This is a genomic window from Streptomyces sp. NPDC045968, from assembly GCF_056430475.1.
This window is the reverse complement of sequence record NZ_JBWKLF010000003.1, coordinates 344,919-401,657: the sequence shown is the minus strand read 5'-3', so window position 1 is coordinate 401,657 and position 56,739 is coordinate 344,919. Positions and strand designations below refer to the sequence as shown.

The window sequence follows — 56,739 nt, the reverse complement described above, 5'->3', positions numbered from 1 at the left end:
CTGCTGGGCGCCACGGTCGTCCTGATGCGCCGGATGAACTACGACATGCGGCCGGTCCTCGCGCTCCTCGCGTTGAACCTGCTCTTCACCTTCACCTGGGGCGGTATCGCCTGGGAGGCCCATGTCGGTGGTCTGATCGCGGGCGTCCTGATCGCGATCGGCCTGGTGCACGCACCCCGTGAACGCCGGAATCTGGTGCAGTACGGGACCTGTGCGCTGGTCCTGGTCGCGGTCATCGGGGCTGTTCTCGCCCGGACCGCAGTGCTCGGCTGAGCGTTCCCGGGTCGTTCCTGAGCGGAATCGACGCTGAGGCTCCGAGTTGTCCACAGAGAGTGCCGAACCTTGTGCATCACGTGGGGAACACGTGTGCCCCTTGTCGCTGAGCTGGGTTTCTCCAGCCAGGACAAGGGGCGAACCCTCCCCCCATGGGGGAGGGTGCAGTCACATCGGCGTCAACTTCGACGTAGGTTATCCACAGATCGTCTGACCTTTTCCCCCACCTGTGGATAACTCTGTGGGTAACTCAGGGCAGGGCTTGTGGAAGCGGGGTCGAGCAGGGTGGAGCTACTTCCACTGCGTGGACACACCGAAGCCGCCGGCGATGAAGCCGAAGCCCACGACGATGTTCCAGTTGCCCAGTGCCTTGATGGGCAGGTCGCCCTCGGTCACGTAGAAGACGACGATCCAGGCCAGACCGATCAGGAAGAGCGCCAGCATCACCGGCGCCACCCAACTGCGGTTGGTCAGCTTTATGTTCGTGGCCTGCTTCGCCGGAGGGGGCGTGAAGTCGGCCTTCTTGCGGATACGTGACTTCGGCACGAGGAACTCTCCTGTCGATGCGCTGCGTGACCGCGCAGGGAACTGTGGCTGACGCCGGGGCTGGGCACGAGGGGGAATGATGCCGCCCCCGGGCGTCCGTTAGCGTAGTGCTTCCGTGGCGCCTAAGGAGATAAGGGTACGTTGAGCAATTCTGCCGACTCTCCCGACGGCCCGGTCCGGCACGCCTCGCGATGGCCGGTCCGGGGCCTCACCGCTGCCGTTTTCGCCCTGGCCGGACTGATCTTCGTCACCAGCGCCAACACGGCCAAGGGCACCAACATCCGTACCGACTCCTCGCTGCTGAAGCTCTCCGACCTCATCCACCAGCGCAGCCAGAACAACGCCGAGCTGAACGAGTCGACCGCCGCGCTCCGCGAGGACATCGACACCCTGGCCCAGCGCGACGACGGCAGCACCAAGGCCGAGGACGCCAAGCTCAAGGCGCTGGAGAGGGACGCGGGCACCACGGAGATCACCGGAGAAGCCGTCAGCGTCACGCTCGACGACGCCCCTCCGAACGCCACCGCCAACCCCGGATACCCCGAGCCGCAACCCAATGACCTGGTCATTCACCAGCAGGACCTGCAGGCGGTCGTCAACGCGCTCTGGCAGGGCGGTGCCCGCGGCATCCGGGTCATGGACCAGCGGCTGATCTCCACGAGCGCCGTCCGCTGCGTGGGCAACACCCTGATCCTCCAGGGCCGGGTCTACTCACCGCCGTACAAGGTCACCGCGGTGGGTGACTCGGACAGGCTCAAGCAGGCGCTCAACGACTCCACGGCGATCCAGAACTACCAGCTGTACGTGAAGGCGTACGGACTGGGCTGGAAAGTCGACGAGGACGACCGAGTGACTCTTCCCGGCTACTCGGGCACAGTGGATCTGCACTACGCGAAGCCTGTGGAGTAGTCCCCGGGGAGGCCGGCCGGTGTCGGTTCGACTGATCGTCAGAAGTTTCAGCGAGCTGTGCATCACCGTCGGCGCCCTGATCATCCTCTTCGTCCTCTACGTGCTGTTCTGGACGGGCGTGAAGGCGGCCGGGGCCACCGAGGGAGAGATCGAGGGGCTCCGGAACGAGTGGGCGCAGGGAACCGTCTCCCCGCCCGCCCCGGCCCCGGCCCCGGAGCCGACTCCCTCTGTCCCGCGCTACCGGGACGGAAAGCCCTTCGCGATGATGTACATCCCCCGCTTCGGCAAGGGCTGGGAGTGGCCCGTACTGGAGAGCACGAAGGTCGGGACCTTGCAGAAGGGGCTCGGCCATTACGCGGGGACCGCGCGGCTCGGGGCGACCGGAAATTTCGCGGTGGCCGGCCACCGGCGGACGTACGGAGACCCCTTCAAGGACTTCCCCCGGCTGCGTCCCGGGGACGCGGTCGTGCTGACGGACGGGACGACCTGGTACACGTACCGCATCGGCGGGAAGCCCTACCGGACCGTGCCGGGCGACACCGCGGTCATCGACCCCGTACCCCGCGCGTCCGGTTTCGACGGCCCGGGCCGCTACCTCACGCTGACCACCTGCGAACCCGAGTGGGGCAGCAGCCACCGGCTGATCGCCTGGGCCCATCTGGACGCCACCCAGCCGGTGACCGACGGCGAACCAGCGGCTTTCCACAGCTGACCCACGCCTGAGCCCCGGCCCTTTAGTCTGGTGCTGTACCGAATGGAGGGGACAGCATGTACGGCTGGATCTGGCGGCATCTGCCGGGCAACGCGTGGGTGCGGGCAGTCATCTCGCTCGTGCTGATCCTGGCTGTCGTCTATGCGCTCTTCCAGTACGTCTTCCCCTGGGCGGAGCCACTGCTTCCGTTCGGTGATGTCACGGTGGACGGCGAAGGCACCAGTGGAGCGGGGACCGGTCAGTGAGCGCACGCATTCTCGTCGTCGACAACTACGACAGTTTTGTCTTCAATCTCGTCCAGTACCTCTACCAGCTCGGCGCCGAGTGCGAGGTGCTGCGCAATGACGAGGTGACCACGGCCCACGCCCAGGACGGCTTCGACGGAGTCCTGCTGTCGCCGGGGCCCGGAGCTCCCGAGCAGGCCGGTGTCTGCATCGACATGGTGCGCCACTGCGCCGACACGGGCGTTCCGGTGTTCGGTGTCTGCCTCGGGATGCAGTCGATGGCCGTCGCGTACGGCGGTGTGGTGGACCGTGCCCCGGAGCTGCTGCACGGCAAGACCTCCCCCGTGAACCACGAGGGCAAGGGTGTGTTCGCCGGGCTGCCCTCCCCCTTCACCGCCACGCGCTATCACTCGCTCGCGGCCGAACCGGGCACGGTGCCGCCCGAGCTGGAGGTCACGGCGCGCACGGCGGACGGCATCATCATGGGGCTGCGCCACCGTGAACTGGCGGTGGAGGGCGTGCAGTTCCACCCGGAGTCCGTGCTCACCGAACACGGGCACCTGATGCTCGCCAACTGGCTGGCGCAGTGCGGCGACACGGGGGCCGTGGCGAGGTCCGAAGGGCTCGCGCCGGTGGTGGGCAAGGCCGCCGCGTGAGCGGACTCCGCCCCGAACGAGGTGCCGGAGACGAAGGCGGCCCGTACGCGCGAGGAGCGTACGAGGCCGACGGCACGTTCGTGGCGGCGATCGACCAGCTCGCGGACCCGCTGACAGACCCTCTGCCGGGTCAGCACGCCTCGCCGTGGTTCAGGGCGGGCAACATCCCGGGAAGCGGGCCGGGCCCTCAAGCACAGCAGGTGCCACAGGGGCCCCGACAAGCCCAACCAGCCCAGCAGGGGCCTCAGCAAGGGCCTCAGCAGGCCCATGAGGCCCCGAAGGAGTGGTACGACCCCGAGGGCTACCAACGGGACTGGTACCGCCAACAGGAGCCGGTCCAGGGCCCTCTCCCGGAACCGGAGCCGGAGCCTGAGCCGGAGGCCGCCCGGCCCGTCCAGGAGCCCCGGGCCGTTCGGCCCGCTCCCGCCCCCTCCGACGACGAGACCGTCGGTCTGCGGACGGCCGACACACGGCGTGCGGCGGCAGCCGGTGAGCCGCCGGCCCCGGAGCCCGCGCCGCCGCCCGCGGTGGCCGCAGAACCTCGTGCCGGAGGGCGGGCGGAGCGTCGTAGGGCGGCGAAGGGGCGAGGCGGACGGCGTACGGAGGCCACGGCCAGGGCGAAACCGGAACCGGCCGCGTCCGCCGCCGCCCCGATGTCCCGGGTGGAGGCGCGAAGGGCGGCCCGCGCGGCCAAGGACAGCCCAGCCGTCGTCGCCAGCCGGGTCGTGGGCGAGGTGTTCATCTCGCTCGGCGTGCTGATGCTGCTGTTCGTCACGTACCAGCTCTGGTGGACCAACATCCGTGCCGACCTGATCGCCGGCAAGGAGACGAACAAGATCCAGGACGAGTGGGCGAACGGGGAGCGCACACCCGGTGCCTTCGAACCCGGGCAGGGCTTCGCCATCATGCACATTCCGAAGCTGGACGTCGTCGCGCCGATCGCCGAAGGCATCGACAAGGAGAAGGTCCTCGACCGCGGAATGATCGGCCACTACGGCGAAGGCACCCTGAAGACCGCGATGCCGTCGGCCAAGCAGGGCAACTTCTCGGTGGCGGGGCACCGGAACACCCATGGGGAACCGTTCCGCTACATCAACAAGCTGCGACCCGGTGATCCGATCGTCGTGGAGACGCAGGACACCTACTACACGTACGAGATGACATCGACCCTTTCCCAGACGTCCCCCTCCAACGTCTCGGTGATCGCCCCCGTCCCCGTCGGTTCGGGGTTCACCGGGCCTGGCCGCTACCTCACGCTGACGACGTGTACGCCGGAATTCACGAGTACGTACCGATTGATCGTCTGGGGCAAGATGGTCGACGAACGGCCGCGCAGCAAGGGGAAGCCCGACGCGCTCGTCGGCTGAACATCATCACGACAGGGGCGGGTGCGGTGGCAACGAGGACCGAGCACGAAGAGCGGAGCGGCGAGTCCGCGCCTCCGGTACGCCACGGCGCCCGCCACCCCGTCGCCACCGCCGTCAGCGTCTTCGGTGAGCTGCTGATCACCGCGGGCCTGGTGCTCGGGCTCTTCGTCGTCTACTCGCTGTGGTGGACCAACGTCGTCGCCGACCGCGCGGCCGACAAGCAGGGCGACACCGTCCGCGACCACTGGGCGGATGGGCCGGGAACCCTGGACACCAAGGACGGCATCGGTTTCCTGCATGTCCCCGCCATGAAGAACGGCGAGGTGCTGGTCAAGAAGGGCACCGACACCAAGGAACTGAACGACGGCATCGCGGGCTACTACACGGACCCGGTGAAGTCGGCCCTCCCCTGGGACGAGCAGGGCAACTTCACGCTCGCGGCGCACCGGGACGGGCACGGCGCCAAGTTCCACAACATCCACAAGGTGAAGACGGGCGACTCGGTCGTCTTCGAGACCAGGGACACCTGGTACGTCTACAAGGTCTACAAGAAGCTCGCCCAGACCTCGAAGTACAACGTCGGTGTGATCCAGCCGGTGCCGAAGGGATCGGGCGTGACCAAGCCAGGCCGCTACATCACGCTGACGACCTGCACGCCGGTCTACACGTCGAAGTACCGCTACATCGTCTGGGGCGAGCTGGTGCGCACGGAGAAGGTCGACAGGGACCGAACCAAGCCGGTGGAGCTGCGCTGAGCCGGCCGGGCCTCCTGACGGGGTACCGCGAAGGGCCCACGAAGCGCGGAATTCATAAATGGGACTGACGCGCGGTCATCGATGGAGTTAGTCGACAACCAGCCCGCTTTGCGTGGTTGAGCTCTCCCTTTTCATTTGGTGTGACGTCCACGAAGAGATGATATTCGGGCGTAAAATGGAGACCCATTTTACGCCCGAATTAAGTTCCGACCGGGTTTAAGATGGTTCGGAGACCACGGCCGTGCCTAGTCAGCCTTAGTGGTATCGACGTAAACGGATTGAACATTGAGATTGCTTCCCATGGTGCTACCGTTGATCATCTTTATGTTGAACACGTAGTCGCCAGCCGGGAGGTCGCTCCAGGTTCCGGTGCTTGTTTCATCCCCGTCACCCCATGTGAAGCAGGCCGTGAACCGCTTGCTCCCGTAGCTCTTGTTGATTCCATCAACTCGAATGAGTTCGACGTCAACACTCTCGGAACCTGAGAATTGAGTGTCGCACCTAGTGAAATTTATCTCCGTGTAGCTTTGCTCTGCCCACTCGTGAGAGGTGAAGCCAGTGAGTGCGCCGGAAATGCTGCTCGACCAGTTTGCATATGCTTGCGTAGATCCGAAAACAGTTGCTACAAGTGCGGCGCCAAATACGATACCGAAACGCTTTGTCTTGATCACGAATCCCCCACCTTGGTAATGTCTCTTGACTTTCGCAACTGAATTCTGAACAGGAATGTGATTGCTCCGTCAGTGGCGGAATCATCGTTTCATGCGGAAGGTAAAAAATCTAGGCCATCATGCATACTTACCGTTATGGCATCACGTGCCCCCTTTGAGCGGCTCTCACGTGAAACAAAAAAAGCCATAATTGTTGATGCAATTCGGCCACCACGTCTATGCGTGCCGTTCCGATAGCGGTCCCGTGTTGGTTCTTAGGCGTCGTTTCTTATGGCGTGATCGTTCGTTGAGCCGTGCATGACGGATCTCGTGGAGCGGTTGGTGCCGGACGACTTGTGGGCGTTGTTCAGGCGGGTGGTGCCTCCGACGGTGGTGATACGTCCGCAGGGTGGTGGCCGATGTCGGGCGGGTGACCGGGAGGCTCTGGCGGGGATCATCTTGGTGGCGACGTCGGGCTGCACATGGCGGCAGCTGCCGCCGGTGTTCGGCCCGGCCTGGCCCACGGTCTACCGGCGGTTCGCTCAGTGGAGCCGGGACCGCGTCTGGGCCCGCCTCCACCGCGTAATTCTCGACGAACTCGGGGTACGGGGTGAGCTGGACTGCTCGCGGTGCGCAATCGACTCGGTCAGTCTGCGGGCTGCAAAAGGGGGCCTCTGACCGGACCGAATCCGACCCATCGCGGCAAGCTCGGATCGAAGATCCACCTGATCTGCGACCGGAACGGACTGCCGTGTCCTTGGGCATCTCCGCGCGAACATGCCCGACAGTCAGGGCCTGGAGTCGCTCGTGCGCGGCATCCCGCCCATCCGGTCCCGTCGCGGGCCCCGGCGCCGACCGCCGGCGAAACTGCACGCCGACAAAGGCTACGACTACGACCACCTGAGTCGATGGCTTCGTCAGCGCGGCATCCGCTACCGCCTCGCCCGCGAGGGCGTCGAGTCCTCGCAACGGCTGGGCCGGCACCGCTGGGTGGTCGAGAGAACCGTGTCCTGGCTGGCGGGCTGTCGGCGGCTGCACCGCCGCTACGAGCGCAAGGCCGAACACTTCCTCGCGTTCGTCGGCATAGCCGCAATCCTTATCGGCTACCGCCGTTTGACGACCCTGCTCAGCGCCTGAGCCGGTCCTGCTGCACGTCGAAGCAGATCAGCCCCATGGACTCCGCCACATCTGCTGCATAGGAAGACACTTCCCCGGCCCTGCCCCAGGCCAACCCGAAGTAGACCAGCGGACCACTTGCACCGTCGATCAGCGGCCCGACCGACCACGGCGAGGTCTCATCCTCGTCCTCAGTGATGTCCCACCACCGGTCAAGAAGCGCAGCGACGTAGGCCGTGATGCCTTCGGACGGAGGCTCCTTGACCTCACCGTCCAGATAGCGGTCGTACAGGTCGCTGAAGGACCGGCGGGCGCTCTTGCCGTCCGCCGGTCGCTCACCTTCCCAAACAGCCAGGTCGTAGCTCATGACAGGAGGCTCTCACACCGCCCTGACAGCCATAAGAAACGACGTCTTATGCGTGGTTCCTGAGGTGGACAACTTCGGTCAGGCTGCAGAGGGTAAGCAGGTGGGCGTTTGTTGCCTCAACTCGCGTGAGGTCGTGTCCGTGCAGACGCGTGTGCGGGCGTAGGGTCCCTGGATTCGGGCTTGGTGCCAATCGCAGGGCGAGGCTATTTCGCGCAGCGTTTGTCGAATGGCGACCCACTGGCTCTGTGGGTAGACCGGTTGGGCACAACAAGGCCCCGCTCACCAGGTCGGTGAACGGGGCCCTTCGGTCGTACGGGATCGTGCTGTGCGGTGCGGGTCAGTCTCGGTTGCCCAGGCCGCCGAAGAGGCCGCCGTCGTCGTCCCCGCCGCCACCCTCGACGGTGAAGAGGGTGACCGTGCTGCCCTTCGCCACCGGGGAGTTGGGGCCCGGGTTGGCGTTGGCCACGATGGCGTTCGGCTTGTCCACAGCGCCGGGGGCGAGCGCGACCACCAGACCGAGGCCCTCCAGCTGGCCCTTCACGTCCTGGTACTTCTTGCCGAGGATGTCCCCCGGGACGGTGACCTGTTCGGGCTGTGGGGGCCCCTTGGAGACCTTCAGGACGATCTGGACGTCCTTGGCCTGCTTGCTGGGCCCGGTCGGGGTCTGCTCCACCACCGTGTCCGCCGGCTGGTCGGAGTCGACATCGGTCCGCGAGATGTTGGTGAACCCGATGCCCCGGAGCTGGGACTCCGCCGCCGCGTACGTACGGGTGCGTACGTCGGGCAGGTTGACCGTCGCCTCCGTGGCCACGGTGATCGTGACCTCGGACTCCTTCTCGGCCTTCGAGCCGCCTTCGGGGTTCTGCTTGACGACCGTGCCCGGCGTCTGGTCGGACTCGACCGACTCGATGTTCACCGAGAAGCCCTTTTCCTCGAGCTCCTTGCGGGCGGTGTCCTCCGTCTTCTCCACGACGCTCGGGACCTCGACCTTCGGCGCTCCGCTGGAGACCATGACCGTGACGGTCTCGTTCTCCGCCATCTTGCCGCTCTCGGGCGACTGGCTGCAGATCTTGCCCTTCGCCTGGGTCTCGCAGGGTTCCTTGCCGCCGACCTTGAGGACGACACCGGCGTTCTCCGCGAGTTTCTCCGCTCCCGGCACGGTCGAACCGACCAGGTTCGGCACGTTGACCTGGTCGCTGCCGCCGCCACTGGAGCCGAAGACGGACTTGCCGATCAGGATGGCGCCGATCAGCACCAGAATGCCCGCGACGACCAGGAGGATCGTCGAGGTGTTGCTCTTCTTCTGGCGCCGCCGGTCCGGGCGGTCGTCGTATCCGTAGCCGTCGTCCGGGCTGACGGGCGGCAGCATGGACGTCTGCGCGCTGTTCGGGTCGGCCTGGCGCAGGGCGGTCGTCGGCTGGTCCTGGTTGTAGCCGCCGTAACCGCCGTAGCCGGCCGCACCCATCGCCGCCGCTGCCGCGACCGGCTGACCGTCGAGGCACGCCTCGATGTCGGCCCGCATCTCGTCGGCGGACTGGTAGCGGTAGTCGGGGTCCTTGGTGAGGGCCTTCAACACGATCGCGTCCATCTCGGGCGTGATCTCGGGGTCGAAGTTGCTCGGCGGCTGAGGCTCTTCCCGCACGTGCTGGTAGGCGACCGCGACGGGCGAGTCCCCGACGAACGGCGGCCGGACCGCGAGCAGCTCGTAGAGCAGGCAGCCCGTGGAGTACAGGTCGGAGCGTGCGTCGACCTGCTCGCCCTTGGCCTGCTCCGGGGAGAGGTACTGGGCGGTGCCGATCACGGCGGCGGTCTGGGTCATCGTCATGCCGGAGTCGCCCATGGCGCGGGCGATGCCGAAGTCCATGACCTTGACCTGACCGGTGCGCGTCAGCATGACGTTCGCCGGCTTGATGTCACGGTGGACGATCTGGGCGCGGTGCGAGTACTCCAGCGCCTGGAGGATGCCCACCGTCATTTCGAGGGTGCGCTCGGGCAGCAGCCTGCGACCGGAGTGCAGCAGCTCCCTGAGCGTCGACCCGTCGACGTACTCCATCACGATGTATGGGATCGAGACCCCGTCGACGTAGTCCTCGCCGGTGTCGTAGACGGCGACGATCGCGGGGTGGTTGAGAGAGGCGGCGGACTGGGCCTCACGGCGGAACCGGGCCTGGAAGGACGGGTCGCGGGCCAGATCGGCCCGCAGCGTCTTCACGGCGACGGTGCGGCCGAGCCGGGTGTCGTGCGCGAGGTAGACCTCGGCCATGCCACCACGGCCGAGCACCGAGCCCAGCTCGTACCGGCCGCCGAGGCGACGCGGCTCTTCCATACGTTCCAGCCCTCTCCGTCAGTCCCGACCGCACCCGTGTGTGGTCCGGCGGTGCGCTGTTCGCGCATACGCTACCGGGCACGCCCTATGTGATCGGCCCGCCCCCGGCAGCTGATATCTGACCGGTATCCCAATGTGCTGGTATGACGGCCGCTGTGGCGGTCATCACTTGCTGTCGATGACCGCCTTCATCACGTTCCTGGCGATCGGGGCGGCCAGACCGCCACCGGAGATGTCGTCCCGGTTGGCGTTGCCGTCCTCGACCACCACTGCCACGGCCACCGGGGAGCCACTGTCGGTCTTGGCGTACGAGATGAACCAGGCGTACGGCTTCTCGCTGTTGTTCAGACCGTGCTGGGCGGTACCGGTCTTGCCTCCGACTGTGACGCCGTCGATCCGGGCGTTGGTTCCCGTACCGCTGTTGACCACGGTCTCCATCATCTTCTGGACCTTCTGGGCGTTCTCACCCGAGAGCGGCTGACCGAGCTGCTCCTTCTCGTGGGTGTAGATGACGTCCAGGTTGGGCGCCTGGCGCTCGGCGACCATGTACGGCTGCATGAGCTTGCCGTCGTTGGCGATCGCGGAGGCGACCATGGCCATCTGGAGCGGGGTGGTGCGGTTGGACGCCTGGCCGATGCCCGCCATCGCGTTCTGCGGCCGGTTGTCCTTGGGGTAGATGCTCGCGTCGGCGCGGACCGGAGTGAAGATCTCCTTGTTGAAGCCGAACTTCTCGGTCTGCTCGATCATCTTCTCGTTGCCGAGATCGTCGCTCATCTTGCCGAAGACGGTGTTGCAGGACCAGCGGAGCGCTTCCCGGAGAGAGGCGTTCTTACACGGGATGCTGCCCTCGTTCTTCAACGGGACGCTGGTCTGCGGCAGTGTCCAGGGCAGCGGCGAGTCGGTCTTCGCGTCGATGTCGTCGTAGAGACCGTTCTCCAGCGCCGCGGCGGCGGTGACGACCTTGAACGTCGAGCCGGGCGGGTAGGTCTCCCGCAGGGCCCGGTTGAGCATGGGCTTGTCTTTGTCCTTGAGGAGCTTCTGCCACGCCGCGGTGTCCTTGTCGGAGTTACCGGCGAAGGACGAGGGGTCGTACGAGGGCGTGCTGGCCAGGGCCAGGATGGCGCCCGTCTGCGGGTCGATCGCAGCGACGGCACCCTTCTTGTTGCCGAGCCCTTCGAAGGCGGCCTTCTGGGCGGCGCCGTTGAGCGTCGTGACGACGTTGCCGCCCTGCTTCTTCTCACCGGTGAACATCGACAAGGTCCGGTCGAAGAAGAGCTGGTCGTCGTTGCCCGTGAGGATGCCGTCCTCGATCTTCTCCAGCTGGGAGGCGTCGAAGGCCTGCGAGGCGTATCCGGTGACGGGCGCCCACATGGGGCCGTCCTTCCAGTCACGCTTGTACATGAAGTCGCCGCTCGTCGTCTTGACGGAGCCGGTGACGGGATTCCCGTCGACGATGATGTCGCCGCGCTCGTGGGCGTACCGGTCGATACGTACGCGACGGTTTTCGTCGAGTGAGTTCAGCTCGTCGGCGCGGACGTACTGGAGGTAGTTGGTCCGTACGAGCAGAGCCATGATCAGGACCCCGCAGAAGACCGCGATCCGTCGCAGGGGCTTGTTCACGGCCGGACCACCTGGGTCATTTCGGCGTCGGTGGAGGGTGCGGGCGCCGGGGCGGGACGGCGTGCGGTGTCGCTGATACGGATCAGGATGCCGATCAGGGCCCAGTTGGCGATCACGGACGAACCACCGGCCGCGAGGAACGGCATCGTCATACCGGTCAGCGGGATGAGTCCCATGACGCCGCCGGCGACGACGAAGACCTGGATGGCGAAGGCGCCGGAGAGTCCGATCGCGAGCAGCTTGCCGAAGGGGTCGCGGGCGGCGAGCGCCGTACGGACACCGCGCTCGACGATCAGGCCGTAGACGAGGAGGACTGCCATCATTCCGGCTAGGCCGAGCTCTTCACCGACGGTGGCCAGGACGAAGTCGGCGTTGGCGGCGAAGCCGATCAGGTCGGAATGGCCCTGCCCCCAGCCGGTCCCGAGGGTGCCTCCGGAGCCGAAGGACATGATGGCGTTGGAGATCTGTTCGCAGGCGCCGCTCACGTCGGTCGAGTAGCAGCCGAACGGGTCCTGCCAGGCGTTGACCCGGGACTGGACGTGCGGTTCGAAGGTGGCGACGCCGACGGCGCCGGCCGCCGACATCAACAGACCGAAGACGATCCAGCTGGTCCGTTCCGTCGCCACGTACAGCATGATCACGAAGAGGCCGAAGAACAGCAGCGATGTACCGAGGTCGGTCTCGAAGACGAGAATCAGGATCGAAAGGGCCCAGATCGCGAGGATGGGCCCGAGGTCGCGGCCTCGGGGCAGGTACAGCCCCATGAAACGGCGGCTGGCGAGCGCCAGGGCGTCGCGCTTCACCATGAGATAACCGGCGAAGAAGATCGCGATGATGATCTTGGCGAACTCACCGGGCTGGATGGAGAAGCCGGCGATCGTGATCCAGATCTTGGCGCCGAACTTGCCGGGGAAGAACATCGGCAGGATCAGCAGGATCAGCGCCGCCACCATGGAGATGTACGTGTAGCGCTGCAGGATGCGGTGGTCCTTGAGCACCAGCAGCACGGCGACGAACAGGGCGACCCCGACTGCTGAGTACATCAACTGCCGTGGGGCGGAGGGGGTGAAGGCCCCGTAAGCCAGCTCGGCCAGTCTGATCAGCCGCGGCGACTGGTCGAGGCGCCAGATCAGCACGAGACCGAGCCCATTGAGCAGGGTGGCCAGCGGCAGAAAAAGTGGGTCGGCGTACGGCGCGAACTTGCGCACCACAAGGTGGGCGACGCCCCCGAGCAGGATCAGCCCGAGCCCGTATCCGAGCATGCCCGACGGCAGCTCGCCGTTGATGGCGAGGCCCACGTTGGCGTACGCGAACACCGAGATGAGGATGGCGAAGGCAAGCAGCGCCAGCTCGGTGTTGCGGCGGCTCGGTGCGTCGATCGCGCCGATGGTGGTCGTGTTGGTGACAACGCTCATGGTGCTGAGGCCCCCTACGGCTTACTGCTTACCGCACTGCGGGACCAGCTTTTTCTCTTCCTCCGAGAGGCTGGGGCCGGGAGTGGGAGTCGCTGCGGTCGGCTTCGTCCCCGTGGCGGAGGACGTGGCGGAAGTCTTGTCTGCGGGAGCACCGGCGGTGCCCCCGGCCTCGCCCTCGCCGGTGCGGGCACTGGCGTCCGCCTCGGCTGCGCGGCGCTGGGCGTCCTTCTTGCAGGCGGAGGCCTGCGCGGCGAGTTCGCCCACCTTCTTGCGGGCGTCGGCGAGGCTGCCCTCGGCGATGGTCGCCTCGACCTGCTTGCGCTGGTAGGGCGGGAGGTACTTGAGTTCGATCTCGGGGTGGTCCTTGGAGACCTTCGAGAGCGACACCCAGGCGAGGTCCTGGCTGATGCCGCGGTAGAGCGCGACGTTCTCGCCCTTCGCGCCCACGTAGTACTGCGTCTGCGTCCAGCGGTAGCCGCCGTACAGACCGCCGCCGATGACGCCGAGCGCCAGGACGGTGTACAGAGACCGCTTCAGCCACTTACGGCCGCCGCGACGCGGTTTGGTGAAGTCGTCGTCGGTGTACGAGCCGAAGGCGCCGTCCGCCGGTCCGCCGTAACCGTTGTCGTCGCCGCTGCCGGGCGGGCCGAAGCCGCCGGCGGGCGGCGGGACGGGGCGGCCGAGTCCGGCCGCGCGTCCCGCCGGGGTCTGCATGGCCCCGCCGTCGTTGTGCTGGGCGGCCTGGTTCTCGGCGACCGCTCCGACGATGACCGGGGTGTCGTTGAGCTGAACGGCCAGGGTGTCGTTGCTGTCGACGTCCAGGACGTCGGCCACGATGCAGGTGATGTTGTCGGGGCCGCCACCGCGCAGAGCCAGCTGGATGAGGTCCTGGATGGTCTCCTGGGGGCCCTGGTAGCTGGCCAGGGTCTCTTCCATCGTCTGGTGGGAGACGACGCCGGAAAGCCCGTCGGAACAGATCAGATAGCGGTCGCCGGCCCGGACCTCACGGATGGAGAGGTCGGGTTCGACGTGGTCGCCGCTGCCCAGCGCCCGCATCAGCAGGGAGCGCTGCGGGTGGGTGGTGGCCTCTTCCTCGGTGATCCGGCCCTCGTCGACGAGACGCTGCACCCAGGTGTGGTCCTGGGTGATCTGCGTCAGCACACCGTCGCGCAGGAGATAGGCGCGGGAGTCGCCGACGTGGACGAGGCCGAGGCGCTGACCGGTCCAGAGCAGGGCGGTGAGCGTGGTGCCCATGCCCTCCAGCTGGGGGTCCTCCTCGACCATCAGACGCAGCTGGTCATTGGCCCGCTGGACCGCTGTGCCGAGCGAGGTCAGGATGTCGGAGCCCGGCACGTCGTCGTCGAGCTGGACGAGCGTGGAGATCACCTCTGAGCTGGCGACCTCTCCGGCCGCCTGACCGCCCATGCCGTCGGCGATGGCGAGAAGGCGGGGGCCGGCGTAGCCGGAGTCCTCGTTGCCTTCCCGGATCATGCCCTTGTGCGATCCGGCGGCGAAGCGCAGGGACAAGCTCATGCGCACCTCGCCCGTCGGTTCGGGGTACAGCCGGTCTCGAGCCACACTGCCCACCCTCCGGTCGGGAGCCGGGCCGGGTCCGTCATAAGGACCGCCGCGGCTCGCTCGCTCCGCTCGCTCATTGTCGTACTACTTCCGCAGCTCGATGACGGTCTTGCCGATGCGGATCGGCGCGCCCAGCGGAACGGGCGTCGGGGTGGTGAGTCGGGTCCGGTCGAGATACGTGCCATTGGTGGACCCGAGATCCTCGACGATCCACTGGCCGTCACGGTCCGGGTAGATCCTGGCATGCCTGCTGGACGCGTAGTCGTCGTCCAGCACGATCGTTGAGTCGTGTGCCCGGCCCAGGGTGATGGTCTGGCCCTGGAGCGCCACCGTAGTACCGGTGAGGGTGCCTTCGGAGACGACCAGTTTGGTGGGTGCCCCGCGGCGCTGGCGCCCGGGCTGCTGGCGTTGCTGCGGTGGAGCAGCAGCGGATGGTTGGCGCCCCTGCTGCGGGCGCGTGTCGGTGGCAGTGCGGCGTGAGCCGCGCTGCGTGACGCGCGTTCCGAACAGGTCGCTTCTGATGACCTGGACGGCCACGATCACGAACAGCCACAGAACGGCCAGGAAACCTAGCCGCATGACCGTCAGGGTCAGCTCTGACATTGCCCCCGCTTCACCCTTCGGCTTGCCGGTAAACGATGGTGGTGCTGCCCACGACGATCCGCGAGCCGTCGCGGAGCGTAGCGCGGGTGGTGTGCTGCCCGTCTACCACGATGCCGTTGGTAGACCCGAGATCCTGGATCGTCGAGGGCGTTCCGGTCCGGATCTCACAGTGCCGGCGCGAGACGCCGGGATCGTCGATCCGCACGTCGGCTTCGGTGCTGCGTCCCAGCACCAGCGTCGGGCGGGAGATCTGATGGCGGGTGCCATTGATCTCGATCCAGCGCCGTACCTGTGCGTCCGGCATCGGGCCGGACGTGCTGGGTGGGCGCCGGTCGTTGGAGGGACCGCCGGGCCGTCCTGCGCCGGGCGGCGGGGCCGCCGGCATGGGAGGTGCGGCGGTCGGGGGGTAGCCGTAACCACCGGGCGCCTGCGGGGCGGCGGGCCGCCCGGGGCCGGGCCGGTTCGGCTGTACGTGCTGGGGAGGGCCGTCGTGCTGTCCGGGCTGACCCTGCTGTGACGAACTCGACGCGAGCGTCCGGCTGCGGACACGGTAGAGCCCGGTGTCGAGGTCGTCGGCCTTCTCCAGATGGACCTTGATCGGGCCCATGAAGGTGTAGCGCTGCTGCTTGGCGTAGTCCCGTACGAGCCCCGAGAGCTCGTCACCGAGCTGTCCCGAGTACGGGCTGAGCCGCTCGTAGTCGGGTGCGCTCAGTTCGACGATGAAGTCGTTGGGGACGACGGTCCGCTCGCGGTTCCAGATCGTGGCGTTGTTGTCGCACTCGCGCTGGAGGGCGCCCGCGATCTCGACCGGCTGGACCTCGGACTTGAAGACCTTGGCGAAGGTGCCATTGACCAGACCTTCGAGACGCTGCTCGAAACGCTTCATGACTCCCATGGGGCACCTCCTCCGGTGTCGTCGTCCCTGTACTGCTTACTGATCGTATCCACGCGTCGGGAAATCGGCTGGTTCCCCTTGTCTGCCCAGTGGATGAGTGTCACCCCTCACACGGATCGTAGAGGTGGCCTCCTCACAGTGTCCCGCACGCGGGGTGCGCTCAGGAGGAGTGGGGGGCGGGGCTCCGCGTTCCCGCTTCCCCTCATGTGTTCGCCAAAACAACGGATGTGAATCCACCCAGTCCATCGTGCTAATCTTCCGGATGTCGCCAGGCGCTCACACCAAACGGTGAGAGAGTCTCAAAACATCACTCATGCGCGAGTGGCGGAACGGCAGACGCGCTGGCTTCAGGTGCCAGTGTCCTTAGGGACGTGGGGGTTCAAATCCCCCCTCGCGCACAACGAAGTACCGATGGTTGGTGCTTGGTAGTAACGCAGAAACGGTCGTCATCGTAGTCACGATGGCGGCCGTTTCGTCGTTGTTGCGGCTGCGGCTTGTTTCACGTGAAACGCCCGCTGGCGCCCGCTTTGAGGCGGGCGGGCGGGCGCGGCGGGCGGAGGTTGCGGGGTTACTGGGCCGCTGTGTCGCCGGCGGAGTTGTAGCGCAGCAGGTACTCCGCGAACCGGGAGAGGTCTTCCGCCGTCCAGTCACCGAGGCGCTGCCGGTAGGCGGCCCGGCGGCTGGCCTTCGTCGATGCGAGGGCCTGGGTTCCGGCCTCGGTGGGATGCAACACCTGGATGCGGTGATCGGCGGGGTCCGAGTGCCGCTCGACCAGCCCCATTTTTTCCAGGGCTCCGATCTGCCTGCTGACGGTCGACTTGTCGAGCATGTAGTGCGCGGCGAGATCGGCGGCGCGGCATCCGTGCTGTTCGTCGATATGGGCCAGCAGCGTGTACGAGACCAGAGGCAGTTCGGGGTGCAGCCGCGCGGCCGCCGATCGGGCGCGGCGCGCGAAGGCGGTCAGCTCGCGCTGAATGACGTCCAGTGACTCTTCGCGTTCCTCGGGCGTGCCTGTCACTGATCCACCTTTTTCGGACCGATCCGCTTCTGCGAATTTCAGTTGTATAGTACAACGGAACTTGGAGTTGTAAAAGCCAACCATTGGAGCTGTTCTCGATGTCCGCAGGCCCGAACCATGCCTCCGGCTCCTCGGCCGCCGCGTTGCGACATGTCCTGAGCCACCTCATTACCCCGCTGCTGATGTGCGTGGGCATGGGCTTCGCCTATCTGGGGGCCTTCCACGCCCCCGCCCCGCACGACATGAGAGTGGACGTGGTCGGCTCGGGACCGAGCGCCCAGGTGCTCGCACAGACACTGCAGGACAAGGGAGACGGCGCACTGAGCGTGCGTACGGTGGCCGATCGCGGAACCGCTGTGGACCACCTCAGTACGCAGGCGAGTTACGGGGCGTACGTGCCGGGGAAGAGCCCGGAGCTCCTCGTGGCCAGCGCTTCGTCGGACACCAGCGCCACGGTGGTGGAGAAGGTCTTCACCAAGGTGGCGGCCGAGCAGGGAGCGCCGCTCACGGTGACGGACGTGGCGCCGTCGGCGGACGGGGACGCGACGGGGCAGGGCATTTTCTTCCTGCTGGTCGTGCTGAGCATCGGCTCGTACGCGTCGGTCGCGGTGATCGGCGGCGCGGGCGCGGCACTGGCGTTGTGGATCAGGGCCGCGCTGGCGGTCGGTGCCTCACTCGTGGTGAGCCTGGTCGGCATGGCGCTCGCCGGGCCGGTCTTCGGCCTCGTGGACCACGGGCTCGGTGGGCTCTGGGCGATGGCCTGGCTCTACTCGGCGGGCATCCTGCTGATCGGTGTCGGGCTGCACACCTTCCTCAAGCGCTGGACGACGCTCAGCCTGATGGTGCTGTTCGTCATGCTGAACTTCACCAGCTCCGGCGGCATCTTCCGGCCCGAGGTGCAGCCCGGGTTCTTCGGCGCGCTTCACTCGTTCTGGAACGGCGCGGGCTTCGTCGAGGGCGTGCGCAGCCATGTGTACTTCGGTGGCCATGGGCTGGGCGGCCATCTGCTGGTTCTCATCCTGTGGTTCGTGGCGGGGCTGGCCCTCATGGCGATGGCTGGGTGGGGCGAGGCGCGGTCGGCCCGGGCGGACGGGGCGGGTCACGTGGAGCGGTCTGAGCGGTCGGACCGGGCGCAGGCCGGGGCCGGTGCCGATGTCGCTGCCGAGGAGGAGATGGAGGAGGCCGTCGGTGTCTGACCGGAGGGGGCGCCGCCCTGCTGACCGGCGGTGACGTGACCCGGCTCACCTCTGTCCACAGGGTGAATCCGGGACTTGTCCACAGGGCCGGACGGTTGTCGGCGAACGGCGGTACGGTCATCGGGAATTGATGGCGGACGGCCGACAGGCGGGGGAGGCGGCGTTCCATGGGTGAGATCGATACGGCTGCACCGGAGCAGCGGACTGTGGCGGGTGCCGCACGCATTCCGGTCGTGCCGGGGTTCGCGCGGCGCGCGGCACTGGGTTCGTCGTCGGCGGCGGGGTCCAACGGTTCGCTGAAGGCGGCGGGCAAGGCGCTGAGAGCCAAGGTGGCGCGGTCCGCGCACAGCTCGCTGGTCCTTCCTCCCGGCCGGCCCGACGCCGTTCAGGCGGTCGAGGAATCGAACCGGGGCCGCGTGCCCGGGTTGACGCCGATGAGGGTGGGGCGGATGGCGGCCACGCCGTTCGCCTTCATGCGCGGCTCGGCGGGGCTGATGGCCCACGACCTCACGGGTACGCCGGTCACCGGGGTGGGTGCGCAGCTCTGCGGTGACGCTCACGCCGCCAACTTCGGTCTGTACGGCGATGCGCGAGGGAATCTCGTCATCGACCTGAACGACTTCGACGAGACGGCCTTCGGCCCGTGGGAGTGGGACCTCAAGCGGCTTGCCACCTCTCTGGTGCTCGCGGGCCGCGAGGCCGGCGCCGACGAGGACACCTGCCGTAAGGGCGCGTACGACACCGTGGGCGCGTACCGGCGGACGATGCGGCTGCTGGCCGGACTGCCGGCGCTCGACGCGTGGAACGCGATCGCGGACGAGGAGCTCGTCTCGCACACGGACGCGCGGGACCTCGTAGGGACTCTGGAGCGGGTCTCGGAGAAGGCGCGGAACAACACCAGTGCCCGTTTCGCGGCCAGGTCCACGGAGGACTCGGGAGACGGAGGGCGCTGCTTCATCGACGCTCCGCCGGTGCTGCGCCGGGTGCCGGACGAGGAGGCGGCCGCGGTCGCCGCGGGGCTCGGCGGCTATCTCGGCACGATCTCCGAGGACCGGGTGCCGCTGCTGGCCCGGTACGCCATTCACGACGTGGCGTTCCGGGTCGTCGGCACGGGGAGCGTCGGGACGCGGTCCTATGTGGTGCTGTTGCTGGACCACCGGGGCGAGCCGTTGGTCCTTCAGGTGAAGGAGGCGCGGCCCTCCGCGCTGGCGCCCTATCTGCCGCAGGTCGGTTTCGATGTGGCCGAGACCGCGCACGAGGGGCGTCGGGTGGTGCTCGGGCAGAAGCGGATGCAGGTCGTCAGCGACATACTGCTCGGCTGGGCCGAGGTCGACGGGAGGCCCTTCCAGGTCCGTCAGTTCCGGAACCGCAAGGGAAGCGTGGACCCGGCGGCGCTCGCGGCCGACCAGGTCGACGACTACGGCCGGATGACCGGCGCGCTGCTGGCGCGGGCCCACGCCCACAGCGCGGACCCTCGTCTGCTGGCGGGCTACTGCGGCAAGAACACCGAGCTGGACGAGGCGATGGCTTCCTTCGCCGTGACGTACGCCGACCGGACGGAAGCGGATCACGCCGAGCTGGTGCGGGCCGTCGCCGCGGGGCGAATAGCCGCCGAGCTCGGCGTCTGACGGAGATCGCGGCGACCGGACGTCCTCTGGGTGCCGGTCCTGGCCATACGCTGGACGGGTGACCCACGAAGCCGCCGGGGTGCCGACCACCCGGAACGACGATGACCGGCAGGACAACGACCGGCAGGACGGACCGCCCGCTGCCCACGGCGAGCCGCAGGGCGGCCGGACCGATGGCGCGGACGGTGCTGCCCCGGCCGGGGGTGGTGCGGCCTCCGCCGAGAGCGGTGCGGCTTCGGACGGGGGCGGTGCGGCTTCCGACGAGGGGGCGGCGCCTCGTCCGGAGGAGCGGCTCGCCAGGGCGGTGCGGGTGGCCGAGCAGGCGTTGATCGAGTTCGAGATCGCGGTGGAGACCTTCCGCGTCGAGGTCGACAACTTCTCCCGGCTGCACCACCAGAAGCTCGGCCCGATGTACGCCCGGCTCGACGAGCTGGACGCGCTGATCGCGGAAGCCCGTGCGTCCCGGACCGGAGATCCGGAGGACGTACGCAAGGCCCAGGAGGCCCGGGCGATCGTCATGCCGATGCCGGGCGTCGAGGAGCTGTTCCACGACTGGATGGATTCCGACGGCCTGTCCCCCGAGGCGGCGGCGATGCTCACCGAGCAGCCCGTCCGGCCGCCCAAGCGGGTCAGGCCCGGGGAGGAGGCCCGCAAGCTCTACCGCGAGCTGGCACGCAAGGCGCACCCGGATCTGGCGCCGGACGAGAAGGAGCGGGAGCGCCGCGACGAGTTCATCGCCCGGGTGAACGCCGCCTACGGGCGTGGGGACGAGGCGCTGCTGAGGGAGCTGGCCCAGGAATGGGAGGCGGGGCCGGTCGCACCCGAGGCGCAATTCAGCGAGAGCGAAGAGCTGTACGCGCGGCTGGAGTGGCTCAGCCGGCGCAAGGAACTGCTGACGGTGCTGGCCCAGGAGCTGGAGCAGAGCGCCATCGGGTCGATGCTGCGCATGGCGCCGGACGATCCGGACCGGTTGCTGGAGGACATCGGCGAGAAGTTGCTGGCTGAGGTTTCTCAGCGTGAGGCCGAGCTGGCGGACCTGGTGCAGTAGCGTTCCGGGTGCCCCTGCCGCGTACGTTACGAGAGAAGGCATGACCCATGAATTTCGCCCCGTTGCCCTCGGTGGATGCCGCGGCGGTCCCGTCGGACGGCTTCGTGCTGGACGTCCGGGAGGACGACGAGTGGGCTGCCGGACACGTCGAGGGTGCGCTGCACATCCCCATGAGTGACTTCGTGGGCCGCTTCGGTGAGCTGACCGAGGCGGCGGAGGACGGACGGCGTGTGCACGTGATGTGCCGGGTCGGCGGCCGGTCGGCCCAGGTGACGCAGTACCTGGTCCAGCAGGGCATCGACGCGGTGAACATCGACGGTGGCATGCAGGCCTGGGACGGTGCCGGGCGGCCGATGGTCGCGGACGGCACGAGCCCGGCCTTCGTCCTCTAGGGATCAGCCGAGGGGGTGGGCGGCCAGCAGGTCGCCCAGTGCCTCCTCGTGGGCTGCCGCCGGCCCCAGGGAGAGCTCGATCTGCTTCGCCCAGGCGTGGAAGCGGTGCAGGGGGTAGTCGGTGTCGGCGCCGATGCCGCCGTGCAGATGCTGTGCCGTCTGTACGACGCGGCGGACGCCCTCCGAGGCCCAGATCTTCGCCACGGCGATGTCTCCCGCGGCGGGCAGGGCTCCGTCGGCCCCGGTGGAGAGCCGCCAGGCCGCCTGCCAGAGGGTGACTTCCATGGCCCGCAGATCGATGTACCGGTCGGCGGCCTGCACGGCGACGGCCTGGAACGTGGCCACGGGAAAGCCGAACTGTTCCCGCTTGCCCGTGTACGCGCTCGTCATGGCGAGCACGCTCTCGCCGAGGCCGAGTGCCAGGGCGCAGGTCCCGGTCGTGAGGAGGCCGCGGAGCCATTCCCAGGCGCCCTCGGCCTCGATCAGTTCGTGGTCGTGGATGCGGACCGCGTCGAGCCGTACCTCGGCGAGACGCTCGCCGCTGGTGGACACCTGCTCGGCGAGCGTGACGCCGTCGTGCGTACGGCGGACCAGGGCGAGGACGGCTCGTCCCTCACCCGTGTGGGCGGGCACCGCGATCCAGTCCGCGCTCTGAGCCCACGGCACCGCCGACTGCACCCCGTCGAGCACCCATCCGGTCCCGGCCGCGGACTCTGTTCCGGCCCCGGCCGTGGGGCCGGCACCCGTCCCGGCCGCGGTATCCGTGACGCTCGCGGGGGCGCGGCGGGCCGCGACGGCGAGCTCGGCCGGGTCGTGGCCCGTGCGGCCGTTGGCGCCGACGGTGAGCACCAGCCCGCCGCGTCCGAACGTCGGCAACAGCTCGGCCGCCAGTGCGGCGCCGCCGTATCGCTGAACGGTCATGGCGACCGCGCAGCCCTCCAGCAAGGGCACGCGGGCCAGCACCCTGGCCGACTCACGCAGCACCAGGCAGAGCGCGACCAGGTCGAGCCCTGCCCCGCCGTGTTCCGGTGCCAGCGTGAGGCTCAGCAGATCGGTGTGGGCGAGCCCGGCCCAGAGCGGCCTGTCCATGTCCTCGGCCACCGCTCCCGGGGTCAGGGCGGGGCTGGGGACACCGTCGGGCGCCACCCCGGCGAAGACCGACTTCGCCGCCTCGACGGCTGCCCGCTGTTCCTCGGTGAAGGTGAAGTCCACTGTTCCGGCCTCCCGCGAACCGTAGTGTCCCTGAACCGCTCGGCCGGCCCGCAGCCGGACCTGACGGCTCGTCAAGATAGAACAGGTTCTAGGAGAAGGGAACAGGGCGGTGCTCACGCACCGGGACGGTCAGCGGTCGAAGTCGAGCTCCACCTCCGGGGTGAGCGGGTGCGACTGGCAGGCCAGGACGAAACCGGCATCGGTCTCCTCCGGCTCCAGCGCGAAATTGCGGTCCATCCGCACCTCACCCGAGACGAGGAACGCCCGGCACGTGCCGCACACCCCGCCCTTGCACGCGTACGGGGCGTCCGAACGGCTGCGCAGTACCGTCTCCAGCAGCGATTCCGCGTTCTGCACGGGCCAGCTTCCCGAGCGGCCGTGCAGGGTCGCGGTGAGGGTGCTGTCCGTGGGGGCGTCGATCCGAGCGGCGGTGGCCGGAGTGTCCTCGACGTGGAAGATCTCCTGATGGATACGGGTACGGTCGACGCCCAGCTCCCGCAGCGCCTTGTCCGCACCCTGCACCAGGCCCAGCGGCCCACAGAGGAACCAGCCGTCCACGTCCGTCACGGTCAGCAGGGCCGGCAGCAGGCCGATGAGCCGCTCCCGGTCCAGCCGGCCTGACGGAAGCCCTGCGGCCTGCTCCTCCCTGGAGAGGGCGGTGACCAGCTGGAAGCGGCCCGGGTAGCGGTCCTTCAGATCCGCCACCTCGTCGAGGAACATCGTCGAGGCCGCGGTCCGGTCGCTGCGGATCAGGCAGAACCGGGCCAGGGGTTCGCGCGCCAGCAGCGTCGACGCGATCGACAGCACCGGCGTGATGCCGCTGCCGCCGACGACCGCGGCGAAGAAGCCCGGCCTCGGCCGGAGCACGAAGCGGCCCATCGGGGGCATCGCCTCCACCTGGTCACCGACGGCCAGTTCCTTGAGGGCGTACGTGGAGAACGCACCCCCGTCGACCATGCGGATGCCCACCCGCAGCACCGGGTCGGCCGGCGCCTCGACGGCGGGCGCGCAGATCGAGTACGACCGGCGGACCTCCTGGCCGTCGAGGGTGTAGCGCACGTTGAGGTGCTGGCCCGGGGTGTGGCGAAAGGTCTCGCGCAGTTCGGGCGGCACAGCGAAGGTGACGGCCACCGCATCGTCCGTGATCCGTTCGATCGCGCTGACCCGGAGCGGATGGAACATCTACAACTCCTTGAAGTGGTCGAACGGCTCGCGGCAGGCCACGCAGCGGCGCAGCGCCTTGCACGCGGTGGAGGAGAACCGGCTCAGCAGCTCGGTATCGGTCGATCCGCAGTGCGGGCAGCGCACCGCCAGCGTCAGGGGCACTGGCCCGCCCGCGGCGCCCTGGGGGCGCGGGGGCGCGATGCCGAACTCCGAGAGCTTGCGCCGCCCCTCGTCGCTGATGTCGTCCGTCGACCAGGCGGGGGCGAGGACGGTGACCACCGAGACGTCCTTCACTCCGTGGTCGTGCAGGACCCGCTCGATGTCGGCGGACATGGTCTCGATCGCCGGGCAGCCCGTGTACGTCGGGGTGAGCCGCACCGTGACGCTGTCCGGGCCGTCCACCCGGACACCGCGGAGCACGCCGAGCTCCTGAAGGGTCAGTACGGGAAGCTCGGGGTCGGGCACGGCGCCCGCGAGCCTGTGCAGCTCCTCTTCCAGCCGGGTCCCGGTCACCATGACGCCCCCGGGTGGCTGCGGTGCAGGTGCTGCATCTCGGCGATCATCCTGCCGAAGGGTTCGGTGTGCAGTCCCTGCCGTCCGGCCCCGGCCTGCCACGCCCCCGACCGCGGTCCTGCCGGCACGGTGAGGGTGGCCCGCTCCACCACGTCCGTGACGGCGGCGAGCCATTCGGCCTGGAGCGCCTGCCAGTCGATGTCGATGCCCTCGACGGGCTGGAAGAGCTCTCCGGTGAAGCGCCACAGGACGTCGAGTCCGCTCCGCATGCGCTCGTGGCTCTCCGCCGTCCCGTCGCCGAGGCGCAGGGTCCACTGCTCGGCATGGTCGCGGTGGTAGGCGACCTCCTTGACCGCCTTCGCCGCGAGGTCCGCGAACTCACCGCCCCCGGCCGCCAGCCGCGCGTACAGCAGGTGCTGATAGACGGAGAAGTAGAGCTGCCGGGCGATGGTGTGGGCGAAGTCGCCGTTCGGCTGCTCGACCAGCTGGACGTTGCGGAAGGCCCGCTCCTCGCGGAGATAGGCGAGCTCGTCCTCGTCGCCGACGAGCGAGAGCAGCACGCGGGCCTGCCCCAGCAGGTCCAGGGCGATGTTGGCGAGTGCCACTTCCTCTTCCAGCACGGGAGCATGGCCCGCCCACTCTCCCAGCCGGTGCGAGAGCACCAGCGCGTCGTCGCCGAGGGCGAGGGCCGCGGTCACAGGTGCTTCACCCCTTCCGGGATCTCGTAGAACGTGGGGTGCCGGTAGGGCTTGTCGCCGGCCGGTTCGAAGAACGAGTCCTTCTCGTCCGGTGAGGAGGCCGTGATCGCCGTCGACGGCACCACCCAGAGCGAGACGCCCTCGGAACGGCGGGTGTACAGGTCGCGTGCGTTGCGCAGGGCCATTTCGGCGTCCGGGGCGTGCAGGCTGCCCGCGTGGGTGTGGGACAGTCCGCGCCGTGAGCGCACGAACACCTCCCACAGCGGCCAGTCGGTCGAGCTGCTCATGCCGTCGCCTCCCCGGGCTGTGCGGTCGTTCCGGAGGATCCGGGCCGTCCTGTGGTGTGTTTCGCGGCGTATGCCGCTGCTGCGTCGCGGACCCAGGCACCCTCTTCGTGAGCGGTGCGCCGCTGGGTGAGGCGCTGCTCGTTGCAGGGGCCGTTGCCCTTGAGGACCTCCTGGAACTCCGTCCAGTCGATGTCCCCGAAGTCGTGTCGGCCCAGCTCCTCGTTCCACCGGATGTCCGGGTCGGGGAGGGTGAGTCCGAGCGCCTCGGCCTGGGGGACACAGATGTCCACGAAGCGTCGGCGCAGCTCGTCGTTGGAGTGCCGCTTGATCTTCCAGGCCATCGACTGCTCGGAGTGTGCCGAGGCGTCGTCCGGTGGGCCGAACATCATCAGGGACGGCCACCACCAGCGGTTCACCGCGTCCTGGGCCATCTCGTGCTGGGCCGGGGTCCCGCGGCTGAGGGCGAGCAGCAGCTCGTACCCCTGTCGCTGGTGGAAGGACTCCTCCTTGCAGATCCGGACCATCGCGCGGGCGTAGGGGCCGTAGGAGCAGCGGCACAGCGGCACCTGGTTGGTGATCGCGGCGCCGTCCACCAGCCAGCCGATCGCGCCGACGTCCGCCCAGGTCAGGGTCGGATAATTGAAGATCGACGAATACCGCTGGCGGCCTGCGTGGAGCTTGTCGAGCAGCTCCTCGCGGCTCGTGCCCAGGGTCTCGGCGGCGCTGTAGAGATACAGCCCGTGCCCTGCCTCGTCCTGGACCTTCGCCATGAGGATCGCCTTGCGGCGCAGCGAGGGCGCGCGGGTGATCCAGTTGGCCTCGGGCTGCATGCCGATGATTTCCGAGTGCGCGTGCTGGGCCATCTGGCGGACCAGCGAGGCCCGGTACGCCTCCGGCATCCAGTCGCGCGGCTCGATCCGGTCGTCGGCCGCCACAGCGGCGTCGAACGCCGCGGAGCGGGCCGCCTCCTGTGCCGCGTCCCGCGCCGCGTCCGCGCCTGCCGCACTGTGCTTCTGCTGGTCCGCAGTCACTGCCGCCATTCCGGGCTCCCTACCGACCGATCGTTCGGTTCATTGACTTCAATGGTGAGTCGGCGGCCCGTAGGGTGTCAACCCTGTGGATAACTGATGGGTGATCGACGGCGATCGGGGCGGGATGGATGCGGACCACGGCGGGGGCGCCGAGAGCGAGCGGAAGGCCGCCTGGCCGGAGGCGGTGAGCCACCGGGCGGACGGGCGCGGCGAGGGCACGGCCACCGCGACGGGCCAGGCCGGAGACCAGATCACCGGTCGGGCGGGCACTGAGCGGGCCGGCCGGGTCCCCCGGCAGGACGTGCCACCTGATGCTTCAGCCGACGCCGACGCCGACGCCGACGCCGACGCTGATGCTGGTGCCGACGTCTCGCCGGATGCCGGGATGGACGGCGTGGGGGAGGTCGTCCCCGGAGCTGCCGCGGTCCCTGGAGGCGGGATGGCCGCGCTCTCGCTCCCGTACCAGATCGTCGTCGCCCTGGTGCTGGCTGTCGTCGGGGCGCTCGGCGCCGTACACCTGGCCATGGTGTTTCTGCACGTCGCGCCGTCCAACACGCTGACGAAGCAGCACGGCGAGGCGATGGACGACTGGGTCTACCCGGAGTTCGAGCAGAACTGGAAGCTGTTCGCTCCCAATCCGCTTCAGCAGAACATCGCCGTACACGTGCGAGCCGAGGTGGCAGGTGCCGACGGCTCCCGCGTCACCCCCTGGATGAGCCTGTCCGGCGAGGACGGCGAGGCGATACGCGGCCACCTGCTCCCGAGCCACGTCGATCAGAACGAGCTCCGTCGCGGCTGGGACTTCTACCTGAACTCCCACGACAGCGAGAACCGTCCCAACGGCCTGCGTGGAGAACTCTCCGAGCGCTACATCCGCCGCATCGTGATGCTGCGCCTCGGCGAGCACGACTACGGCGGCACGGTCGCGCGCATTCAGGTCCGTTCCGCCGTACGTTCCGTTCCGGCACCGGCGTGGAGCGAGGAAAAGATCAGCACCCGGCCCACCTACCGGGTGCTCCCCTGGTGGAACATCACCTCCGCCGATCTTCCCGAGAACGACGCGGCGGCGCGGGCGTCGCAGGGCGAGGAGACGGACAAGTGAGCACTCCCACCGATGTGCGGAACGTCGGCCGCGAGCCCGGCGCCCCACAGGCCGGCCAGCTCGCCCGCGGCATCCAGCGCGTCACGTCGGCAGCCCTCGGCCCCTACCAGAGCGCTGTCATCCGCATCGGCTTCTCCGCCACGTATCTGCTGTTCCTGCTGCGTGAGTTCCCGCACCGCCAGGAGATGTACGGCCCCGACGGCCCGTGGCACTGGGGCATGGCGGAGCAGCTCATAGAGAGCAACGGCGCTTTCACGGTGCTCATGTGGTCGGACGGCACCGTGTGGTTCGAGTGCGTGTACGCGCTCGCGCTGGTGTCGGCCGCGCTTCTGATGGTCGGCTGGCGCAGCCGGACCATGTCCGTCCTCTTCATGGTCGGCGTGCTGTCCCTGCAGAACCGCAGCATCTTCATGGGCGACGGAGGCGACAACGTCATCCACCTGATGTCGATCTACCTCGTGCTGACCCGTTGCGCACAGGTCTGGTCGCTGGACGCCCGGCGTGCGGCGCGCAACGCGGCGCGGGCGGCGGACGGGTTCGGCCCTGTGCGGGATGTGGCGGGTCCGGTTCTCTGGGCCGTGCTCGGCCCCGTCCTGCTGGTGGCCACGCTCATGGGCGGCCTCGGCGGCACCTGGTGGCTGCCGACCCTGCTGTGGGTGCTGTGGGTGGGCAACGGTGCCTGGTGGGCCGCGAACCGCTTCGCGCCCGGCGGGGAGCCGCGCGCACTGCTCGACGTCCTGGCCAACCTCGCCCACAACGGCACGCTCGTCGTGATCATGGCCGAGGTCTGTCTCATCTACGCGACAGCGGGCTGGTACAAGATCCAGGGCTCGCGCTGGCAGGACGGCACAGCGCTCTACTACCCCCTCAAGCTGGACTACTTCACCCCGTGGCCCGCGCTCTCGGACATCCTCGCGTCCAGCGCGCTGATGGTGATGGTGCTGACGTACGCCACGGTCATCGTGCAGGTCGCCTTCCCGTTCACGCTCTTCAACCGGCGCGTCAAGAACGTGCTGCTGGTGGCCATGATCGGCGAGCACGCGGGGATCGCGCTGCTGCTCGGCCTGCCCTTCTTCTCGATGGCGATGATCGCCGCGGACGCGGTGTTCCTGCCGACGGCCTTCCTGGTGTGGCTGGGCGGCAGGGCCACGCTCACGCGGGAGCGGCTCTTCTCGCGCCGTGTGCGCGAGAGCCCGGAGCCCGGCCGGGAGCGGGCCGGGACGGACGAGGGGGAGGCCCCGCGGCACAGTGGCGGCGGGGGCCATACGCTCGTCGGGTGAGCAGCGAGAACGGCAGTACAGAACCCCCTTCGGATGTGGCCTCCGACCCGGCGGCGGAACCGGTCCAGTACGACGACGGGTACGGGACGGAGATCGGCGTCGGGCCGCATCCGCTGCCGTGGCCCGAGGACGAGCGGTACGACCCCGAGCTGCTGGCCCACGGGGACCGGCGCAATGTCGCCGACGCGTACCGGTACTGGACGCGGGAGGCGATCGTCGCCGATCTCGATCTGCGGCGGCACGATTTCCATGTGGCGGTGGAGAACTGGGGCCACGACTTCAATATCGGGTCCGTGGTGCGTACCGCCAACGCCTTCCTCGCGAAGGAGATCCACATCGTGGGGCGGCGGCGGTGGAACCGTCGGGGGGCGATGGTCACCGACCGCTACCAGCATGTGCGCCATCACCCCGACACGGCCGACCTGACGGCCTGGGCGGCGGCCGAGGGGCTGCCGATCATCGGGATCGACAACCTTCCCGGCGCGGTTCCGCTGGAGCGGACCGAGCTGCCGCGACGCTGTGTGCTGCTCTTCGGGCAGGAAGGGCCGGGGCTCACGGAGGAGGCGCGCCGGCACGTGACGATGGTGTGCTCGATCGCGCAGTTCGGGTCGACGCGGTCCATCAACGCGGGGGCTGCGGCGGCGATCGCGATGCATGCGTGGGTGCAGCGGTATGCGGATGTTCCGGAGCCTGGGGGCCTGGGGGGCTGAGCTGCGTTGCGGTGGGTGGTGGGCGCCTGGGGCGGGCCCGGATGGGGCTGGGCGGGGCTGGGAGTGTGGGAAGGGAGGCCGCCGGTGTCGGCGGCCTCCCTTACGCCGTTCATGCCTGGCGGCGGACCTCGACCACTCGGAAGCGGTTCGAGACGAACGCGCCGTCACACAGCGCCGCGTTCGCCGCAGGGTTGCCGCCTGAGCCGTGGAAGTCGGAGAACGCGGCCGTCTGGTTGACGTACACCCCGCCGGTCAGGTTCAGCGAGAGCTGGGCCGACTCCTCGAAGCAGACGTTCTCCATCTCGCGCTCGACCTCCGGCGAGGTGGTGTACGCGCCGACCGTCATCGCTCCCTTTTCGCGGACCGTGCGCCTCAGCAGCGCCAGCGCGTCCGCCGTCGAGTCGACCGCTACCGCGAACGAGACCGGGCCGAAGCACTCCGACAGATAGGCCGCGCCGTCGTCCGGCTTGGTGCCGTCGAGCTTGACGATGACCGGCGTACGCACCACCGCGTCGGGGAACTCGGCGTTGGCCACCGTCCGGGAGGGCAGGGCCACGTCGCCCAGCTCCGCGGCGCCGTCCACCCTGGCCTTCACGTCCGGGTTGACCAGGGCGCCGAGCAGGGCGCCGGCCCGGGCGTCGTCGCCCAGGAGGCCGGTGACGGAGGCGGCGATGTCCGTGACCACGTCCTCGTACGACTTGTCGCCCGCGTCCGTCGTGATGCCGTCGCGGGGGATCAGCAGATTCTGCGGGGTGGTGCACATCTGGCCGCTGTAGAGCGAGAGGGAGAACGCCAGGTTGGCGAGCATGCCGCGGTAGTCGTCGGTGGAGTCGATGACGACGGTGTTGACCCCCGCCTTCTCCGTGTAGACCTGCGCCTGGCGCGCGTTGGCCTCCAGCCAGTCACCGAAGGCGGTGGAGCCGGTGTAGTCGATGATCTTGATCTCGGGGCGCAGCGCCAGGGTCTTGGCGATGCCCTCACCCGGCCGTTCGGCGGCCAGAGCGATCAGATTCGGGTCGAAGCCTGCCTCGGTGAGGACCTCGCGTGCCAGCTGCACCGTGAGCGCGAGCGGAAGCACCGCGCGCGGGTGCGGCTTGACCAGGACCGGATTGCCGGTGGCGAGGGAGGCGAAGATGCCGGGATAGCTGTTCCACGTGGGGAAGGTGTTGCAGCCGATCAGCAGCGAGATGCCGCGGCCCACGGCGGTGAACGACTTGCTCAGCTGAAGTGGGTCCCGCTTGCCCTGGGGCTTGGACCAGTCGGCGGTCTGCGGGGTGCGGACCTGCTCCGCGTACGCGTACGCCACCGCTTCCAGACCGCGGTCCTGGGCGTGCGGCCCGCCCGCCTGGAACGCCATCATGAACGCCTGCCCGCTGGTGTGCATCACAGCGAGGGCCAGCTCATGGGTGCGGGCGCTGATCCGGGACAGGATCTCCAGGCAGACCAGGGCCCTGGTCTCCGGACCCGCCTCGCGCCAGGCGCCCATGCCCGCGCTCATGGCGGGCAGCAGGACGTCCAGGTCGGCGTGGGGGTACTCGACGCCGAGCGCCGGGCCGTACGGCGAGGTCTCGCCGCCCGTCCATCCGTCGGTGCCGGGCTGGCCGAGGTCGAGCCGGGTGTTCAGCACGGCGTCGAACGCGGCCTTGCCCTCGGCCGGCCCCAGGCTGCCGGGTGCGCCGCCCTCGCCGTACGCCTTCGGGTGCTCGGGGTGCGGGGACCAGTAGGCGCGCGTACGAATGGCGTCGAGGGCCTGGTCGAGCGTCGGTCGATGGGTCTCGGACAGCTGCTGGGGGGAGAGCTCGGCGGCCATGACGGACCAACTCCTCATCGAGCTGGGCAGGGACGGGCGGACGGAGTTAGAGTAACCGAACGATCGGTCGGGGCAAGGGCCCCCGAGAAACCTGTGGACAACTCATGGGGGAGGATCGCGGGCATGACTACGGCCAAGCGGGACACGTACACGCCTGAGACGCTCCTCACCGTGGCCGTTCGTGTCTTCAACGAGCGCGGCTACGACGGCACCTCGATGGAGCACCTCTCCAAGGCGGCCGGCATCTCCAAGTCGTCCATCTACCACCATGTGAGTGGCAAGGAAGAGCTGCTGAGGCGGGCCGTCAGCCGGGCGCTCGACGGGCTCTTCGCGATTCTCGACGAGGCCGGCGCGACGCGGGGGCGCACGATCGAGCGGGTCGAATACGTCACGCGCCGCACGGTCGAGGTGCTGATGACCGAGCTGCCCTACGTCACGCTGCTGCTGCGCGTGCGGGGCAACACGAAGACCGAGCGCTGGGCGCTGGAGCGGCGGCGCGAGTTCGACCAGCGGGTCTCGGAGCTGCTCAAGGCGGCGGTGGCGGACGGGGATCTGCGTGCCGATGTCGACATACGCCTGGCCACACGGCTGCTCTTCGGGATGGTGAACTCCCTGGTCGAGTGGTACCGGCCGCAGCCCGGCGGCTCCGCGGAGGCGGACCAGCTGGCGGACACGGTGGTGCAGCTGGCCTTCGAGGGGATGCGGGTCATCCGCTGACCACGTCCTGGGTGAGCTCGGTGGGACGCTCCGGGCCGGGGCCCAGGTCGGTCTCCTCGAACACCAGCAGGGTGCGGGTGGAGAGCACCTCGGGTATGGCCTGAATCCTGGTGAGGACCAGTTCGCGCAGCGCGCGGTTGTCCGGGGTGTGCACCAGGAGCAGTACGTCGAAATCGCCGCTGACCAGCGCGATATGGGTGGCCCCCGGGAGTGCCTGCAACTGCTCGCGCACCGTGCGCCAGGAGTTCTGCACGATCTTGAGCGTGATGTACGCGGAGGCGCCCTGCCCTGCCCGCTCGTGGTCCACCCGCGCGCTGAACCCGCGGATCACGCCGTCCTCCACGAGCCGGTTGATCCGGGCGTACGCGTTGGCACGCGAGACGTGGACGCGGTCGGCGACCGACCGTATCGAGGCGCGGCCGTCCGAACGCAGGATGCGGAGGATGTCGCGGTCGATGGCGTCGAGCGGCCTGGCGGGCGGCAGGGGCCCGGGTTCCTCGCCCCTCTCGGCCATTTGTTCAGACGCCATCTCCCCGTGCCTCCCTGTGGTGGACGACCTGCCTCTATCCCAGGCTGTGGAGAACCGTTTGTCCACAGGCTGGCGGTGCCTGTAGCCAAAATGCCGCCGCGACCGAACAATCGGTAGGTGAGGCACACCACATCCGTGTCTCGTTCTACCCCTCGACATTTCGACATATTTCGATACCCCTCGATATACCTCGATGCCAGGAGGTGCTTTCCATGACGGTCCAAGAGCTGCCCGGCGCGGCTGCCTACCGGCCCACGCCGCCCCCGGCCTGGAAGCCGCTCACCGACCCGGCGCCGCTGCTCCCGGACCCCGAGCCGTACCGCGTGCTCGGCACGGACGCGGCGGCCGACGCGGACCCCGGTCTGCTGCTGCGGCTCTACGCCGAGCTGGTGCGCGGTCGTCGGTACAACGCGCAGGCCACGGCGCTGACCAAGCAGGGCCGGCTCGCCGTCTACCCGTCGAGCACCGGGCAGGAGGCGTGCGAGGTCGCCGCCGCGCTCGTGCTGGAGGAGCAGGACTGGCTCTTCCCCAGCTACCGCGACACCCTCGCGGCCGTGGCGCGCGGACTCGACCCCGTCGAGGCACTGACTCTCCTGCGCGGCGACCGTCACACCGGATACGACCCGCGCGAGCACCGCATCGCCCCGCTCTGCACCCCGCTCGCCACCCAGCTGCCGCACGCCGTGGGACTGGCGCACGCCGCGCGGCTCAAGGGCGACGACGTGGTGGCGCTCGCCATGGTCGGCGACGGTGGGACCAGCGAGGGCGACTTCCACGAGGCGCTGAACTTCGCGGCCGTCTGGCGGGCCCCGGTCGTCTTCCTCGTACAGAACAACGGCTTCGCGATCTCCGTCCCGCTGGCCAAGCAGACCGCGGCACCCTCCCTGGCCCACAAGGCCGTCGGATACGGGATGCCCGGCCGGCTGGTGGACGGCAACGACGCGGCCGCGGTGCACCAGGTGCTCGGTGAGGCGGTGGCCCGCGCCCGGCGCGGTGAGGGACCCACGCTCGTCGAGGCCGTCACCTACCGGATGGACGCCCACACGAACGCCGACGACGCCACGCGGTACCGCGTGGACAGCGAGGTCGCGGCCTGGCGGGCGCACGACCCGATCCAGCTGCTGGAGCGGGAGCTGACCGGGCGGGGACTGCTGGACGAGGACGGCATCGTGGCGGCGAAGGAGGCGGCGGACCGGATGGCCGCCGGACTGCGCGAGCGGATGAACGCCGATCCGGTGCTCGACCCGATGAGCCTGTTCACGCACGTCTACGCGGAACAGACGGAGCAACTGCGCGAGCAGGCGGCCCGCTTGCGTGTCGAGCTGGATGCCGAGCACGACCAGCACGACGACGTGGAGGAACGGCGATGACGACCGCAGCGGCGGTTCCCGGCACGCAGACGGGGAAGCCCAAACCGGCCAGCATGGCCCAGGCTCTCGGGCGTGCGCTGCGCGACTCGATGGCCGAGGACCCTTCGGTCCATGTGCTCGGTGAGGACGTCGGCACGCTGGGCGGGGTCTTCCGGATCACCGACGGCCTGGCGAAGGAGTTCGGCGACGACCGCTGCACGGACACACCGCTGGCCGAGGCGGGAATCCTGGGCGCGGCCGTCGGTATGGCGATGTACGGGCTGCGGCCCGTGGTCGAGATGCAGTTCGACGCCTTCGCCTATCCGGCGTTCGAGCAGCTGATCAGCCACGTCGCCAAGATGCGCAACCGGACCCGGGGCGCCATGCCGCTGCCGATCACGGTGCGGGTGCCGTACGGCGGGGGAATCGGCGGGGTCGAGCATCACAGCGACTCCTCCGAGGCGTACTACATGGCCACACCCGGTCTGCACGTCGTCACTCCGGCCACGGTCGAGGACGCGTACGGGCTGCTGAGGGCCTCGATCGCCTCGGACGACCCGGTGATCTTCCTGGAGCCGAAGCGGCTGTACTGGTCGAAGGCGGCCTGGTCGCCGGAGGAGCCGGTGCCGGTCGAGCCGATCGGGCGGGCTGTCGTACGCCGTCCCGGGCGCAGCGCGACGCTCATCACCTACGGGCCTTCCCTGCCGGTCTGCCTGGAGGCGGCCGAGGCCGCCGTGGCCGAGGGCTGGGACCTCGAAGTCGTGGACCTGCGTTCGCTGGTGCCGTTCGACGACGAGACCGTCGCCGCGTCCGTACGGCGCACGGGCCGGGCCGTGGTCGTCCATGAGTCCTCCGGTTTCGGCGGCCCGGGCGGGGAGATCGCCGCGCGGGTCACCGAGCGGTGCTTCCACCATCTGGAGGCGCCGGTGCTGAGGGTCGCCGGATTCGACATCCCGTATCCGGCGCCGATGCTGGAGCGGCATCATCTGCCAGGTGTGGACCGGGTGCTCGACGCGGTGGCCCGTCTGCAGTGGGAGGCGGGGAGCTGATGGCCCAGGTGCTCGAGTTCAAGCTGCCGGACCTCGGTGAGGGTCTGACCGAGGCGGAGATCGTGCGCTGGCTGGTGGAGGTGGGCGATGTCGTCGCCATCGACCAGCCGGTCGTCGAGGTCGAGACGGCCAAGGCGATGGTGGAGGTGCCGTGCCCCTACGGGGGTGTGGTGACCGCGCGGTTCGGCGAAGAGGGGGCGGAACTCCCGGTCGGGGCACCGCTGCTGACGGTGGCGGTCGGATCCACGGAGTCCGGCCCGGGGGAGTCCGGCCGGGTGGGCTCGGCCACGGGGTCCGGGCCGGCCGAGGCCGAGTCGTCCGGCAATGTGCTGGTGGGGTACGGCACGGCGGCGCCGGCGGCACGTCGTCGTCGGGTCCGGCCCGAGTCGGTGTCGGCGAGGCCCGCGGTGCCCGAGCCGGCGCCCGCCGCCGAAGAGGTGCGGGGGCCGGTGGCCGTTGTCTCGCCTCTCGTACGGAAGCTTGCCCGGCAGCATGACGTCGACCTGCGTCAGGTGACGGGGTCGGGGCGCGACGGGCTGATCCTGCGGACCGATGTCGAGGCCGCTATCCGGGCCGTGGCGGAGCGGGCGGCCGCGCCTGCCACCCCCGTGGCGTCCGCGGCGCCCGCTGCGGCCGCGCCGGCACGGGCGGCGCTCGGTGCTGCCGCTGAGCGGATCCCCCTGCGCGGGGTACGGGGCGCGGTGGCCGACAAGCTGTCGCGCAGCCGGCACGAGATCCCGGACGCGACGTGCTGGGTCGACGCCGACGCCACCGAACTGATGGCGGCCAGAGCGGCGATGAACGGGGCCGCTGGTGCGTCCGCGGGCCCCAAGGTGTCGGTGCTCGCCCTGCTGGCCCGTATCTGCACGGCGGCGCTGGCCAGGTTCCCCGAGCTCAACTCGACCGTGGACCCGGCTGCCCGGGAGATCGTGCGGCTGCGCGACATCCATCTCGGCTTTGCCGCCCAGACGGACCGCGGACTGGTCGTACCGGTCGTCCGGGACGCGCAGTCCCGGAACGTGGAGTCGCTCGGCGCCGAGATCGCCCGGCTGACGGAGTCGGCCCGTACGGGGTCGCTCACCCCGGCCGAGCTGACCGGGGGGACGTTCACGCTGAACAACTACGGCGTGTTCGGGGTCGACGGGTCGACACCGATCATCAACCACCCGGAAGCGGCGATGCTGGGTGTCGGCCGGATCATGCCCAAGCCGTGGGTGCACGGAGGCGAACTGGCCGTGCGCCAGGTCGTCCAGCTCTCGCTCACCTTCGACCACCGGGTCTGTGACGGAGGAACGGCGGGCGGCTTCCTCCGGTACGTGGCCGACTGCGTGGAACAACCGGCGGTGCTGTTGCGGACCCTGTAGAGGCAGGGAGAGGGCTGTGCGGGGCCGGGCCGCTGTGATGTCCGGTCCCTGGGGGATCAGCCGGGGCGGGCTGCACGCATACTCGGGGCATGACCGCCTATGACGCCATCGTCCTTGCCGGAGGGGCCGCCAAACGCCTCGGCGGAGCCGATAAGCCCGGGGTCCGGGTGGGCGGCCGATCGCTGCTCGACCGGGTTCTCGCGGCGTGCGCGGGGGCCGGGACCACCGTGGTGGTGGGCGGCCGCCGGCCTACAGGGCGGCCCGTGACCTGGACACGGGAAGTTCCGGTCGGCGGCGGGCCGTTGGCGGCGCTCGGGGCCGGGATGCGGCACACGACGGCGGAGCACGTACTCGTACTCTCCGCCGACCTGCCGTTCCTCGGGGCGTCCACTGTCGGGGCGTTGCTCGCGGCCGCCGGTGAAGCGAGCCGGGAGGGCGCCCTGTGCACCGATCCGGGCGGGCGGGATCAGCCGCTGGTCGCGGTGTACCGGGCCGAGCCGCTGCGCCGTGAACTCGCCCTGCTGGCCACCGAGCACGGCAGTCTCGCCGGGCTGCCGCTGCGCCTGCTGACGGCCGAGCTGGATCTCGCCCGCGTCGAGGCCGGTCCGCTGGACTCTTTCGACTGCGACACCTGGGAGGACATCGCCACAGCCAGGGCCCGCATCAGGGAGCATGGGACCGTGCTGGACGAATGGATCACCGCAGTCAAGAACGAACTCGGCATCGACCTCGACGTCGACACCGGCCTCCTGCTCGATCTCGCCCGCGACGCCGCGCACGGCGTCGCCCGGCCGGCCGCGCCTCTGACGACCTTCCTGGTCGGTTACGCGGCGGCCAGGGCGAGCAGCGGCGACGGCCCGGAAGCCGCAGCCGACGCGGTGGCCGAGGCCGTCCGCAAGGCCACCGCGCTCGCCCTCAGGTGGGAGGAGGAGGCGGGGGCCACGAACGAGGCCGACCCGCAATGACGGGGCATCACGGGACCGGCACCGCCGGCTCCGGCCGCCCGGTCCCGGACACCGTGCCGGTGTCGGGCGCCACGCCGGTCCCGGACACCGTGCCGGTGTCGGGCGCCACGCCGGTCCCGGACACCGTGCCGTCGCCGGGCGTCACGCCGTCGCCGGACACCGTGCCGTTCCCGGGCACCGCACCCGCATCCACCCCCGGCACCGCGCCCGCCCCCGCACCCGCGCCGGGTTCGTCCTCGATTCCCGCTATGGCTCCGGAGGACGAGCGGGCCGTGGAAGAGGCCCTGGCTCTCGTGGCGTCGCACCGGCCGGACCGTGGGGCTCGTCCGGGGGAGCGGGAGGCCTCCACCGCGCACTCCTCCCCTGCCGCCACGCCCAGCGACTCTCCCACCGAGGCGCCCTCCTCGCGGCCTTCGCGTCACCGTCGTCCAAGGGCCACCTCATGGAGTGACGCACGCGCCCTGGCCGCGCGGGCGGGGCGGAACGCTCCCGTCGCCGCGCACCGGCTTCCCCTCGACCGGGCGCTCGGGCACGTCCTTGCCGAAGCGCTCCACGCGCTCACCGATCTGCCGTCCTTCGACACGTCCGCCATGGACGGCTGGGTCGTCGCCGGGCCGGGTCCGTGGACCGTCCGGGAGGGCCAGGGACTCCTCGCCGGGCAGAGTGCGCCCGCCGCGTTGCCCGACGGTGAGGCGGTACGGATCGCCACCGGTGCCCGTATCCCGGCCGACGCCACCGCCGTCATCCGCAGCGAGCACGCGTACACGGACGACGCGAAGGGGCTGCTCTACGGGCAGCGCGAGGTCGTCCCCGGACAGGACATCAGGCCGCGCGGGCAGGAGTGCCGGAGCGGCGACGAACTCCTGCCCGCCGGGACCCTGGTGACCCCGGCCGTCCTCGGGCTGGCCGCCGCTGCCGGGTACGACGCCCTGGCCGCCGTACCCCGCCCCCGCGTGGACGTTCTCGTACTCGGCGACGAACTCCTCACCGCCGGGCTCCCCCACGACGGACTGATCCGGGACGCGCTCGGCCCCATGCTCGGTCCGTGGCTGCGGGCCCTGGGCGCCGAGGTCGGGGAACCCCGCCGCCTCGGTGACGACGCCGAGGCTCTGCGGCATGCGCTCACCACCTCGGACGCGGACCTCGTCGTGACCACCGGCGGTACGGCCGCCGGTCCGGTCGACCATGTCCACCCGGTCCTCACCGAGGTCGGCGCCGACCTGCTGGTCGACGGTGTGGAGGTGCGCCCCGGCCATCCCATGCTGCTGGCCCGGCTCGCCTCCCAAGGGCCGTACGTGGTGGGGCTGCCCGGCAATCCCCTGGCCGCCGTCTCCGGTCTGCTCACCCTGGCCGAGCCCTTGCTGCGGGGCATCGCGGGGCGGCAGGCCCAGGACCCGTACCGGGCGCTCGTCCATGACGAGGTGCAGGGACATCCGCACGACACCCGGCTCGTCCCCGTCGTCCATCGCGCCGCGCGCACGGGCGGGTTGGACCATGTCGTACCGCTGCACTACAACGGTCCCGCCATGCTCCGGGGGATCGCCGCTGCGGACGGGCTGGCAGTTGTGCCGCCGGGCGGGGTACGGTCCGGCACCGAGGTGGAGATCCTCGATCTTCCGTGGGCCTCGGCGACGCCGTGGACTGAAGGGTGTTTCACGTGAAACTTCCCGGCCAGGATGCGATGGCCAGGCGCGCCGAGGAGCATGTCGTCCCCACGCGGGTGATGCTGCCCCGGCGGGTCATGGACCGGCCGCTGAGACAGGTTGCCAAGCGGCTGGCGATGGCGCTGATGGTGCTGGCCGCCACGGTCCTGATCGTCTACGTGGACCGTGACGAGTATCACGACAACGCCGACGGCCGGGTCGACTTCCTCGACGCCGTCTACTACGCGACGGTGACGCTCTCGACCACCGGTTACGGCGACATCGTTCCGTACGGCGATGGCGCCCGGCTCATGAACGTGCTCCTGGTGACGCCGCTGCGCGTGCTCTTCCTGATCATCCTGGTCGGCACCACCCTCGAGGTCCTGACGGAGCGGACCCGCGAGGACTTCCGGCTGAACCGTTGGAGAAGCAACTTGCGTGAACACACCGTGGTCGTCGGCTTCGGCACGAAGGGCCGCTCGGCGATCCAGACGCTGTGCAGTACGGGCCTGAAGAAGGAACAGATCGTCATCGTCGACCCGGCGTCGAAGGTGATCGAGGCGGCCAACGCCGAGGGGTTCGTGGGCGTGCTGGGCGACGCGACGCGCAGTGATGTGCTGCTGCGCGCCGAACTCCAGAAGGCGCGTCAGATCATCATCGCCACCCAGCGCGACGACACCGCCGTCCTGGTGGCGCTGACGGCGCGCCAGCTCAACCGCGGCGCGAAGATCGTCGCTGCCGTGCGTGAGGAGGAGAACGCGCCGCTGCTGCGTCAGTCCGGTGCGGACGCGGTGATCACCAGCGCCAGCGCGGCCGGGCGGCTGCTCGGCCTCTCCGTGCTCAGCCCGAGCGCGGGCACGGTCATGGAGGACCTGATCCAGCAGGGCAGCGGGCTCGACCTGATCGAACGGCCGGTGATAAAGGCAGAGGTGGGCAAGACGGTGCGGGAGGTCGAAGACCTCGTCGTCAGCGTGCTGCGGGGGCACCGGCTGCTCGGTTACGACGATCCGGCGGCCAGCCCGCTGCAACTGACGGACCGCCTCATCACGATCGTGCGCGCCTCCCCGTCCCACACCCCGATGAGCGGCCCCCCGCCGGGCAGCGGGCTGCGCTAGCGGATCGGCCCGCCCGCGCAGGGCGGGTGAGTCGGCTTTCATGCCGGTGCGCGTCCTACGGAGTAGCCTCGCGGCCATGTATGCGATCACGATCCCCGAACCCGGTGGCCCCGAGGCGCTCGTATGGGCCGAGGTGCCCGATCCCGTACCAGGCGAGGGCGAGGTCCTCGTCGAGGTCGTGTCCAGCGCGGTGAACCGCGCCGATGTGCTCCAGCGGCAGGGCTTCTACAACCCGCCGCCCGGCGCCTCCCCCTACCCCGGCCTGGAGTGCGCGGGCCGCATCGCGGCGCTCGGCCCCGGCGTCACGGGCTGGTCGGTCGGTGACGAGGTGTGCGGGCTGCTCGCGGGCGGCGGTTACGCGGAGAAGGTCGCCGTGCCGGCCGGGCAGCTCCTGCCCGTACCCGAGGGTGTGGACCTGGCGGCGGCCGCGGCGCTGCCCGAGGTGACCGCCACCGTCTGGTCCAACGTCTTCATGGTGGCGCATCTGCGTCCCGGCGAGACCCTGCTGGTGCACGGCGGGTCCAGCGGCATCGGCACGATGGCCATCCAGCTCGCCAAGGCGGTCGGCGCACGCGTCGCGGTGACCGCGGGCGGCCCCGAGAAGCTGGCGCGTTGCGCGGAGCTCGGGGCGGACATCCTCATCGACTACCGCGAACAGGACTTCGTCGAGGAGATCCACAAGGCGACGGACGGCGCGGGCGCCGACGTCATCCTCGACATCGTCGGCGCGAAGTACCTGGACCGGAACGTGCGGGCACTGGCCGTGAACGGCCGCCTCGCGATCATCGGCCTCCAGGGCGGCGTCAAGGGCGAGCTGAACCTGGGCGCACTGCTCAACAAGCGGGCCGCGGTCACCGCCACGTCGCTGCGGGGGCGTCCGCTCGCCGAGAAGTCGGCGATCGTCGCCGCTGTGCGCGAGCACGTCTGGCCGCTGATCGCCGGGGGCGTGGTCCGGCCGGTCGTGGACCGCACGGTGCCGATGGCGGACGCCGCGGAGGCGCACCGGGTGCTGGAATCCAGTACGCACATCGGCAAGGTGCTCCTGCTCGCACCGACGGCCGAATAGCCGGGGCGAGAACGCGGGGGCCCGGCATGCGACGTTCGACGTCGCGTGCCGGGCCCCCGCGGTGTGTACGGGTGTGGGCGGTGCTTACAGGTAGGGGCCCGACCGGATCGGTCCGTGGGGATCCGAGCCGCCTTCCTCGTCCTCATGGCTCGTACCGGGCGGCAGAGCACGCCGCATCTGCTCCAACTGGGCACGGGCGGCCATCTGCTGGGCGAACAGCGCCGTCTGGATTCCGTGGAAGAGCCCTTCCAGCCAGCCGACCAGCTGCGCCTGCGCGATCCTCAGCTCGGCCTCCGACGGCACCGAATCCTCGGTGAACGGCAGGGAGAGACGCTCCAGCTCCTCCACCAGTTCCGGCGCCAGCCCGTCCTCCAGCTCCTTCACGGAGCTGGCGTGGATGTCCTTGAGCCTGACACGGCTCGCCTCGTCGAGAGGAGCCGCCCTGACCTCCTCCAGGAGCTGCTTGATCATGCTGCCGATGCGCATGACCTTCGCGGGCTGTTCGACCATTTCCGTCACCGGGACCTCGCGGGATTCGTCGCCACTGTCACCGCCGCCGATAGCCATTCCGTCCTGCCCCACTACGAGGACTTGGGGGTGCTCCTGCGACCGGTCATTCCTCGGCATCTCCATGCCGCCATTGTCTCGCACACGTGCCGTACACCACGGTGGTGCCCCCGGAAAGGAGTGATCCACCCTCTCCGGGAGCACCGGAACAGCCGGTCAGTGGCGGCCCCTCACCCCGCCCGCCGGGCGAGAGCCGTCCGCGAGCCGGAGAACGCGGCGGCCAGCAGCCCCGCGAGCGCCGGTACGACCAGGGCCAGCAGACCGATGGTCTCCCACGGCATCACGATCGGCGTGTACGCGGAGTCCATGGGCTCCGCGCGCATGGACTTCATCGCCTCGCGCAGGTCGATCAGGCGCAGAGCCACCGCGGGTACGAGGCCTGCGGCCGTCCCGAGCAGGACCCCCGTGAGTGCGACCACCAGGCACTGGAAGCCCGACAGAGTGCGCCGGACGGCCGGCGGCGCGCCCACCGCGCTGAGCGTGGTGAGGTCGGCCTCCGCGTCCGCCTTGGCCAGTCCGGTGGTGATCGCGGCGGCGCCCAGGGTCACCAGACCGGCGAACAGGGCGAGGATCAGAAGGACGACGTCCTCTCCGGAGTCGGGCTGATTGCCGGACATCAGATAGGCGCCGCCTCCGGCCAGTTCGATCGCCGAGGAGGTTGCCTGCTCCTCGGCGTCCGTCGGCCGGTGGGCGACGGCGTAGACGCTCCCGAACTCCTGGCTGTGGAGGCCGAGCCGGTCTGCCGTCCGCTGCGGAACGATCATGCGGATACCGGGGGTGTCGGCGTACGCGTCCGGGGCGACGTGGACCTTCAGACGGTCGGTCGTGGTTCGTGCCTTGCCCGGGTGCAGCTTCCGGTTCTTGGTGTCGCGGTCGTTGTACGTGTGCACGGACTTGAGGGTGACCTCGCCGTTCTTCGCGTACGCCGAATTGAGCAGGACGGGTGTGCCCGCCGCCAGGGCCTCGGCCGCCGCGGGATCGTCGAGTTTCACGTACGTGGTGAGCAGCTCGGCGTCGCCCACCACGATCTTGGAGGGGCCCGTGCCGAACATGGTCATCGTCATGTACTCATCCACACAGGCCGGCGAGTTCATCAGCCTCTTGTGCTCGGAGGCGGACAACTTCTGGGCGAGTGCCTTGGCGCCCCGGCCCTTCAGCGGGCAGGCGTGGTCCTTGCCGGAAGGTCTGACCAGCTCGGTGGTGCCGCAGCCGTTCTCCTCCTCGTAGTAGACCGAGCAGTCGCTGCCCGCCCAGACGCGGCCGAAGTCGGCGCGTCCGCCGCTGAGGGAGAGATTGTGCTCGGCGGCCGCCCGCGCCCCGGCCAGCTGCTTGACGTGCGTGGGGTCGTCGGCGACGAGCGCGACCGTGCCCGAGGTGAGCGAGGGCGTGTAGTCGTAGGCGTGCTCGGCCATCGTGCTGCTCGTGTACGTGGCGATGGCCACGGTGCCGGCGACGGCCGCCATCACGGCGGCGACGGCGGGTGCGGTACGCCCCCGGTTGCGGGCCGCGTCGCGCAGCGCCATCCGAGGGCTGAGCGGAAGCCTGCGGCCGAGCCGGCCGAGGAGTCCGACGAGCACGGGGATGCAGGCGAGGACGCCGAGTTCGGCGAGGACCGAGCCGCCGGCGACCATGGACGTATCACCGTTGACACCGCCGTAGACGGCGATCGCGACACCGCCCGCGAGGGCGGCGGTGCCCAGCGCGGGCAGCACGCGGGAGCTGCGACGGGTACCGCGGCGGCCGGTCAGGGACTCCAGTACGGACTGCCGGCCCGCCACGATCGCCGGGGCGAGCGCCGCCAGGATGCCGGTGACCAGGCCGAGCGCGGCGATGGCCAGGAGCTCCGCCGGGCGTACGGAGAGTCCACCGAAGCGGTTTCCGCTCCAGCCCTCGATCAGCGGACGGAACAGCACGGTCAGCCCGAGTCCGGCGACGACGCCGAGCACGGCGCCGACTCCGCCGAGCACCGCGCCGCCGGCCAGCACCACGGCCCGGACGTGGCTCCGGTCGCCGCCGCACGTACCGAGCAGGCCGAGCTGTCTGCGCGAGCGGCGTGCGCCGACCGCGAAGGCGGGTCCGGCGAGCAGCACGATCTCCAGGACGGTCAGGGCGACCACGGTGACGACCGCGGTGCTCATCTGCGCCGAGCTCCCGGAGCCGCCGTTCATGCCGGCGGCCATCGGGACCTCGGAGTCCGGCGGCGGATCGAGGACGACCTGGCGGGACACCACGAGGACGCCCTTCTCATTGGCCCTGAGCACGTCCGGCCAGCGCACGCCGACTCCGGCCGCACCCTTGACCAGCCATTCCGTCCCGCCGGGCTGGGGCGGCAGGATCGTGGCGTCGCGGTCGGAGGCGGTCTTCCACACGGCGATGACCGCACCCGGATCGGCGTACAGCGCCTTCTTGTCCAGCTCGTCGGGCAGTTCGACGGTGCCGGTGAGGGTGTACGCCTTCCCGGGGCCGCGCACCGTGACGCGGGAGCCGATCCGGAGCCCGGCCGACTCCATGAAGGGCTCGGTGGCGACGATCTCGTCCTTGCCGTCCGGGAACGCGCCGTCCACCAGCTCGATCTTGCCCCGGGCCAGCGGGTCCGCGGTGCGGAACTCGACGATCTCCGTGCTCGCGACGCCGTGCCGGGTGGTGACGACGGCGGGTACGGACCGCTCGGTGAGGTAGCGCGAACCCTTCGGGAACGTACCTGGAACGTCGACCGGCCCATGGCTCTCCCCGTCGGAGCGCGCCTCCCCACCCCAGTTGGTTCCGTCGGGCATCTGCTCGAGCGGTCCTCCGCCCATGCCCGGGTCGCTGTACAGGGCGTCGGCCGAACCCATCTTGGCCGTCAGTCTCTCGGCCCGGTCCGGCAGGGCGCTGCGGTACGCCACATCGGCGGCCGTCACCCCGAGGACCGGCAGGGCGATCATCGCGACGACCAGCGCGCTGCGGCCCTTGGCCCGCATGGCGTCCCGCCGGGCGATCCGGAAGGCGGCACGCCACCCCGAGAAGACGCTCACTTGGCGCCCTCTGCGGTGAGGAGCGAGTCGGCGCCGGGGACCAGGGTCTGGTCGACGATGGAACCGTCCCGGAGGAACACGACCCGGTCGGCCCAGGCCGCGTACCGCGGCTCGTGCGTCACCATCACTCCGGCCGCGCCCTGGTCGCAGCGGCTGCGCAGCAGGGCGAGGACGGATTCGCCGGTCTCGGAGTCGAGCGCTCCGGTCGGCTCGTCGGCGAGCACGAGACGCCGCTCCCCCACCAGGGCGCGGGCGATGGCGACGCGCTGCTGCTGGCCGCCGGACATCTCGTCGGGGAAGCGGTCGGCGATCTCGCCGAGGTTCATCTCCTCCAGCGCTTCGAGGGCTTCCCTGCGCGCCTTGCGGAGGGGTACGCCGTCGAGTTCCCGGGGCAGCGCGATGTTCTCGGCGGCGGTGAGGGCCGGGATGAGGTTGTAGTCCTGGAAGACGTAGCCGACGCTGCGGCGGCGGAGGGCGGCGATGCCCTTGCGGCCGAGGGTGGCGATGTCCTGGCCTTCGATGACGACCTGCCCGCTGCTCGCGGTGTCGAGACCGCCGGCCAGGGTCAGCAGGGTGGACTTCCCGGAACCGGACGGTCCCATCACGGCGACGAGCTCGCCCGTGTGGACGGACAGGTTGATGCCGCGCAGGGCGTGGACCTGGGCGACGCCGGAGCCGTGGGTGCGCGTCAGCGCTCTCAGCTCCAGTACGGGCGCGTCCACGGACAGGCCGATGGACGGGGACGGGACGGACGAGGACATGGTGGGCGTTCCCCCCTGGGACGTTCTGGTCGGTGTGCGTCTCGGTGCTTGCCGCGCAGCGGTGACCGGTGGCGCGGTCGGCGCGGTCAGCGACCGGCGCGGGGCCGGGCGGCCGCGGAGCGGGACGAGCCGAGCGGGGCGGCCCTGGCTGTCTCGCGCGCCGGGTCGGTCGCGGCGGCCTCGGCGAGGCGCACGAGACGGGATTCGCAGTGGTCCAGCCACCGGGCCTCCGCCTCGGCCTGGAAGATCAGCTGTTCCACCACGAGGAGCCAGGCGACTTCGTCGCGGTTGGCCGGCACATCCGTGAGGGCCTGCGCCTTCAGCCGGGTGTACTCCTGCATCGCCTTCAGGGTGTGGTGGCGCTGGGCCTGGATCACCGCCCGGATGTCGACGCCCGGGGCGCCGACCGCCATGGCGAGCTTGATGGCCAGCTCGTCACGGGGCGGGTTGCTGCGGTCGACGGGCGTCCCGAACCAGCTGTGCAGTTCGGTGCGGCCGTCGTCGGTGATCGAGTAGAGCGCGTGCCCCGCGTCGTCCTCTCCGTCCTGGACGACCATGCCGTCGCGCTCCAGCCGGCTGAGGGTCGTGTAGACCTGGCCGACGTTCAGCGGCCAGGTGGAACCGGTGCGCGACTCGAATTCGGTACGGAGCTGGGAGCCGTATCGGGGCCCGCGCTCCAGCAGGGCCAGAAGCCCATGACGGATCGACATACTCAGTATGTATACCGAGTATGCTGCGCCTGGCAAGCCTTTCACGGACGTGGATCACTCCCAGGACCACTTCCAGACCCTTTCCAGGGCCACTCCCAAGGCCACTCCCGCGGTCTCAGCGGACGCGGCGCATCCGGAGAGCCAGGAAGCCGAGACCCAGGCCGACCAGAGCGATCCCGGCGCCGAGCGACACCTCCTGGACCTGTCGCACGGCGGGCCCGTCCATCGCCTGCGGAGCCGGCCGTCCCGGGCGGGGAGACGTGCTCGGCGTGACCTCGGCGGGGAGCACCTCAGCCACGTCCGGCTCCGGCTCCTCCTCTTCGAGCAGGGCATCGGCACGAGCGAGCTCCAGCGGCGAGAGCGAACGCCCCGGCCGGGCACGGCCCTCGCCCGCCGGCCTGCCCGCGAGGGGCGACCGGTCGGGGGAAGCGGAGGGGCTCGCCGACGACCCGGCGGGCGGCGCCGCGCTCCCGGAGTGCGGGCCGGCCGGACCGGAGGCGCCCGAGGGGAGCGCGGAGGGCGAACCGGAGGGGAGTGCGGACGGCGACGCGGAGGCCGCGTCCGAGGGGCTCGCGGAAGGCCGGGAGGCAGGTGCGGAGGGCGGTGGCTTCGCGGGCCGGGACGAGGGAGCGGCCGTGGGGGCGGCGGAGGGGCTGCCCGTGGCCGTACCCGGCCGCTCCGCCGAACGGGGGGCGAGCGCGGGTGCCGGCCGCGCGCCCGCGTGCGCCGCCGGGGAGCCGGTCTGCCGGTGCGGAGCCCCACCGGGCACCCGCTCCGCCGCGTACGTCCAGCTCGCGGGTCCCAGCACTGTCGCCGCGGTCACCGCAAGGCAGAGCACGCACCGCGACGACCGGGACCGCCGAGACGGGAGGAGTCCTGGAGCCATGCGCTCAGCGTCACACGGCCCGATATATCCGGCATCCCGGACGGGGCGGCGGCGTCAGGCCGGGTCGCCCGTGGAAATCCTCAGTTCGAAGTGGGCGCCGCGCTCCGGAATGGCCGTCCCCGCGGAGGGGAACTGGTCGACGACCTGGTCCTCGGCGTACGTGTTGCCCGGCTCGTCGATCGGCTTGATGGTCCAGCCCGCCGCCTGGGCGCAGGCACGAGCCGAGTTGATGTCCTTGTACATGAAGCTCGGCGCCTGGACCTTCTGCGGATCGTCCGAGTCCTCGCTCGCGTCCGTGCAGTCCTCTTCGTCCATCGTCCGGTTCCGCTCCGGCGGCTTGTGCTCGCCGGCCACCGTCTCGCTGGAGCCCGGGTCGCCGTTCTTGCCGGGATCGGGGTCTTCGCCGTCCAGGGAGAGCACCGTGACCAGGCCGCCGATCGCGAGCAGCGCGACCACGACCGAACCCACGATGACCGGCATGTTCCGCTTGGCGCCGCCGCCCTGACCGCCCGCTGACTGCGGGGACATCGTGTACGGCGGCGGAGTCCCGTGCGCCGGAGGGGCCGGGGTCTGGTACGCCTGCGGGTAGCCGTAGCTCGGCGCGGGGGCCGGAGTCGGAACGCCGTACGGACCCGGCTGCTGGTAGGGCTGGTGGGGCTGCGGCTGGTACGGCGTCTGCACGCTCTGCGGCGCGGGCGCGCCCTGGTCGACCGGCGGGAAGACGGCGGAACCGACACCCGATCCGCTGTTCCCGGGGATGCCGCTGCCGCTGACGATCACGGGGGCGCCGGCCTGGCCGCCCGCGTTCAGCACGCGGGTGACCTCGTCCTGCATCGCCGCGGCGCTCGGGAAGCGCTCGTTCGGGTTCTTCTTCAGCGCGCGGGCGACGAGCGCGTCCATCGCGGGAGTGATCGAGCGGTTGATGGTCGACGGGGCGACCGGCTCCTCCTGCACATGCGCGTACGCGATGGCCAGCGGCGAGTCCGCGTCGAACGGAATCCGCCCGGTGAGCAGCTGGAACAGCATGATGCCGACCGAGTAGAGGTCGGACCGCGCGTCCACCCCGCGCCCGAGGGCCTGCTCGGGGGAGAGGTACTGCGGGGTGCCGACGACCATGCCGGTCTGCGTCATCGACGTCACGCCGGACTGCATGGCGCGAGCGATGCCGAAGTCCATGACCTTGACGATGCCGCGCTTGGTCATCATCACGTTGCCGGGCTTGATGTCCCGGTGGACCAGGCCCATCTCGTGGCTGGTCTCCAGCGCGGCCAGCACGTCGGCCGTCACCTTCAGCGCCTTGTCGGCCGGCATCGCGCCGTACTGCTGGATGTCCGACTGGAGTACGGAGCCGAGCGGCTGCCCCTCGACGTACTCCATGACGATGTACGGCATCAGCGCGCCGCCGAGCTCGTCCTCGCCGGTGTCGAAGACCGAGACGATGTTGGTGTGCTGGAGCTTCGCGACCGCCTGCGCCTCGCGCCGGAAGCGCTCGCGGAATGACTGCTCGCGCCCCAGCTCCGTGTGCAGCGTCTTGATCGCGACCTGACGGTCCAGCGCCGAGTCGTACGCGAGGTATACGGAAGCCATCCCGCCCTCGCCGAGCAGGTCGCGCAGCTGGTAGCGGCCGCCGGCGACCGAACCGCCCGCATAGCGACCCTGAGCGCCGTGTGCGCCGTCCTGGCTCATGACTTGCTCCCCCTCGGCGCGCACCTGATGACGTGACGCGAAGATCCCGTATTCCGGCCAAGTCTGCCCGAGGGGTACGACACGTCAAGCCGGGTGCCCGTTCCGTGACCCTACGCACAAGAAGCGTCTCGGAAGCGTTACAGGAACCGCATGGAATTTGCGTGTAGGCCGCGCGAGCCGATTGGATGGCCGGTCCCTCTCGGAACCGGGGTGCCAGGGAGAGCCTGTAGCGTGACGTGGCAATGCAGCAAGGCACCCGTGACACCCGCGGACGCGCGGACAGAAACGACGGCGAGGACTGATGGCACCCGGATCCGAAGCAAACGGCGGCGGAGTTTCGGATGGCACCGACTCCTGGGGTATCGGCGGTGTGGTCGGCGACGGGCGCTACCGGATGACCCACCGGCTCGGCCGCGGCGGCATGGCCGAGGTCTATGCCGCGGAGGACGTCCGTCTGGGACGCACCGTGGCGGTGAAGCTGCTCCGTTCCGACCTCGCCGAGGACCCGGTCTCCAAGGCCCGCTTCACGCGCGAGGCGCAGTCGGTCGCAGGCCTCAACCACCATGCGATCGTCGCCGTGTACGACTCGGGCGAGGACGTCGTGGGCGGCCAGACCGTCCCGTACATCGTGATGGAGCTCGTCGAGGGCAACACCATCCGCGACCTCCTGCTCAACGCCGAGGCCCCGCCGCCCGAGCAGGCCCTGATCATCGTCTCGGGTGTGCTGGAAGCTCTCGCGTACTCGCACCAGCACGGCATCGTGCACCGTGACATCAAGCCCGCCAACGTGATCATCACGCACTCCGGCGCGGTCAAGGTCATGGACTTCGGCATCGCCCGCGCGCTGCACGGCGCCCAGTCGACGATGACCCAGACCGGCATGGTCATGGGCACGCCCCAGTACCTCTCCCCCGAGCAGGCACTCGGCAAGGCGGTCGACCACCGCTCCGATCTGTACGCCACCGGCTGTCTGCTCTACGAGCTGCTCGCCCTGCGGCCCCCGTTCACCGGTGAGACCCCGCTCTCCGTCGTCTACCAGCACGTCCAGGACATCCCGGTCCCGCCGTCCGAGGTCTCGGACGCGGTGCCGCCGGAGCTGGACGGAATGGTGATGCGCTCGCTCGCGAAGGACCCGGACGACCGGTTCCAGAGCGCCGAGGAGATGCGCGGCCTCGTCCAGTACAGCCTTCAGATGCTCCAGGTCCAGGGCGGTCACACCGGTACGTGGAACACCGGCCCTGTCCTGGCGCACGAGGGCGGTCACACCTCCCCGATGGGCGCGGTGGGCGGTACGGCGGCGATGGGCTACCCGACGCACGGGGACACCTCGCAGGGTCCGATCCTGCCGCCGATGAACCCCGACGACGGTGGATACGTCGGCAGCCAGCGCAGCGGTGGCCGCGGCCGCGGCAAGATGTGGCTGTTCGTCCTGCTCGCCCTGATCGCGATCGGTGCGGGTGTCGCCTTCGCCGTCAACGCGGCGAACGACGGCGGCGGCAAGAAGAGCCCGACGCCCGCCACCACCCCGGCCTCGCCCACCCCGTCGAAGTCCTCGGAGACGCCCTCCGAGGAGCCGACCGAGGAGACCGAGGAACCGAACAACTCCACGGGCGGCCAGTGGGAGCCCACCGAGGAGTCCACCTGGACCCCGTCCAGGACGCCCACCCAGTCCACGGGCACGCCGTCCACGCAGCCGCCCACCACCGACCCCGGGACCGCCGACGGCGGCGCGGGTACGGACGAGGGCACGGGTGACGACGGCGGCACCGGTGACGAGGGCGGCACGGGCGACGACGAGGGCGCCACCGAGGGCAACGCCACCGAGGGCAACGCCGCGGAGGGCACGGCCGAAGGCGCGTCGGACGGCGCCGGCGAGGCCGCCGGCACCGTCGCGGGCACCACTCCGTAGGGCCCGAGGCCCTCACTCGGTGAAGGCTTCGCACACCGCCTCGTACTCACGCGTCCACCACACCGCCAGGGCCGACACCGCAGGGAACTGCGGGTCGGCCCTGCGGTCGTGCAGGCGGTAGCGCCAGCGCAGTATCCAGAAGTCGTTGAGCCGTTCCCACCACACCCGGTGCACCGCCGCGGCCAGCTCCGCCGCGCCCGCCCCGGCCGCCCGGCGGTAGGCGCGCGCGTACGCCCGTACCTTCTCCAGGTCCAGTTCCCCGGCCGGTCTGACGAAGAAGATCGCGGCGGCCCGCACCGCCTCCTCCGCGCGCGGCTGCACGCCCAGCCGGTCCCAGTCCACGATCGCGACCGGGTCGGCGCCCCGGTAGAGCAGGTTGAGTGGATGGAAGTCGCCGTGCACCCATCCGGTGGCAGGTCCGTCCGGGGTGGGCGGCCTGCGGTGGGCGTGCTGCTCCAGCAGGGCGCGGCGCTCGACGAGGCGGTGTACGGCCAGCTCGTCGAAGGCGTCGCGGGTCCGCAGCCCGCGTGCCGCGGCCAGCAGTTCGTCAATCAGCTCGAAGGTGTCCGCCGGGTCGGGGCTGCCGTGACCGGGCCGGGGCGGCAGGCCGCTGCCCGGCCCCATGACCTGCTCCAGACCGGTGTGCACGGCTCCGAGCAGGGCCCCCAGCCGTCGCGACTGGACGGTGGTCAGCTCGGCGCCCACCCGGTGGAGGCCGTCCACCCAGGGGTGGAGGGCGTAGCAGCGGCCGTCGATGACCGTGACCGTGTCACCCTCCGTGTCCGTGAGGGGCGGGGCGACGGGCACTCCGAGCGAATGGAGCCGCTGGGTGGCGCGGTGCTGGCGGACGATCGTGGCGCGGTCGCCGGTCGCGTCGTCGAGGTGGTGCTTGTCCAGATGGTGCTTGAGGAAATACGCGCCACGCGTGGTGGACACGCGGTAGCCGTGGTTCAGCAGGCCCTTGGTGAGGGGCTCGCAGGCGAGGGGTTCGCCCGCTTCGGGGTAGCGGCGCAGCACCTCGCCGACCGGGGGAACTGGTGGACGGGTTACATATGAGCGCGGCACTTACCACATGTTAGATCACGCTACGTGTCCGATTCGCTGACTTGCGTGGAAGCCCAGAGTGTGCGTAGTGACGAAGTGGGGTTCGAGCCGGAGATAGACCGGATCGAAGGGTTCGTCGTTCGCCGTGAGAGGGACGGGACCGAAGAGTCTCCGCTGCTCGGAGCAGGGGTGGACGATCTCGGCGCGGCCGGTGAACTGCACGGACCAGGGTGCGTCGCCGCCGTCGGCCGCGCTGTTGAAGTTGTCGGCCCCGTACGCGATGACGCTTCCGTCGCACGACTCGTGGTGGCCGAGCCCTCGGTGCATCCGCAGGAGCACGCGGCCCTCGGCCACGATGTGGCGGGCCACGGCCAGGATGGGGAGGGCTCGCATGCTCGTCGCCAGGCGGCCGTACGGCACCCGGCCGAGCAGCTCGATCGCACGGAGTTCCTCAGAGGCCATGCGTCCACTGTCCGCTACCTGTAGGGGCCGGGTAAGGGTCCGCGGCCCCGGGTGGCCCGGGACCAAAGTCCCGGAAGTGTCCGGAGCCGCAGGGGGATGCGCGGCGGTGTGCGGCGTTTCAGCGGCGTTCGGCCTGGAGACGGGCCACGTACGCGGCGGCCTGCGAGCGGCGCTCCATGCCCAGCTTCGCGAGCAGGCTGGACACGTAATTCTTGATCGTCTTCTCGGCGAGATGGAGCCGTTCGCCGATGACCCGGTTCGTGAGTCCCTCGCCGATGAGGTCCAGGATCTTGCGCTCCTGCTCGGTGAGGCCGGCCAGCTTGTCGTTCCCCCTGCCGTTCGGCCCGTCGCGCAGCCGCTCCAGCACGCGGGCGGTCGCCGCCGGGTCCAGCAGGGATTTCCCGGCCGCCACGTCCCGTACCGCGTTCAGCAGCTCATTGCCGCGGATCGCCTTCAGTACATAACCGGAGGCACCGGCCATGATCGCGTCGAAAAGGGCCTCGTCGTCGGCGTACGAGGTGAGCATCAGGCACTTGATGTTCTCGTCCAGGGAGCGGACCTCGCGGCAGACCTCCACCCCGCTGCCGTCCGGCAGCCGCACGTCCAGGACCGCCACGTCGGGGCGGGTCGCGGGGATGCGTACCAGCGCGTCCGCCGCCGTGCCCGCCTCTCCGACCACCTCGATATCGGCTTCGGAGGAGAGCAATTCATGCACTCCACGGCGGACCACTTCATGGTCGTCCAACAGAAATACGGTGATTTTTCCATCTTCGCGCACAAACGCAGTCTCACACACTCCCCCCTTCCCTGCCGCTGTTCAGCGGGATAACGTGCCGTTGTTCCGGCGGCCTGCAAGGCTGTTACCAGTGCTGTGACCAGCGAGAGTTCCCGATTTTCTCGATTTACTTGGATATCCAAGCAAAATCGCAGGTCAGCGAGGGTTTCGCAGTTGTGCGACACACTGGGTAACGTGCCTTTGACAGGGTGCTCGCCGGGGCACCTGTCACGCCTGTCCCCGGCCGAGCGGCACCCACCCCGTGCACGGGTCCGGACACAGGCGAGCCGCACTGGTTCCCGGCAGACCCCGGGGGCCGGACCGACGGAGGAGCACGCACGTGACCGTGGAGAGCACTGCCGCGCGCAAACCGCGACGCAGCAGCAAGCGGACCAGCGCCGCGAAGACGCCACAGAGTTCCGAGCCTCAACTCGTACAGTTGCTGACGCCCGAGGGCGAGCGCGTCGAGCACCCGGACTACGAGATCGACCTGACCGCGGACGAGCTGCGCGGTCTGTACCGGGACATGGTCCTGACCCGGCGCTTCGACGCCGAGGCCACCGCTCTCCAGCGCCAGGGCGAGCTGGGCCTGTGGGCCTCGCTGCTGGGCCAGGAGGCCGCGCAGATCGGCTCCGGCCGGGCCCTGCGCGACGACGACTACGTCTTCCCGACCTACCGGGAGCACGGCGTCGCCTGGTGCAGGGGTGTCGACCCGACCAATCTGCTCGGGATGTTCCGCGGTGTGAACCACGGCGGCTGGGACCCGAGCACGAACAACTTCCACCTGTACACGATCGTCATCGGCTCGCAGACGCTGCACGCCACCGGCTACGCCATGGGCGTCGCCAAGGACGGCGCGGACTCCGCCGTGATCGCGTACTTCGGTGACGGCGCCTCCAGCCAGGGCGATGTCGCGGAGGCGTTCACCTTCTCCGCCGTCTACAACGCCCCCGTGGTGTTCTTCTGCCAGAACAACCAGTGGGCGATCTCCGAGCCGACCGAGCGCCAGACCCGGGTACCGCTCTACCAGCGCGCCCAGGGCTTCGGCTTCCCCGGCGTCCGGGTGGACGGCAACGACGTACTCGCCTGTCTGGCCGTCACCAGGTCGGCGCTGGAGCGGGCCCGCCGCGGCGAGGGCCCGACCCTCGTGGAGGCGTTCACCTACCGGATGGGTGCCCACACCACCTCCGACGACCCGACGAAGTACCGGGCGGACGAGGAGCGGGCGGCCTGGGAGGCCAAGGACCCGATCCTGCGGCTGCGGGCGTACCTGGAGAAGGAGAAGGCCGCCGACGAGGCGTTCTTCACCGCGCTGGACGAGGAGAGCGAGACCCTCGGCAAGCGCGTGAGGGAAGCGGTCCGGGCCATGCCCGACCCCGACCCGATGTCGCTCTTCGAGCACGGCTACGCGGACGGGAGCAGCCTCGTCGACGAGGAGCGCGCCCAGTTCGCCGCCTACCAGGCATCGTTCGCAGACTCTGCCGAGGAGGGCAACTAGCCATGGCCGTGGAAAAGATGTCCATCGCGAAGGCGCTCAACGAGTCGCTGCGCCTCGCCCTCGACACGGACCCGAAGGTCCTCATCATGGGTGAGGACGTCGGCAAGCTGGGCGGCGTCTTCCGGATCACCGACGGGCTCCAGAAGGACTTCGGGGAGGGCCGGGTCATCGACACCCCGCTCGCCGAGTCCGGGATCGTCGGCACGGCGATCGGTTTGGCCCTGCGCGGCTACCGGCCGATCGTGGAGATCCAGTTCGACGGGTTCGTCTTCCCCGCGTACGACCAGATCGTCACGCAGCTGGCGAAGATGCACGCCCGTGCGCTGGGCAAGATCAAGCTGCCGGTCGTCGTGCGGATTCCGTACGGTGGCGGCATCGGCGCCGTGGAGCACCACAGCGAGTCGCCGGAGGCCCTGTTCGCGCACGTCGCCGGGCTGAAGGTGGTGTCGCCGTCCAACGCGTCCGACGCGTACTGGATGATGCAGCAGGCCGTCCAGAGCGACGACCCGATCATCTTCTTCGAGCCGAAGCGGCGTTACTGGGACAAGGGCGAGGTCGACACCGAGTCCATTCCCGGACCGCTGCACAAGGCGACGGTGGCGCGTACGGGCACCGACCTCACGCTCGTCGCGTACGGGCCGATGGTGAAGGTCTGCCTGGAGGCGGCCGCGGCCGCGCAGGAGGAGGGCAAGTCGGTCGAGGTCCTGGACCTGCGGTCGATGTCCCCGATCGACTTCGACGCGATCCAGACCTCGGTGGAGAAGACCGGCCGGCTGGTCGTGGTCCACGAGGCCCCGGTGTTCTACGGCTCCGGTGCCGAGATCGCCGCCCGCATCACGGAGCGCTGCTTCTACCATCTCGAAGCACCGGTGCTGCGTGTCGGCGGCTACCACGTCCCGTATCCGCCGGCCCGTCTCGAGGACGAGTACCTGCCGGGGCTCGACCGGGTGCTCGACGCCGTCGACCGCTCGCTGGCGTACTGAGGAGAGGGTTCGTGACGACGATGACCGAAACGTCTGCTCGTTTCCGTGAGTTCAAGATGCCCGATGTGGGCGAAGGACTCACCGAGGCGGAAATCCTCAAGTGGTACGTCCAGCCCGGCGACACCGTCACCGACGGCCAGGTCGTGTGCGAGGTCGAGACGGCCAAGGCGGCTGTGGAGCTGCCGATTCCGTTCGATGGGGTCGTGCACGAGCTGCGCTTCCCCGAGGGCACGACCGTCGACGTCGGCCAGGTGATCATCGCGGTGGACGTGGCGCCGGGCAGTGGCCCTGTCGCTCCGGCCGCTCCGGCCGCTGAGCCCGAGGCCGTCCCCGCCGCCGAACCGGAGGCCGAGGCGCCGAAGGGCCGCCAGCCGGTCCTGGTGGGCTACGGCGTGGCCGAGTCCTCCACGAAGCGGCGCCCGCGCAAGGGTGCCGGGGTCCCGGAGCAGGCGGCCGCGGCGGTACAGGGCGAGCTCAACGGCCACGGCGGTGTGGCCCAGGAGACCCGCCCGCTCGCCAAGCCGCCGGTCCGCAAGCTGGCCAAGGACCTGGGCATCGACCTGGCGACGGTCACCCCGACCGGCAAGGACGGCATCATCACCCGCGAGGACGTCCACGCGGCGGCCGCACCGGTGACCGAGCCCGTCGCCGCCGAGCCCGCGGCCCCCGCGCCCGCGCCGGTGGCCGCGGCTGCCGCGGTCGCCCCGGGTGCCCGGGAGACGCGTATCCCGGTCAAGGGCGTACGCAAGGCCATCGCGCAGGCGATGGTGGGCAGCGCCTTCACGGCTCCGCACGTCACCGAGTTCGTGACCGTCGACGTGACGCGCACGATGAAGCTGGTGGCGGAGCTCAAGGAGGACAAGGACATGGCGGGGGTGCGGGTCAATCCGCTCCTGATCATCGCCAAGGCCCTCCTGGTCGCGATCAAGCGGAATCCCGAGGTCAACGCCGCCTGGGACGAGGCCAACCAGGAGATCGTCCAGAAGCACTACGTGAATCTGGGCATCGCGGCGGCCACCCCGCGCGGTCTGATCGTGCCGAACATCAAGGACGCGCACGAGCAGACCCTGCCCCAGCTCGCCGCGTCGCTGGGCGAGCTGGTCTCCACCGCGCGCGACGGCAGGACGTCCCCGGCGGCGATGGCGGGCGGCACGGTGACGATCACCAACGTCGGTGTCTTCGGCGTCGACACGGGAACGCCGATCCTGAACCCGGGCGAGTCCGCGATCCTCGCGGTCGGGGCGATCAAGCTCCAGCCCTGGGTCCACAAGGGCAAGGTGAAGCCCCGCCAGGTCACCACGCTGGCGCTGTCGTTCGACCACCGCCTGGTCGACGGCGAGCTCGGCTCCAAGGTGCTCGCGGACGTCGCGGCGATCCTGGAGCAGCCGAAGCGGCTGATCACCTGGGCCTGACGGCCCTGACGCAGAAGACCGGTGGGGGGGGGGGGGGGGGGGGGGGGGGGGGAGGGGGGGTTTTGGTATTTCTGGGGGGAGGGGGTAGCTTTTAGATGCCGGCCACGGGGGTTCTTTTATCTTGGGGTCCGTTT

Annotated in this window: 53 protein-coding genes, 1 tRNA gene and 1 pseudogene (1 of these 55 cut by a window edge); 28 read left to right on the top strand and 27 right to left on the bottom strand. The window is 70.0% G+C overall.

What is annotated here, in order from left to right; translation table 11 throughout:
* Positions 1–273, top strand: partial view of a rhomboid family intramembrane serine protease gene (locus AC07FA_RS11295; protein ID WP_479074739.1) — the final stretch only. It extends 618 nt beyond the left edge of the window; 273 of the gene's 891 nt are visible here — the last part of the coding sequence; its start codon lies off the left edge, out of view; its stop codon occupies positions 271–273.
* A gap of 291 nt (positions 274–564) precedes the next feature.
* Here AC07FA_RS11295 and crgA read toward each other — a convergent pair whose 3' ends face one another.
* Positions 565–819: a cell division protein CrgA gene (gene crgA / locus AC07FA_RS11290; protein WP_479074738.1), complete on the bottom strand. Its 255-nt coding sequence runs from the start codon at positions 817–819 to the stop codon at positions 565–567.
* 141 nt (positions 820–960) lie between these two features.
* Between crgA and AC07FA_RS11285 the strand changes: the two genes are divergently transcribed.
* The 6 genes from AC07FA_RS11285 to AC07FA_RS11260 are packed head-to-tail and all read left to right on the top strand — an operon-like array spanning position 961 to position 5,442.
* Entirely contained in the window at positions 961–1,728 is a 768-nt protein-coding gene (locus AC07FA_RS11285; RefSeq protein WP_479074737.1) for a DUF881 domain-containing protein, read from the top strand.
* A gap of 19 nt (positions 1,729–1,747) precedes the next feature.
* Positions 1,748–2,440, top strand: a complete 693-nt coding sequence (locus AC07FA_RS11280; protein ID WP_479074735.1) for a class E sortase — start codon at positions 1,748–1,750, stop codon at positions 2,438–2,440.
* Positions 2,441–2,496: 56 nt separating this feature from the next.
* Positions 2,497–2,685, top strand: coding sequence for a hypothetical protein (locus AC07FA_RS11275; protein ID WP_479074734.1), 189 nt, complete (start codon positions 2,497–2,499; stop codon positions 2,683–2,685).
* Positions 2,682–3,320: an aminodeoxychorismate/anthranilate synthase component II gene (locus AC07FA_RS11270; protein ID WP_479074732.1), complete on the top strand. Its 639-nt coding sequence runs from the start codon at positions 2,682–2,684 to the stop codon at positions 3,318–3,320. Before AC07FA_RS11275 ends, AC07FA_RS11270 begins: the two co-directional genes overlap by 4 nt.
* On the top strand, positions 3,317–4,687 hold the full coding sequence (locus AC07FA_RS11265) for a class E sortase (protein ID WP_479074730.1): 1,371 nt from the start codon (positions 3,317–3,319) through the stop codon (positions 4,685–4,687). Before AC07FA_RS11270 ends, AC07FA_RS11265 begins: the two co-directional genes overlap by 4 nt.
* Before the next feature lie 26 nt (positions 4,688–4,713).
* Positions 4,714–5,442 carry a class E sortase gene (locus tag AC07FA_RS11260; RefSeq protein ID WP_479074728.1) on the top strand — a complete coding sequence of 243 codons (729 nt, stop codon included), beginning with the start codon at positions 4,714–4,716 and terminating at the stop codon, positions 5,440–5,442.
* A 245-nt stretch (positions 5,443–5,687) separates the two neighbouring features.
* Here AC07FA_RS11260 and AC07FA_RS11255 read toward each other — a convergent pair whose 3' ends face one another.
* Positions 5,688–6,113 (bottom strand): hypothetical protein, encoded by a 426-nt coding sequence (locus AC07FA_RS11255; RefSeq protein WP_479074727.1) that lies wholly within the window; start codon positions 6,111–6,113, stop codon positions 5,688–5,690.
* 309 nt (positions 6,114–6,422) lie between these two features.
* Between AC07FA_RS11255 and AC07FA_RS11250 the strand changes: the two are divergent.
* Positions 6,423–7,229: pseudogene (locus AC07FA_RS11250) on the top strand (IS5 family transposase).
* On the opposite strand, the gene AC07FA_RS11245 reads toward AC07FA_RS11250, so the two are convergent.
* From AC07FA_RS11245 to AC07FA_RS11215, 7 genes are all read right to left on the bottom strand, one after another.
* On the bottom strand, positions 7,219–7,575 hold the full coding sequence (locus tag AC07FA_RS11245; protein WP_479074726.1) for a hypothetical protein: 357 nt from the start codon (positions 7,573–7,575) through the stop codon (positions 7,219–7,221). The pseudogene AC07FA_RS11250 and the gene AC07FA_RS11245 overlap by 11 nt on opposite strands.
* Positions 7,576–7,912: 337 nt before the next feature.
* Complete coding sequence (pknB, locus tag AC07FA_RS11240) at positions 7,913–9,901, bottom strand: Stk1 family PASTA domain-containing Ser/Thr kinase (protein ID WP_479074724.1); 1,989 nt, start codon at positions 9,899–9,901, stop codon at positions 7,913–7,915.
* 165 nt (positions 9,902–10,066) lie between these two features.
* Entirely contained in the window at positions 10,067–11,521 is a 1,455-nt protein-coding gene (locus tag AC07FA_RS11235; protein WP_479074723.1) for a peptidoglycan D,D-transpeptidase FtsI family protein, read from the bottom strand.
* Positions 11,518–12,936 carry an FtsW/RodA/SpoVE family cell cycle protein gene (locus AC07FA_RS11230; protein WP_479074721.1) on the bottom strand — a complete coding sequence of 473 codons (1,419 nt, stop codon included), beginning with the start codon at positions 12,934–12,936 and terminating at the stop codon, positions 11,518–11,520. Before AC07FA_RS11230 ends, AC07FA_RS11235 begins: the two co-directional genes overlap by 4 nt.
* Before the next feature lie 21 nt (positions 12,937–12,957).
* The gene (locus AC07FA_RS11225; protein ID WP_479074720.1) at positions 12,958–14,469 is read right to left on the bottom strand and encodes a PP2C family protein-serine/threonine phosphatase; all 1,512 of its coding nucleotides are present in this window, start codon (positions 14,467–14,469) and stop codon (positions 12,958–12,960) included.
* Between the two features lie 129 nt (positions 14,470–14,598).
* Positions 14,599–15,117 carry an FHA domain-containing protein FhaB/FipA gene (locus AC07FA_RS11220; RefSeq protein ID WP_479074718.1) on the bottom strand — a complete coding sequence of 173 codons (519 nt, stop codon included), beginning with the start codon at positions 15,115–15,117 and terminating at the stop codon, positions 14,599–14,601.
* Between the two features lie 10 nt (positions 15,118–15,127).
* A complete protein-coding gene (locus tag AC07FA_RS11215) occupies positions 15,128–16,012 on the bottom strand; it encodes an FhaA domain-containing protein (protein WP_479074716.1) in 885 nt (294 codons plus the stop codon).
* 315 nt (positions 16,013–16,327) lie between these two features.
* On the opposite strand from AC07FA_RS11215, the gene AC07FA_RS11210 reads away from it, so the two are divergent.
* Positions 16,328–16,410, top strand: a tRNA-Leu gene (locus tag AC07FA_RS11210).
* A gap of 170 nt (positions 16,411–16,580) precedes the next feature.
* Here the strand turns inward: AC07FA_RS11210 and AC07FA_RS11205 are convergent.
* The gene (locus tag AC07FA_RS11205; RefSeq protein ID WP_479074714.1) at positions 16,581–17,030 is read right to left on the bottom strand and encodes a MarR family winged helix-turn-helix transcriptional regulator; all 450 of its coding nucleotides are present in this window, start codon (positions 17,028–17,030) and stop codon (positions 16,581–16,583) included.
* Positions 17,031–17,128: 98 nt separating this feature from the next.
* Between AC07FA_RS11205 and AC07FA_RS11200 the strand changes: the two genes are divergently transcribed.
* The 4 genes from AC07FA_RS11200 to AC07FA_RS11185 all read left to right on the top strand — a co-directional run bounded on the left by AC07FA_RS11200 (position 17,129) and on the right by AC07FA_RS11185 (position 21,294).
* Positions 17,129–18,226: a hypothetical protein gene (locus AC07FA_RS11200; protein ID WP_479074712.1), complete on the top strand. Its 1,098-nt coding sequence runs from the start codon at positions 17,129–17,131 to the stop codon at positions 18,224–18,226.
* 167 nt (positions 18,227–18,393) lie between these two features.
* Positions 18,394–19,854 (top strand): DUF2252 domain-containing protein, encoded by a 1,461-nt coding sequence (locus AC07FA_RS11195; RefSeq protein ID WP_479074711.1) that lies wholly within the window; start codon positions 18,394–18,396, stop codon positions 19,852–19,854.
* 58 nt (positions 19,855–19,912) lie between these two features.
* A complete protein-coding gene (locus AC07FA_RS11190; protein WP_479074710.1) occupies positions 19,913–20,902 on the top strand; it encodes a J domain-containing protein in 990 nt (329 codons plus the stop codon).
* 47 nt (positions 20,903–20,949) lie between these two features.
* Positions 20,950–21,294 (top strand): rhodanese-like domain-containing protein, encoded by a 345-nt coding sequence (locus AC07FA_RS11185; protein ID WP_383789600.1) that lies wholly within the window; start codon positions 20,950–20,952, stop codon positions 21,292–21,294.
* Positions 21,295–21,297: 3 nt separating this feature from the next.
* Here the strand turns inward: AC07FA_RS11185 and AC07FA_RS11180 are convergent, their stop codons facing one another.
* The 6 genes from AC07FA_RS11180 to paaA form a co-directional block, all read right to left on the bottom strand.
* On the bottom strand, positions 21,298–22,506 hold the full coding sequence (locus tag AC07FA_RS11180; protein WP_479074708.1) for an acyl-CoA dehydrogenase family protein: 1,209 nt from the start codon (positions 22,504–22,506) through the stop codon (positions 21,298–21,300).
* A gap of 129 nt (positions 22,507–22,635) precedes the next feature.
* Positions 22,636–23,688, bottom strand: a complete 1,053-nt coding sequence (locus AC07FA_RS11175; RefSeq protein WP_479074706.1) for a 2Fe-2S iron-sulfur cluster-binding protein — start codon at positions 23,686–23,688, stop codon at positions 22,636–22,638.
* Positions 23,689–24,186 (bottom strand): 1,2-phenylacetyl-CoA epoxidase subunit PaaD, encoded by a 498-nt coding sequence (gene paaD, locus AC07FA_RS11170; RefSeq protein ID WP_479074705.1) that lies wholly within the window; start codon positions 24,184–24,186, stop codon positions 23,689–23,691.
* The gene (gene paaC, locus AC07FA_RS11165) at positions 24,180–24,881 is read right to left on the bottom strand and encodes a 1,2-phenylacetyl-CoA epoxidase subunit PaaC (protein ID WP_479074703.1); all 702 of its coding nucleotides are present in this window, start codon (positions 24,879–24,881) and stop codon (positions 24,180–24,182) included. Before paaC ends, paaD begins: the two co-directional genes overlap by 7 nt.
* Complete coding sequence (paaB, locus tag AC07FA_RS11160) at positions 24,878–25,168, bottom strand: 1,2-phenylacetyl-CoA epoxidase subunit PaaB (protein WP_069171673.1); 291 nt, start codon at positions 25,166–25,168, stop codon at positions 24,878–24,880. The genes paaC and paaB overlap by 4 nt, the downstream gene beginning before the upstream one ends.
* Positions 25,165–26,208 (bottom strand): 1,2-phenylacetyl-CoA epoxidase subunit PaaA, encoded by a 1,044-nt coding sequence (paaA, locus tag AC07FA_RS11155; protein WP_479074701.1) that lies wholly within the window; start codon positions 26,206–26,208, stop codon positions 25,165–25,167. Before paaA ends, paaB begins: the two co-directional genes overlap by 4 nt.
* 115 nt (positions 26,209–26,323) lie before the next feature.
* Between paaA and AC07FA_RS11150 the strand changes: the two genes are divergently transcribed.
* From AC07FA_RS11150 to AC07FA_RS11140, 3 genes are read left to right on the top strand one after another with little or no spacing between them, the layout of a single operon-like run.
* A complete protein-coding gene (locus AC07FA_RS11150; protein WP_479075171.1) occupies positions 26,324–27,301 on the top strand; it encodes a DUF5819 family protein in 978 nt (325 codons plus the stop codon).
* Positions 27,298–28,581 carry an HTTM domain-containing protein gene (locus tag AC07FA_RS11145; protein WP_479074700.1) on the top strand — a complete coding sequence of 428 codons (1,284 nt, stop codon included), beginning with the start codon at positions 27,298–27,300 and terminating at the stop codon, positions 28,579–28,581. Before AC07FA_RS11150 ends, AC07FA_RS11145 begins: the two co-directional genes overlap by 4 nt.
* Positions 28,578–29,291: a TrmH family RNA methyltransferase gene (locus tag AC07FA_RS11140; protein ID WP_479074699.1), complete on the top strand. Its 714-nt coding sequence runs from the start codon at positions 28,578–28,580 to the stop codon at positions 29,289–29,291. Before AC07FA_RS11145 ends, AC07FA_RS11140 begins: the two co-directional genes overlap by 4 nt.
* 109 nt (positions 29,292–29,400) lie before the next feature.
* On the opposite strand, the gene paaN is transcribed toward AC07FA_RS11140, so the two are convergent.
* Positions 29,401–31,101 carry a phenylacetic acid degradation protein PaaN gene (paaN, locus tag AC07FA_RS11135; RefSeq protein WP_479074698.1) on the bottom strand — a complete coding sequence of 567 codons (1,701 nt, stop codon included), beginning with the start codon at positions 31,099–31,101 and terminating at the stop codon, positions 29,401–29,403.
* Between the two features lie 123 nt (positions 31,102–31,224).
* Between paaN and AC07FA_RS11130 the strand changes: the two genes are divergently transcribed.
* Complete coding sequence (locus tag AC07FA_RS11130) at positions 31,225–31,818, top strand: TetR/AcrR family transcriptional regulator (protein WP_479074697.1); 594 nt, start codon at positions 31,225–31,227, stop codon at positions 31,816–31,818.
* Here the strand turns inward: AC07FA_RS11130 and AC07FA_RS11125 are convergent.
* A complete protein-coding gene (locus AC07FA_RS11125; protein WP_479074696.1) occupies positions 31,808–32,347 on the bottom strand; it encodes an Lrp/AsnC family transcriptional regulator in 540 nt (179 codons plus the stop codon). The two genes, AC07FA_RS11130 and AC07FA_RS11125, sit on opposite strands and share 11 nt — an antisense overlap.
* Positions 32,348–32,559: 212 nt before the next feature.
* On the opposite strand from AC07FA_RS11125, the gene pdhA (AC07FA_RS11120) reads away from it, so the two are divergent.
* The 7 genes from pdhA (AC07FA_RS11120) to AC07FA_RS11090 all read left to right on the top strand — a co-directional run bounded on the left by pdhA (AC07FA_RS11120) (position 32,560) and on the right by AC07FA_RS11090 (position 40,898).
* Entirely contained in the window at positions 32,560–33,717 is a 1,158-nt protein-coding gene (gene pdhA, locus AC07FA_RS11120; RefSeq protein ID WP_479074695.1) for a pyruvate dehydrogenase (acetyl-transferring) E1 component subunit alpha, read from the top strand.
* On the top strand, positions 33,714–34,745 hold the full coding sequence (locus tag AC07FA_RS11115) for an alpha-ketoacid dehydrogenase subunit beta (RefSeq protein ID WP_479074694.1): 1,032 nt from the start codon (positions 33,714–33,716) through the stop codon (positions 34,743–34,745). The genes pdhA (AC07FA_RS11120) and AC07FA_RS11115 overlap by 4 nt, the downstream gene beginning before the upstream one ends.
* A complete protein-coding gene (locus AC07FA_RS11110; protein WP_479074693.1) occupies positions 34,745–36,109 on the top strand; it encodes a dihydrolipoamide acetyltransferase family protein in 1,365 nt (454 codons plus the stop codon). Before AC07FA_RS11115 ends, AC07FA_RS11110 begins: the two co-directional genes overlap by 1 nt.
* An 89-nt stretch (positions 36,110–36,198) precedes the next feature.
* Complete coding sequence (locus AC07FA_RS11105; protein ID WP_479074692.1) at positions 36,199–37,074, top strand: NTP transferase domain-containing protein; 876 nt, start codon at positions 36,199–36,201, stop codon at positions 37,072–37,074.
* A 248-nt stretch (positions 37,075–37,322) separates the two neighbouring features.
* Positions 37,323–38,735 carry a molybdopterin molybdotransferase MoeA gene (locus tag AC07FA_RS11100; protein WP_479075169.1) on the top strand — a complete coding sequence of 471 codons (1,413 nt, stop codon included), beginning with the start codon at positions 37,323–37,325 and terminating at the stop codon, positions 38,733–38,735.
* Entirely contained in the window at positions 38,732–39,832 is a 1,101-nt protein-coding gene (locus AC07FA_RS11095; protein ID WP_479074690.1) for a potassium channel family protein, read from the top strand. The genes AC07FA_RS11100 and AC07FA_RS11095 overlap by 4 nt, the downstream gene beginning before the upstream one ends.
* 76 nt (positions 39,833–39,908) lie before the next feature.
* Positions 39,909–40,898, top strand: a complete 990-nt coding sequence (locus tag AC07FA_RS11090; protein ID WP_479074689.1) for an NAD(P)H-quinone oxidoreductase — start codon at positions 39,909–39,911, stop codon at positions 40,896–40,898.
* Between the two features lie 84 nt (positions 40,899–40,982).
* Here the strand turns inward: AC07FA_RS11090 and AC07FA_RS11085 are convergent, their stop codons facing one another.
* The 6 genes from AC07FA_RS11085 to AC07FA_RS11060 form a co-directional block, all read right to left on the bottom strand.
* Entirely contained in the window at positions 40,983–41,531 is a 549-nt protein-coding gene (locus AC07FA_RS11085; RefSeq protein WP_479074687.1) for a bacterial proteasome activator family protein, read from the bottom strand.
* A 104-nt stretch (positions 41,532–41,635) separates the two neighbouring features.
* On the bottom strand, positions 41,636–44,479 hold the full coding sequence (locus AC07FA_RS11080) for an FtsX-like permease family protein (protein ID WP_479074685.1): 2,844 nt from the start codon (positions 44,477–44,479) through the stop codon (positions 41,636–41,638).
* A complete protein-coding gene (locus AC07FA_RS11075; RefSeq protein ID WP_479074683.1) occupies positions 44,476–45,240 on the bottom strand; it encodes an ABC transporter ATP-binding protein in 765 nt (254 codons plus the stop codon). Before AC07FA_RS11075 ends, AC07FA_RS11080 begins: the two co-directional genes overlap by 4 nt.
* An 86-nt stretch (positions 45,241–45,326) precedes the next feature.
* Positions 45,327–45,950, bottom strand: a complete 624-nt coding sequence (locus tag AC07FA_RS11070) for a PadR family transcriptional regulator (protein ID WP_479074682.1) — start codon at positions 45,948–45,950, stop codon at positions 45,327–45,329.
* Positions 45,951–46,065: 115 nt separating this feature from the next.
* Positions 46,066–46,773, bottom strand: coding sequence for a hypothetical protein (locus AC07FA_RS11065; RefSeq protein WP_479074680.1), 708 nt, complete (start codon positions 46,771–46,773; stop codon positions 46,066–46,068).
* 117 nt (positions 46,774–46,890) lie between these two features.
* Positions 46,891–48,522 carry a protein kinase domain-containing protein gene (locus AC07FA_RS11060; protein WP_479074679.1) on the bottom strand — a complete coding sequence of 544 codons (1,632 nt, stop codon included), beginning with the start codon at positions 48,520–48,522 and terminating at the stop codon, positions 46,891–46,893.
* A gap of 301 nt (positions 48,523–48,823) precedes the next feature.
* On the opposite strand from AC07FA_RS11060, the gene AC07FA_RS11055 reads away from it, so the two are divergent.
* Positions 48,824–50,431, top strand: a complete 1,608-nt coding sequence (locus AC07FA_RS11055) for a protein kinase domain-containing protein (protein ID WP_479074678.1) — start codon at positions 48,824–48,826, stop codon at positions 50,429–50,431.
* 12 nt (positions 50,432–50,443) lie between these two features.
* Here the strand turns inward: AC07FA_RS11055 and AC07FA_RS11050 are convergent, their stop codons facing one another.
* The 3 genes from AC07FA_RS11050 to AC07FA_RS11040 form a co-directional block, all read right to left on the bottom strand.
* The gene (locus tag AC07FA_RS11050) at positions 50,444–51,448 is read right to left on the bottom strand and encodes a phosphotransferase (RefSeq protein WP_479075168.1); all 1,005 of its coding nucleotides are present in this window, start codon (positions 51,446–51,448) and stop codon (positions 50,444–50,446) included.
* Positions 51,449–51,511: 63 nt separating this feature from the next.
* Entirely contained in the window at positions 51,512–51,937 is a 426-nt protein-coding gene (locus AC07FA_RS11045) for a pyridoxamine 5'-phosphate oxidase family protein (protein ID WP_479074677.1), read from the bottom strand.
* Positions 51,938–52,055: 118 nt separating this feature from the next.
* A complete protein-coding gene (locus tag AC07FA_RS11040; protein WP_479074676.1) occupies positions 52,056–52,715 on the bottom strand; it encodes a response regulator in 660 nt (219 codons plus the stop codon).
* 337 nt (positions 52,716–53,052) lie between these two features.
* Here AC07FA_RS11040 and pdhA (AC07FA_RS11035) point away from each other — a divergent pair, with 337 nt between their 5' ends.
* Genes pdhA (AC07FA_RS11035) through AC07FA_RS11025 form a run of 3 tightly spaced genes read left to right on the top strand, consistent with a single transcriptional unit; the run spans position 53,053 to position 56,605 of the window.
* Complete coding sequence (gene pdhA / locus AC07FA_RS11035; RefSeq protein ID WP_479074675.1) at positions 53,053–54,210, top strand: pyruvate dehydrogenase (acetyl-transferring) E1 component subunit alpha; 1,158 nt, start codon at positions 53,053–53,055, stop codon at positions 54,208–54,210.
* A gap of 2 nt (positions 54,211–54,212) precedes the next feature.
* Entirely contained in the window at positions 54,213–55,193 is a 981-nt protein-coding gene (locus tag AC07FA_RS11030; protein WP_479074673.1) for an alpha-ketoacid dehydrogenase subunit beta, read from the top strand.
* Positions 55,194–55,204: 11 nt separating this feature from the next.
* On the top strand, positions 55,205–56,605 hold the full coding sequence (locus AC07FA_RS11025) for a dihydrolipoamide acetyltransferase family protein (RefSeq protein WP_479074671.1): 1,401 nt from the start codon (positions 55,205–55,207) through the stop codon (positions 56,603–56,605).
* Positions 56,606–56,739: the final 134 nt, after the last annotated feature.

Excerpts from the sequence above, each read along its gene's own strand:
- AC07FA_RS11275 (WP_479074734.1), top strand. The coding sequence starts at position 2,497 with ATGTACGGCTGGATCTGGCGGCATCTGCCGGGCAACGCGTGGGTGCGG.
- paaA (WP_479074701.1), bottom strand. The coding sequence starts at position 26,208 with ATGGCGGCAGTGACTGCGGACCAGCAGAAGCACAGTGCGGCAGGCGCG.
- AC07FA_RS11110 (WP_479074693.1), top strand. The coding sequence starts at position 34,745 with ATGGCCCAGGTGCTCGAGTTCAAGCTGCCGGACCTCGGTGAGGGTCTG.
- AC07FA_RS11105 (WP_479074692.1), top strand. The coding sequence starts at position 36,199 with ATGACCGCCTATGACGCCATCGTCCTTGCCGGAGGGGCCGCCAAACGC.
- AC07FA_RS11125 (WP_479074696.1), bottom strand. The coding sequence starts at position 32,347 with ATGGCGTCTGAACAAATGGCCGAGAGGGGCGAGGAACCCGGGCCCCTG.
- paaN (WP_479074698.1), bottom strand. The coding sequence starts at position 31,101 with ATGGCCGCCGAGCTCTCCCCCCAGCAGCTGTCCGAGACCCATCGACCG.
- AC07FA_RS11060 (WP_479074679.1), bottom strand. The coding sequence starts at position 48,522 with ATGAGCCAGGACGGCGCACACGGCGCTCAGGGTCGCTATGCGGGCGGT.
- AC07FA_RS11075 (WP_479074683.1), bottom strand. The coding sequence starts at position 45,240 with ATGTCCTCGTCCGTCCCGTCCCCGTCCATCGGCCTGTCCGTGGACGCG.
- AC07FA_RS11045 (WP_479074677.1), bottom strand. The coding sequence starts at position 51,937 with ATGGCCTCTGAGGAACTCCGTGCGATCGAGCTGCTCGGCCGGGTGCCG.
- pknB (WP_479074724.1), bottom strand. The coding sequence starts at position 9,901 with ATGGAAGAGCCGCGTCGCCTCGGCGGCCGGTACGAGCTGGGCTCGGTG.
- AC07FA_RS11230 (WP_479074721.1), bottom strand. The coding sequence starts at position 12,936 with ATGAGCGTTGTCACCAACACGACCACCATCGGCGCGATCGACGCACCG.
- AC07FA_RS11195 (WP_479074711.1), top strand. The coding sequence starts at position 18,394 with ATGGGTGAGATCGATACGGCTGCACCGGAGCAGCGGACTGTGGCGGGT.
- AC07FA_RS11245 (WP_479074726.1), bottom strand. The coding sequence starts at position 7,575 with ATGAGCTACGACCTGGCTGTTTGGGAAGGTGAGCGACCGGCGGACGGC.
- AC07FA_RS11070 (WP_479074682.1), bottom strand. The coding sequence starts at position 45,950 with ATGTCGATCCGTCATGGGCTTCTGGCCCTGCTGGAGCGCGGGCCCCGA.
- AC07FA_RS11150 (WP_479075171.1), top strand. The coding sequence starts at position 26,324 with ATGGATGCGGACCACGGCGGGGGCGCCGAGAGCGAGCGGAAGGCCGCC.
- AC07FA_RS11055 (WP_479074678.1), top strand. The coding sequence starts at position 48,824 with ATGGCACCCGGATCCGAAGCAAACGGCGGCGGAGTTTCGGATGGCACC.
- AC07FA_RS11185 (WP_383789600.1), top strand. The coding sequence starts at position 20,950 with ATGAATTTCGCCCCGTTGCCCTCGGTGGATGCCGCGGCGGTCCCGTCG.
- AC07FA_RS11130 (WP_479074697.1), top strand. The coding sequence starts at position 31,225 with ATGACTACGGCCAAGCGGGACACGTACACGCCTGAGACGCTCCTCACC.
- AC07FA_RS11200 (WP_479074712.1), top strand. The coding sequence starts at position 17,129 with ATGTCCGCAGGCCCGAACCATGCCTCCGGCTCCTCGGCCGCCGCGTTG.
- paaD (WP_479074705.1), bottom strand. The coding sequence starts at position 24,186 with ATGGTGACCGGGACCCGGCTGGAAGAGGAGCTGCACAGGCTCGCGGGC.
- paaB (WP_069171673.1), bottom strand. The coding sequence starts at position 25,168 with ATGAGCAGCTCGACCGACTGGCCGCTGTGGGAGGTGTTCGTGCGCTCA.
- AC07FA_RS11115 (WP_479074694.1), top strand. The coding sequence starts at position 33,714 with ATGACGACCGCAGCGGCGGTTCCCGGCACGCAGACGGGGAAGCCCAAA.
- AC07FA_RS11225 (WP_479074720.1), bottom strand. The coding sequence starts at position 14,469 with ATGAGCTTGTCCCTGCGCTTCGCCGCCGGATCGCACAAGGGCATGATC.
- AC07FA_RS11220 (WP_479074718.1), bottom strand. The coding sequence starts at position 15,117 with ATGTCAGAGCTGACCCTGACGGTCATGCGGCTAGGTTTCCTGGCCGTT.
- AC07FA_RS11215 (WP_479074716.1), bottom strand. The coding sequence starts at position 16,012 with ATGGGAGTCATGAAGCGTTTCGAGCAGCGTCTCGAAGGTCTGGTCAAT.
- AC07FA_RS11085 (WP_479074687.1), bottom strand. The coding sequence starts at position 41,531 with ATGGAGATGCCGAGGAATGACCGGTCGCAGGAGCACCCCCAAGTCCTC.
- AC07FA_RS11100 (WP_479075169.1), top strand. The coding sequence starts at position 37,323 with ATGGCTCCGGAGGACGAGCGGGCCGTGGAAGAGGCCCTGGCTCTCGTG.
- AC07FA_RS11030 (WP_479074673.1), top strand. The coding sequence starts at position 54,213 with ATGGCCGTGGAAAAGATGTCCATCGCGAAGGCGCTCAACGAGTCGCTG.
- AC07FA_RS11090 (WP_479074689.1), top strand. The coding sequence starts at position 39,909 with ATGTATGCGATCACGATCCCCGAACCCGGTGGCCCCGAGGCGCTCGTA.
- AC07FA_RS11175 (WP_479074706.1), bottom strand. The coding sequence starts at position 23,688 with ATGTTCCATCCGCTCCGGGTCAGCGCGATCGAACGGATCACGGACGAT.
- pdhA (WP_479074695.1), top strand. The coding sequence starts at position 32,560 with ATGACGGTCCAAGAGCTGCCCGGCGCGGCTGCCTACCGGCCCACGCCG.